This is a genomic window from Stenotrophomonas sp. Sm2128 (assembly GCF_030985535.1).
Taxonomy (GTDB): domain Bacteria; phylum Pseudomonadota; class Gammaproteobacteria; order Xanthomonadales; family Xanthomonadaceae; genus Stenotrophomonas; species Stenotrophomonas maltophilia.
Map to the genome: position 1 here is coordinate 114,985 of NZ_JAPTFQ010000001.1, position 57,671 is coordinate 172,655.

46 protein-coding genes and 1 pseudogene (2 of these 47 only partly in view) are annotated in these 57,671 nt (G+C 65.2%); 19 read left to right on the plus strand and 28 right to left on the minus strand.

Annotation, left to right across the window (positions count from 1 at the left end):
• The 3 genes from O0K41_RS00510 to O0K41_RS00520 all read right to left on the minus strand — a co-directional run.
• A protein-coding gene (locus O0K41_RS00510) for a TolC family protein (RefSeq protein WP_032961117.1) crosses the window boundary here: on the minus strand, window positions 1-942 show its 5' portion. 336 nt of this gene lie to the left of the window's left edge; 942 of the gene's 1,278 nt are visible here — the first part of the coding sequence; the start codon lies at window positions 940-942; its stop codon lies beyond the left edge, outside the window.
• An 86-nt stretch (window positions 943-1,028) separates the two neighbouring features.
• A complete protein-coding gene (locus tag O0K41_RS00515; protein ID WP_308304413.1) occupies window positions 1,029-1,385 on the minus strand; it encodes a hypothetical protein in 357 nt (118 codons plus the stop codon).
• Entirely contained in the window at window positions 1,382-1,999 is a 618-nt protein-coding gene (locus O0K41_RS00520) for a cation transporter (RefSeq protein WP_014159617.1), read from the minus strand. Before O0K41_RS00520 ends, O0K41_RS00515 begins: the two co-directional genes overlap by 4 nt.
• A 105-nt stretch (window positions 2,000-2,104) precedes the next feature.
• On the opposite strand from O0K41_RS00520, the gene O0K41_RS00525 reads away from it, so the two are divergent.
• The 3 genes from O0K41_RS00525 to O0K41_RS00535 are packed head-to-tail and all read left to right on the plus strand — an operon-like array spanning window position 2,105 to window position 6,812.
• Window positions 2,105-2,518, plus strand: coding sequence for a helix-turn-helix domain-containing protein (locus tag O0K41_RS00525; protein WP_014159616.1), 414 nt, complete (start codon window positions 2,105-2,107; stop codon window positions 2,516-2,518).
• A complete protein-coding gene (locus O0K41_RS00530; RefSeq protein ID WP_082443474.1) occupies window positions 2,515-3,792 on the plus strand; it encodes a site-specific integrase in 1,278 nt (425 codons plus the stop codon). The genes O0K41_RS00525 and O0K41_RS00530 overlap by 4 nt, the downstream gene beginning before the upstream one ends.
• Window positions 3,793-3,818: 26 nt before the next feature.
• The gene (locus O0K41_RS00535; RefSeq protein WP_049436415.1) at window positions 3,819-6,812 is read left to right on the plus strand and encodes a Tn3 family transposase; all 2,994 of its coding nucleotides are present in this window, start codon (window positions 3,819-3,821) and stop codon (window positions 6,810-6,812) included.
• A gap of 94 nt (window positions 6,813-6,906) precedes the next feature.
• Here O0K41_RS00535 and O0K41_RS00540 read toward each other — a convergent pair.
• The 11 genes and pseudogenes from O0K41_RS00540 to O0K41_RS00590 all read right to left on the minus strand — a co-directional run.
• Window positions 6,907-7,080 (minus strand): annotated as a pseudogene (locus tag O0K41_RS00540) (integrase); the annotation flags it as partial.
• Between the two features lie 267 nt (window positions 7,081-7,347).
• Window positions 7,348-7,986 (minus strand): DUF922 domain-containing protein, encoded by a 639-nt coding sequence (locus O0K41_RS00545; RefSeq protein ID WP_161801720.1) that lies wholly within the window; start codon window positions 7,984-7,986, stop codon window positions 7,348-7,350.
• Between the two features lie 308 nt (window positions 7,987-8,294).
• A complete protein-coding gene (locus O0K41_RS00550; RefSeq protein ID WP_164221271.1) occupies window positions 8,295-9,080 on the minus strand; it encodes an EAL domain-containing protein in 786 nt (261 codons plus the stop codon).
• Window positions 9,081-9,670: 590 nt separating this feature from the next.
• Window positions 9,671-12,544 carry a TonB-dependent receptor gene (locus O0K41_RS00555; RefSeq protein WP_164221273.1) on the minus strand — a complete coding sequence of 958 codons (2,874 nt, stop codon included), beginning with the start codon at window positions 12,542-12,544 and terminating at the stop codon, window positions 9,671-9,673.
• Window positions 12,545-12,678: 134 nt separating this feature from the next.
• Window positions 12,679-15,498 carry a TonB-dependent receptor gene (locus O0K41_RS00560; RefSeq protein WP_308304414.1) on the minus strand — a complete coding sequence of 940 codons (2,820 nt, stop codon included), beginning with the start codon at window positions 15,496-15,498 and terminating at the stop codon, window positions 12,679-12,681.
• 236 nt (window positions 15,499-15,734) lie between these two features.
• Window positions 15,735-17,768: a prolyl oligopeptidase family serine peptidase gene (locus tag O0K41_RS00565; protein WP_164221275.1), complete on the minus strand. Its 2,034-nt coding sequence runs from the start codon at window positions 17,766-17,768 to the stop codon at window positions 15,735-15,737.
• A 1,172-nt stretch (window positions 17,769-18,940) separates the two neighbouring features.
• Window positions 18,941-19,753 carry an EAL domain-containing protein gene (locus O0K41_RS00570; protein WP_152904891.1) on the minus strand — a complete coding sequence of 271 codons (813 nt, stop codon included), beginning with the start codon at window positions 19,751-19,753 and terminating at the stop codon, window positions 18,941-18,943.
• A 6-nt stretch (window positions 19,754-19,759) separates the two neighbouring features.
• Window positions 19,760-20,119 carry a hypothetical protein gene (locus O0K41_RS00575; RefSeq protein ID WP_049450219.1) on the minus strand — a complete coding sequence of 120 codons (360 nt, stop codon included), beginning with the start codon at window positions 20,117-20,119 and terminating at the stop codon, window positions 19,760-19,762.
• Window positions 20,112-20,957, minus strand: a complete 846-nt coding sequence (locus O0K41_RS00580; protein ID WP_053090773.1) for an EAL domain-containing protein — start codon at window positions 20,955-20,957, stop codon at window positions 20,112-20,114. Before O0K41_RS00580 ends, O0K41_RS00575 begins: the two co-directional genes overlap by 8 nt.
• A gap of 563 nt (window positions 20,958-21,520) precedes the next feature.
• Window positions 21,521-24,445 carry a winged helix-turn-helix domain-containing protein gene (locus O0K41_RS00585; protein WP_164221277.1) on the minus strand — a complete coding sequence of 975 codons (2,925 nt, stop codon included), beginning with the start codon at window positions 24,443-24,445 and terminating at the stop codon, window positions 21,521-21,523.
• Between the two features lie 245 nt (window positions 24,446-24,690).
• Window positions 24,691-25,170 (minus strand): GNAT family N-acetyltransferase, encoded by a 480-nt coding sequence (locus O0K41_RS00590; RefSeq protein WP_049450222.1) that lies wholly within the window; start codon window positions 25,168-25,170, stop codon window positions 24,691-24,693.
• A 133-nt stretch (window positions 25,171-25,303) separates the two neighbouring features.
• Between O0K41_RS00590 and O0K41_RS00595 the strand changes: the two genes are divergently transcribed.
• Together O0K41_RS00595 and O0K41_RS00600 are read left to right on the plus strand one after the other, a co-directional pair.
• Complete coding sequence (locus O0K41_RS00595) at window positions 25,304-27,499, plus strand: hypothetical protein (protein WP_164221279.1); 2,196 nt, start codon at window positions 25,304-25,306, stop codon at window positions 27,497-27,499.
• A gap of 72 nt (window positions 27,500-27,571) precedes the next feature.
• Window positions 27,572-28,057, plus strand: a complete 486-nt coding sequence (locus O0K41_RS00600; RefSeq protein ID WP_099605745.1) for a TspO/MBR family protein — start codon at window positions 27,572-27,574, stop codon at window positions 28,055-28,057.
• Window positions 28,058-28,067: 10 nt separating this feature from the next.
• On the opposite strand, the gene O0K41_RS00605 is transcribed toward O0K41_RS00600, so the two are convergent.
• Window positions 28,068-28,361, minus strand: a complete 294-nt coding sequence (locus O0K41_RS00605; protein WP_033835164.1) for a hypothetical protein — start codon at window positions 28,359-28,361, stop codon at window positions 28,068-28,070.
• Window positions 28,362-28,611: 250 nt separating this feature from the next.
• On the opposite strand from O0K41_RS00605, the gene O0K41_RS00610 reads away from it, so the two are divergent.
• From O0K41_RS00610 to O0K41_RS00620, 3 genes are read left to right on the plus strand one after another with little or no spacing between them, the layout of a single operon-like run.
• A complete protein-coding gene (locus tag O0K41_RS00610; protein ID WP_197592015.1) occupies window positions 28,612-30,849 on the plus strand; it encodes an ATP-binding protein in 2,238 nt (745 codons plus the stop codon).
• Entirely contained in the window at window positions 30,846-31,316 is a 471-nt protein-coding gene (locus O0K41_RS00615) for a response regulator (RefSeq protein ID WP_005409633.1), read from the plus strand. Before O0K41_RS00610 ends, O0K41_RS00615 begins: the two co-directional genes overlap by 4 nt.
• The gene (locus O0K41_RS00620; RefSeq protein WP_308304415.1) at window positions 31,309-33,708 is read left to right on the plus strand and encodes a response regulator; all 2,400 of its coding nucleotides are present in this window, start codon (window positions 31,309-31,311) and stop codon (window positions 33,706-33,708) included. The genes O0K41_RS00615 and O0K41_RS00620 overlap by 8 nt, the downstream gene beginning before the upstream one ends.
• 2 nt (window positions 33,709-33,710) lie before the next feature.
• On the opposite strand, the gene O0K41_RS00625 is transcribed toward O0K41_RS00620, so the two are convergent.
• From O0K41_RS00625 to O0K41_RS00635, 3 genes are read right to left on the minus strand one after another with little or no spacing between them, the layout of a single operon-like run.
• A complete protein-coding gene (locus tag O0K41_RS00625) occupies window positions 33,711-34,403 on the minus strand; it encodes an oxidoreductase (protein ID WP_164221285.1) in 693 nt (230 codons plus the stop codon).
• Window positions 34,404-34,414: 11 nt separating this feature from the next.
• Window positions 34,415-35,089: a ChrR family anti-sigma-E factor gene (locus tag O0K41_RS00630; protein ID WP_164221287.1), complete on the minus strand. Its 675-nt coding sequence runs from the start codon at window positions 35,087-35,089 to the stop codon at window positions 34,415-34,417.
• Window positions 35,086-35,709 (minus strand): sigma-70 family RNA polymerase sigma factor, encoded by a 624-nt coding sequence (locus O0K41_RS00635; RefSeq protein ID WP_308304416.1) that lies wholly within the window; start codon window positions 35,707-35,709, stop codon window positions 35,086-35,088. Before O0K41_RS00635 ends, O0K41_RS00630 begins: the two co-directional genes overlap by 4 nt.
• Window positions 35,710-35,843: 134 nt before the next feature.
• Here O0K41_RS00635 and O0K41_RS00640 point away from each other — a divergent pair, with 134 nt between their 5' ends.
• The 11 genes from O0K41_RS00640 to O0K41_RS00690 all read left to right on the plus strand — a co-directional run bounded on the left by O0K41_RS00640 (window position 35,844) and on the right by O0K41_RS00690 (window position 46,971).
• Window positions 35,844-36,611, plus strand: coding sequence for a hypothetical protein (locus O0K41_RS00640; protein ID WP_164221288.1), 768 nt, complete (start codon window positions 35,844-35,846; stop codon window positions 36,609-36,611).
• Between the two features lie 80 nt (window positions 36,612-36,691).
• Entirely contained in the window at window positions 36,692-37,642 is a 951-nt protein-coding gene (locus O0K41_RS00645) for an acyl-CoA desaturase (RefSeq protein WP_164221291.1), read from the plus strand.
• A gap of 1 nt (window position 37,643) precedes the next feature.
• Entirely contained in the window at window positions 37,644-38,921 is a 1,278-nt protein-coding gene (locus O0K41_RS00650) for an FAD-dependent oxidoreductase (protein ID WP_164221293.1), read from the plus strand.
• Window positions 38,918-39,685, plus strand: a complete 768-nt coding sequence (locus O0K41_RS00655) for a DUF1365 domain-containing protein (RefSeq protein ID WP_099473153.1) — start codon at window positions 38,918-38,920, stop codon at window positions 39,683-39,685. The genes O0K41_RS00650 and O0K41_RS00655 overlap by 4 nt, the downstream gene beginning before the upstream one ends.
• Window positions 39,682-40,941, plus strand: coding sequence for a cyclopropane-fatty-acyl-phospholipid synthase family protein (locus tag O0K41_RS00660; protein ID WP_164221295.1), 1,260 nt, complete (start codon window positions 39,682-39,684; stop codon window positions 40,939-40,941). The genes O0K41_RS00655 and O0K41_RS00660 overlap by 4 nt, the downstream gene beginning before the upstream one ends.
• 1 nt (window position 40,942) lies before the next feature.
• Window positions 40,943-41,488 carry a DUF2878 domain-containing protein gene (locus O0K41_RS00665; protein ID WP_005409623.1) on the plus strand — a complete coding sequence of 182 codons (546 nt, stop codon included), beginning with the start codon at window positions 40,943-40,945 and terminating at the stop codon, window positions 41,486-41,488.
• A complete protein-coding gene (locus O0K41_RS00670; protein ID WP_088436968.1) occupies window positions 41,485-42,270 on the plus strand; it encodes a DUF1295 domain-containing protein in 786 nt (261 codons plus the stop codon). Before O0K41_RS00665 ends, O0K41_RS00670 begins: the two co-directional genes overlap by 4 nt.
• Window positions 42,267-43,340 carry a cyclopropane-fatty-acyl-phospholipid synthase family protein gene (locus O0K41_RS00675; protein WP_049450238.1) on the plus strand — a complete coding sequence of 358 codons (1,074 nt, stop codon included), beginning with the start codon at window positions 42,267-42,269 and terminating at the stop codon, window positions 43,338-43,340. The genes O0K41_RS00670 and O0K41_RS00675 overlap by 4 nt, the downstream gene beginning before the upstream one ends.
• 8 nt (window positions 43,341-43,348) lie before the next feature.
• Entirely contained in the window at window positions 43,349-43,882 is a 534-nt protein-coding gene (locus O0K41_RS00680; RefSeq protein WP_049450240.1) for a lipocalin family protein, read from the plus strand.
• Between the two features lie 33 nt (window positions 43,883-43,915).
• On the plus strand, window positions 43,916-44,662 hold the full coding sequence (locus O0K41_RS00685; RefSeq protein ID WP_239522863.1) for a response regulator transcription factor: 747 nt from the start codon (window positions 43,916-43,918) through the stop codon (window positions 44,660-44,662).
• 2 nt (window positions 44,663-44,664) lie between these two features.
• Window positions 44,665-46,971 (plus strand): ATP-binding protein, encoded by a 2,307-nt coding sequence (locus O0K41_RS00690; RefSeq protein ID WP_197592021.1) that lies wholly within the window; start codon window positions 44,665-44,667, stop codon window positions 46,969-46,971.
• On the opposite strand, the gene O0K41_RS00695 is transcribed toward O0K41_RS00690, so the two are convergent.
• The 10 genes from O0K41_RS00695 to O0K41_RS00740 all read right to left on the minus strand — a co-directional run.
• Entirely contained in the window at window positions 46,972-47,727 is a 756-nt protein-coding gene (locus tag O0K41_RS00695) for a SapC family protein (protein WP_005409617.1), read from the minus strand.
• Window positions 47,728-47,837: 110 nt separating this feature from the next.
• Entirely contained in the window at window positions 47,838-48,110 is a 273-nt protein-coding gene (locus O0K41_RS00700) for a hypothetical protein (protein WP_005409616.1), read from the minus strand.
• Between the two features lie 198 nt (window positions 48,111-48,308).
• On the minus strand, window positions 48,309-50,345 hold the full coding sequence (gene fusA, locus O0K41_RS00705) for an elongation factor G (protein WP_164221299.1): 2,037 nt from the start codon (window positions 50,343-50,345) through the stop codon (window positions 48,309-48,311).
• Window positions 50,346-50,814: 469 nt separating this feature from the next.
• Window positions 50,815-51,564, minus strand: a complete 750-nt coding sequence (locus O0K41_RS00710; RefSeq protein ID WP_099605731.1) for a hypothetical protein — start codon at window positions 51,562-51,564, stop codon at window positions 50,815-50,817.
• A 64-nt stretch (window positions 51,565-51,628) separates the two neighbouring features.
• Window positions 51,629-52,390 (minus strand): heme ABC transporter ATP-binding protein, encoded by a 762-nt coding sequence (locus tag O0K41_RS00715; RefSeq protein ID WP_164221301.1) that lies wholly within the window; start codon window positions 52,388-52,390, stop codon window positions 51,629-51,631.
• Window positions 52,387-53,430 carry an iron ABC transporter permease gene (locus tag O0K41_RS00720; RefSeq protein ID WP_049450246.1) on the minus strand — a complete coding sequence of 348 codons (1,044 nt, stop codon included), beginning with the start codon at window positions 53,428-53,430 and terminating at the stop codon, window positions 52,387-52,389. Before O0K41_RS00720 ends, O0K41_RS00715 begins: the two co-directional genes overlap by 4 nt.
• Window positions 53,427-54,476: an ABC transporter substrate-binding protein gene (locus tag O0K41_RS00725; protein ID WP_005409610.1), complete on the minus strand. Its 1,050-nt coding sequence runs from the start codon at window positions 54,474-54,476 to the stop codon at window positions 53,427-53,429. Before O0K41_RS00725 ends, O0K41_RS00720 begins: the two co-directional genes overlap by 4 nt.
• Before the next feature lie 51 nt (window positions 54,477-54,527).
• Complete coding sequence (locus O0K41_RS00730; protein WP_049450715.1) at window positions 54,528-55,904, minus strand: YncE family protein; 1,377 nt, start codon at window positions 55,902-55,904, stop codon at window positions 54,528-54,530.
• A 122-nt stretch (window positions 55,905-56,026) separates the two neighbouring features.
• On the minus strand, window positions 56,027-57,055 hold the full coding sequence (locus tag O0K41_RS00735; RefSeq protein ID WP_005409608.1) for an alpha/beta hydrolase-fold protein: 1,029 nt from the start codon (window positions 57,053-57,055) through the stop codon (window positions 56,027-56,029).
• A 164-nt stretch (window positions 57,056-57,219) separates the two neighbouring features.
• Window positions 57,220-57,671, minus strand: partial view of a YadA-like family protein gene (locus O0K41_RS00740; protein ID WP_164255536.1) — the end only. It continues 2,872 nt past the right edge of the window; the window shows 452 of its 3,324 coding nt (coding positions 2,873-3,324); its start codon lies off the right edge, out of view; its stop codon occupies window positions 57,220-57,222.

The following is a 57,671-nucleotide window of genomic DNA, read 5'->3' on the forward strand; positions in this document are numbered from 1 at the left end:
GACCTCCAGCTCGGCTTCGCCGGCGCGGATCTCTGGCTGTGCGCGGCTGCGGCTGCCCAGCGGCATGGACAGGCTGGCCACCAGCGCGGTGTCGTCGGACTCCTGCAGGCGGCGCACACCGAGCTGCCAGGACAGGTCCGGTGAGGCCGCTGAATGCGCCAGCTGCAGTCGTGCCTGCGCGATCCGTCGAGCGTTGGCAAACTGCGCCAGTTCCGGCGTCCGCTCCAGCTCATCGGCCAGCGTCTGCATGGAGGCGATCGCCGGCAGGGCCATCGGATCGGCCGGGATCACCTCGAAGGTGGGAGTACGTTCGCCCCACAGCGCGGCCAGATGCTGACGGGCGGCCAGTCGCTGTTGCACGGCCCGATCACGCGTCAGCTCGGCCCGCGCCAGCGCTGCCTGCGCGGTGAGCAGCACCGATTCGGGTGAAGCGCCGGCCTGCAGGCGCTGTCGGGCGGCGGCCACGGTTCGCTGGCGCTGGCCAACATCCATGTCCGCCAGGCCGCGTTGCCGGTCGGCACCGACAACCGCCAAATAGCGCTGCGCTGTCTCGGCGAGCAGGTCCAGCCGCCCGGTCTCGCGCTGCACGGCCAGTGCATCAATCCGGCTTTGGGCCAAGGTACGGCGGGCGTCGAGCTTGCCGCCGCGCTCCAGCACCGAGCTCAGGCTCAAGGTCAACTCGGCGCTGTCCAATCCACGTGCCGCGCCAGTGCCCAACGCATTTTCGACCTCGGCACCGAGCGTCCACGGTGGGCGCTGCACCGCCTGGTCGCGCTCGGCAGCGAGCACGGTGGCCCGCGCATCGACCAAGCGCAGCTCGGGGTGGGTTTGGGCCACGCGCGCGAACGCGTCGTCCAAGGTCATCAGTTCGGCCGCTGCCGCCGGCGCTGTCGCCGCAGTCAGCAGCAGCCATGCGGCCAAGGCCGCCAATCGCACATGCATGGAAGTACTCCGAAGGGTTTCGACATCAACAAACGATCACCACCGCGCACAGCAGCAGGTCGCTAGGCCGGCGCTGCCGGCGGAGATCACCCTGCGATCGGAGGCCGGAACAGCGCGACCGGCTGCTCGTGCGGATACGGGAACGTGTTGACTTGCATCACCGGCAAATGCCGGCCGATGTCCGCAACGGTCAGCAGGATCTCAGGGGGCTGCGCGGCCTGGCTGCAGCACAACGCCAGCTGCTGAAGGCGGTGCAAGGCGGCGCCGATGCCGCGCTCAGGTGCCGGTGCGGCCACTGCCGGCCCATGGGCGGCAATGGTCGGATGGATGTGAACGTGCAGTTCGCTCGCCAGACCTAAGACCGGCTGGACCAGCAAACCCACCGCCAGCTGCGCCAGCAGCAGCCAGCGTAGGCCCGTCCGCAGCCGGCCAAGGGCGATCATGCAGGTGTCTTGCGCGCGTCGGCACGTGCCCGGCGGGCATCACCGAGAATCTCGAAGGCTTCCTTGATCACATACAGACCGATCAGGGCGCCGATCACGAAATCCGGGTAGGGGCTAGCCAACCACCACACCAACAGGCCGGCCAGGATCACCCCAACATTGGCCACCACATCGGCGCGGGTGAACAACCAGGTCGCCCGCAGATGCACTTCGCCGGACTTCAGCGGCGCCAGCATGCGCAGTACGGTCATATTGACCACCAGCGACAGCAGCGCCGTGCCGATCATCCAGCCACTGACCGGCTCGGCGCCGTACATCACGCGACGGCCGACCTCCACCAGCACACCCACGCCCAGCACCAGCAATACGCTGCCGCTGACCCAGGCTGCGTTCGCCTTGAAGCGGGCCGTGCGCCCGATGGCGACCAGGCCAATGGCGTAGGCGGTGGCGTCAGACAGCATGTCCAGCGCGTCGGCCAATAGGCCTGTGGAATGGGCAACCCAGCCGGCGATGCCGCCGATCACGGCCATCGCCGCATTCAGGGCAAGGGCGATCCAGAGCACGCGCCGCTCCTGCGCGTTCTTGGCCTCGTGGTGGCAGCCGCAATCACTCATCGGAACATCTCCAGTCGCAGGGAAGCCAGGCCCAGGCGGACCGCTGGCATGGCACAGCCGGTGAGGGTAAAGTCCGTAGCTACTACGGAGTCAAGCGCACTACGAATGAAAATCAGTGAGGCTGCCGACGCCAGTGGGTGCCATCTGGAGACCATCCGCTATTACGAGCGGATCGGCCTGCTGCCGCGCCCGGGGCGCTCGGGCAATGGCTACCGGGTCTATGGCCCGGCCGACATCGAGCGACTGCGCTTCATTGCGCGCGGCCGGGACCTGGGCTTCAGCCTGGAGGAGGTCCGCAGCCTGCTGCAGTTGGCGGGCGATGAAGAGCTTTCGTGCGGGGACGTGGATCGGCTGGCCCGCAGCCATCTGACCGACGTGCGGGCGCGCATGGCCGACCTGCAGCGCATGGCCAGCGAGCTGGAACGGGTGATTGCCAGTTGCCACGGCGGGCAGCGGGCTGAATGCACCATCCTGTCAACGCTGCGGCAGCCGGCCTCGGTGGAGGCCACGCGCCAGTGACCGAACTGGACCGCTACCTCGATGCGGCCACGCGCCAGAACACGGTGCGCAGCTATGCGTCGGCGCTGCGGCACTTTGAAGTCGAGTGGCAAGGCCACCTCCCAGCTACACCGGACAGCGTGGCGCGGTACCTGGCCACGTATGCGCAGACCCTAGCCACCAGCACCCTTCGCCACCGCCTGGCCGCCATTGCCTACTGGCACCGCGACCACGGCTTTGTCGACCCGACCCGGTCGCCACTGGTGCGCAAGGTCCTCAAAGGTATCCAGACCCTGCACCCAGGGCAGGTCAAGCAAGCCGCACCGCTCCAGATTCGACGGCTCGTCGAGCTCGATGACTGGTTGGCTGCAGCGATCGCCGCGGCGCATGCCCGGGGCGATGGAGCAGCGGCGCTTCGCCACCAACGGGACCGAGCGCTGGTGCTGCTCGGATTCTGGCGTGGCTTCCGTGGCGATGAACTGCTGCGTCTGGAGGTGGCCCATCTCATGCTAGTGCCGGGCCAGGGGATGACCTGCTTCCTGCCACGCAGCAAGGGCGATCGGCAGGCGGCAGGCGTCACCTACAAAGTGCCGGCCTTGTCGCGATTGTGTCCGGTGGAGGCAACCCAAGCGTGGCTCCAGGCGGCTGACCTGCAAGAGGGGCCGGTGTTTCGGGCGGTCAACCAATGGGGCCAGGTGAGCGCCGAAGGCCTCCATCCCAACAGTTTGGTGCGCCTTCTGCGCGAGTTACTGGCCAGTGCCGGCTTTGCCGATGCTGGACTCCACAGCAGCCATTCCTTACGTCGAGGCTTTGCCAGCTGGGCCAACGACCAAGGCTGGGACATGAAGGCGCTAATGGAGTACGTGGGCTGGCGCGATGTGCAGTCGGCCATGCGATACCTAGATGGGCGTGACCCGTTCGCCCGAGACCGCATTGAAGCGAGCCTGCCCAGTCCAACCGCGCCGGCTCCGGCGATGGTGCTGCCGCCGTCGGCGCCAGAGGGCGGATCTGCGCTGCAGTTGCTCTTACGGATGGTGCTGACCCCGTTTGCCCGCGCGGGCCGCGGCGCGGCCAAGGCCAGGGGCCGGATCGAAGAGATTTGCTTGGCCCCATTCCAAGCTGTGCGGCTGAACACCGCCAGCAGCGAGTACCGGTTGACCGTTCCCACCGATCCCGACCGGGATCTGGATGAAATCCTGGCCACGCTGCTGGATGACATGCACCGCATGGCCGATACGCACCAGTGCTTCCTGGAAGCGTCTTTGAGTACAGACGACGGCCGGCACTGGGACTGATCTCCCCCTAACAACCTCAGGATCCAATGGCTACCCTTCACGAGACCGCCTATCCGCGACTGAAGCCTGATCCCACCGCCAAGGAACTGGAGGAGATCTATACCCCCAGCGCCGCTGAAATTGCATTCGCCAAGCGGCTGACTACCCAGCCAGGACCCCAACTGGCCATACTGATTCATCTGAAGCTGTTCCAGCGCTTGGGCTACTTCACCCTGTTGGCCGAGGTGCCTGAGCGAATCAGGAAGCACATCGCCAAGGCCGCCCGTCTTGGGCGGGTATTGGACTCCGACCAGCTCGACCGTTATGACGCCTCAGGTAGCAAGCGCCGGCACATGCCGCAGCTTCGGCAGTTCATTGGCGTGCGTGCCTTGGACAAAGCCGGGTCGTCTTGGCTAGACACCGTGGCCACCGCTGCAGCCCAGACCAAGCACACTATCCCGGACATCGTGAACGTCCTGCTTGAAGAGCTGGTGCACCATCGCTATGAACTTCCTGGCTTCCGCACCCTGGAGTTAGCCGCAATCGGGGCGCGGGAGCGGGTCAATCTGGGTTACTACCGCAACATCAGTCACGCGCTGACGCCGGACACGCGCACGCTTATTGACGAACTGCTGCGCGCACCGGAAGGGTCGAGGTTCACTGGCTGGAACTCGCTCAAACGCGAGCCTGGCCGGCCTACCAACAAGGAAGTTCGGTTTTATCTGCAGCACATCCGCATGCTGCAGCAGTTGGCTGAGCAGTTGCCTCCCATCGATGTGCCAGTGCCCAAGCTCAAGCAATTCCGTGCAATGGCTCGGGCGTATGACGCCAGCGAGTTGTCCGAGTTGGCTCCGGACAAACGCTATGCGCTGGCCACCATATTCATTCGCGCTCAGCATGCCAAGACACTGGATGATGCGGCCGAGTTGTTCATCAAGCAGGTGCGTGGATTGGAAAACACCGCGCAACAGAAATTGCTGGCGTATCAGCTCGAACATGCCAAGCGGGCCGACTTCCTCATCGGCCAGCTCAAGGAAGTCCTGCAGGCCTATCAGCTCGATGGCAGCGATAGTCAGCGAGTGGACGCGATCGACAACAGCCTGGAAGCTGAAGTGTCTACCTTGCTGGCCGAATGCGAAGAACATATGGCCTACGCGGGGAAAAACTACCTGCCGTTCATGCTGCAGCCCTACGGCGCGGTCAGGCCGCTGCTGTTCAACGGGCTGGAGCTGATGAACTTGCGGGCGACCAGCCACGATGCCGGCATGGAGCCGTTGATCGCAGCGGTACTGTCGTTGCGCAACCAACGCCGTGAGCTAATCGAGGTCGCTTCCCTCGGGTTGGACCCGGAAAAGGACTTCGATTGGATGTCCAAGCTCTGGCGTCAACACGTGTTCGGCAAGCGGGCCAGCGCGGCAGGCGCCGGCTGGATGCACCGCAAGTACTTCGAGCTGGCCGTGCTGGTGCAGGTCAAAGACGAACTGAAGTCGGGAGATCTCTTCGTTCCCAGCAGTGAGCGTTTTGACGACTACCGCGAGCAACTGGTCGATGAAGCCACCTTGGCCCAGGAGCTGGAGGCCTATGGCCAGGTGTCAGGCTTGCCCACCGACGCCGAGTCTTTCGTGGCCGGGTTGCGTGCACAATTGACCGCCTTGGCCGACGAAGTCGACGAGCGCTTTCCAGAGAATGTGCATGCGGACATTCTGGATGGTCGTCTGGTGTTACGGAAGGGGCAGCGTGCAGAAGTCTCCAGTGCAATTGCTACCGTGGACGGCCTCATCACTGAACGGCTGCCCGAGTCCAGCATCGTCGATGTCCTGATCGATGCCAGCCAATGGCTGGACCTGCATCGCTTCTTCCACCCGATCGCCGGCACCGAGAGCCAGGTCGAAGATCTGCCCCGGCGCGTAATCACCACGCTATTTTGCTATGGCTGCAACTTGGGACCGACGCAAACGGCGCGGTCGATCAAGGGCTTCAGCCGGCGCCAAGTCGCTTGGCTCAACCTCAAATACGTGACCGAGGATGTGCTTGAGAAGGCCATCGTAGAGGTCATCAATACCTACAACAAATTCGACCTACCGGGCTATTGGGGCAGCGGGAAGAGCACGTCAGCAGATGGCACTAAGTGGAGCGTCTACGAGGACAACCTGCTGTCTGAGTACCACATCCGCTACGGCGGCTATGGCGGCATCGGCTACTACCACGTGTCCGACAAATACGTGGCCCTGTTCAGCCACTTCATTCCCTGTGGCGTGCACGAGGGCATCTACATCCTCGACGGCCTGTTGGCCAACACTTCCGACATCCAGCCCGAGATCGTCCACGGGGACACGCAGGCCCAAAGCTATCCGGTCTTCGGCTTGGCCCACATGCTGGGTATCCAGCTGATGCCTAGGATCCGAAACATCAAGGATCTGACGTTCTTCCGACCCGAACCGGGCAGGGCCTATAAGAACATCCAGGCGCTATTCGGGGACAGCATCGACTGGCAGCTGATCGCCACCCATCTTCACGACATGCTGCGTGTGGTGATCTCGATCCGACTGGGCAAGATCACCGCGTCCTCGATACTGCGCCGGCTGGGCACCTACAGCCGGAAGAACAAGCTGTACTTCGCTTTTCGGGAGCTGGGCAAGGCTGTTAGAACGCTGTTCTTGCTGCGCTACATTGATGACAACGAGATTCGCAAAACGATTCATGCCGCGACCAACAAGAGCGAGGAGTACAACGGCTTCGTGAAATGGGTCTTCTTTGGCAGCCAAGGGATCATTGCTGAGAACGTCCAACACGAGCAGCGCAAGATCATCAAGTACAGCCAGCTGGTGGCCAACATGATCATCCTCCACAACGTGGAGGGTATGAGCCGGACGTTGGCTGAGATGCGGAAGGAGGGGGTCGAACTGACGCCCGAGATCCTGGCCGGTCTGTCGCCTTATCGGACCAGTCACATCAATCGCTTTGGCGATTACCACCTGGATCTTGAAAGGGCAGTGGCGCCCTTGAGCTACACGGCCAAGGTCCTCGAACAGGCCCCATAGATGGGGAGATCACCCCCGCGACGAGAAAACAGCCTTATACGTCAGCCGCTTAGGTCAGTTCTGGCCCTGTACGTAATGATTCCCTGCCGACCCTCACGATGGCTTCGGGTACCGGCAAGGCCAACTCGATGCCGTAGCGCGCCACATGCCAGCCGGCCCAGTAGCGCAGGGCGCTGGTGTAGCTGCGGGTCGTGTTCTCGGCTGCGGCTTCGGCCAGCAGCTCGCGGACCGCATCGGCAGCCTGCTGGGCCAGCTGTTCGGGCAGCACCAGACAGGCGGCCGTCGCGGCGAGAATGGGAAGTGTAGAAAAATTCTCAATAGCAAAAGGACAAGAGCCAAGAAAACCGACACAGCCATTGCCGGATCGAGCCGAGGAACCGGATCAGACCAAGCACAGAACTTCGCATAATGTATATTATGTTCCGTGCCTGCCGGCACGTGTAGCCCGTGGCGCGCCTGGAGTCTCTTGACCTCCTGCCGTACCCGATCAACATCATTCATCGAGGTGTTGTCTCGCCACTTCACTTTGATCGTCTCAGGGAAAGTGCGCGCCATCGGCTACGCCGTGACTCGTCTCTTTATCGATGACGACATCTCGTTTGGCGTGGCTGCGAACTACTTCGCCTGCCTTTGCGTTCGATTCTTCACAGCTACCTGTCCGAAGTGACGACCGGACCGCAGCCGCTGCGGCCACGCCGTTCTCCACATGCAGGACTTCGTGTTCATACAGAGCTCGCGTGAAACGCTTCCATTTCGCTGCGACATCGGGCGGCAGCCGATCTGCGTCGCTTTTCTTTGGCAGAAGAACGGACACTACAAGGCTGATCTTTGCCTGGTCTCCGTAGCAGTTGACTGCCTCGCGCTTGGCTCCATTCCAGTGCACATTCCAAAGCGTCAATCCATAGACGTTGCTGTAGTCATTCTTGTCGATGGGGCCTCGGAACTCCATGTTCGTTACGATCGATTCAACATCTCGCCCAGGCACTTCGTAGAACCCGAGAGCTATCTCGGGATAAGCCGAGAACAATCGCTTGGCGGAAGCCTCGTCCGACTCGGAAACTCCGCCAATGGGGATGGAAGTGCAGCCTGCAGCTAGAAGAACCATTCCCAAGTATAAGGACCTTCTGTAGTACGCCAGACTAGTAGCAATGGTCGGCTTCGATTCCCGTTTCATACCTTGCCCTTGCTCCCTACTGTCCAGCCGGGTACCCGGCCTCTGCGGATAGCGCCCGCGCAGCCGCATGCCCCAAGGGCGTCAGCGAGACCACCAAACCAGAGAAATGGCGGCCCTCCCCGCCATGGGCGAAAGTTGCTTCCAGCCATCGGAGCGCACGCAGATGGTGAAAGGTTCTATGGATCTCAATGATGGAGTACCCAGGAAAGTCCTCCTGTGCAATCCGTAGGCTGGGTCGCCCGGCCTGAAAATGTCGGAGCATCAGCGCACAAAGTCGCAGGCGGACCTGAGGCGCCGGATCGGCGATCTCATCCAAAGGCCACCTCCTTGGTTCCTGACGGTGCCACCGCGGCGCCCGCGTGTTTTTGCAGGCCGAACCTCAGCAGGAACTCATCGCCGCTGATCGCTGGCGCGTGTAGCAGCCCCTGGGTCTGGTCGCACACGAGCATTTCCACTGCGCGAAACTGCTCGAGGCGTTCGACGCCCTCAGCAACCACCCGCAATCCAAGGATCGCGCCCAAGGTGACGATGGACGAAACAATTTCAGAATCCACGGTATTTCTGTCAACGTCAGCGACAATTACCGGATCGATCTTCAACTCATTGATAGGAAGGCGTTTCAACCGTGCCAGACTGGTGACCCTATTGCCGAAACCTTCCAGCGCGATCTGTACGCCATCCGCGAACAGATCCAGCAGAGCGTTGCGGCACACATCGCTCTGCTGCATCAGGCATGATTCCGCAACATCCAGTATCAGCTTGTCTGCTGCAATTCCATTCTGACGAAGCGCATCGCGCACATTGCCGCAGAAGTCGGGATGCTGAAGCTGGACCGAAGAAATGTCGACCGCGATCGTCCAATCAGCGGTGCCAGCCCTGTGCCATTCGCTTAGCTGGGCACAGGCCCGATCGACTTCCCATCGACCAATCTGATGGATGCGCTCCTGGTTCACGGCGAGTCCGACGAAATCAACGGGTGCGATGAGTCCCCATTGAGGATGCTGCCAGGCAGCCACTGCCTCGGCACCAACTATTCTCCGACTTCCGCATTCAACCTTGGGCTGGTAAAGCAGGACCAGCTCGCCCTTGTTCATTGCCCGCATCCGTTGCTCGGGCGCACGCCCAGTACAGGGATTGTCACTATCAAGTACGTGCACGATCGCAACTCCATGGCGAGGGGTGCAATGCTGGGCAATAGTCACTCGGTCGGCTTCTACCCCTCCCTCAATCGTTGTCAATTGATCTCTCCGCACCCTCCTGACGTCCTCCCCGCCCTCCCCCACTCTTCTCTCAGCCGCGCCACAAATCGCGGACATCACCATCGATTGGAGTGGCTGGCCGGTACAACTGCCCTGCTGCTGCGGGTCACATCTTCTGCGAGCCGGACGCGCGTATGGACATTGATGACCGTGATGCCGGTGATTACGCTGGCCATCTGCCCCGCCGCGCGTAGTTTGACACCGCCCGCACCGGCCCGCTTGTCGAGGTACGCTACCGACCCGCCGGGCAGGTCAAGATGAATGAACCCGCATCTTGGACTGAAGGACTGGACCTTGCGTCTGCAGTCCTCTCAACTGATCTCATTTCTTCTCATCTGAGCGCCTTGGCTTGACGAATCCGCCTGCGCGTAAAAAGCCACGGCCCTGGCAGGGCCGTGGAATGATCCTTGGAGAGAGCCTTCGGATCAGAACTTCTGCGTGTAGCGCATGTAGTAGAAGCGGCCAGGCACTTCGTATTGCGGATCGAAGCTGTTGGCGGCCACCACCGTCGAACGTGGCGGAGAACGGTCGAATGCGTTGTTCACGCCCAGCGTGATCCGAGCATTCCACGGCGCATTCCAGTAGCCACTCAGATCGGTGTAGGTCACGCTGGGAATACGATTCTCCGGACGCGGCCCATAGGACGTTTTACGGGCCGGGTCTGAGCACAGGTTGCGCAGCTCGGCCGACGGCACGTTGAAGCAGCTCTCCACCTGGGACGAGTAGTAGCGCAGATTCGCCGTGGCACCCAGATTGCCCTTGGCCCATGCCACTGCGAGGTTGGAACGGACGCGCCAGTTGTTGCTGCGGCTGCTGTACTCACCCACCAGGTTGCCACCCTCGCCGCTCACCGGATCCTCGGTCACCACTCCATCACCGTTGACGTCTGCTGTCGCCTTGCTGAAATAGGTCGAATCCCAGATGACCGAGAAGCTGCCCAGGGCGGTGTCGGGCAAGCGGTAGCTGGCAGTGAAGTCGAAGCCCTCGGCTTCAAGCACGCCGACGTTGCGAGCCGTGGCCAAGGTATTGGAGACCTCGCCACTGGGCGCCCGGCCGATCAGTGCGCACGCCGGCTGCTGACCACCGTAGTAGCAGTCGTTGAAGATCGTCTGGGCGGACTGGGTGAAGATGCCCTGCTCGATTTTGATGTTCCACCAGTCCAATGACAGATCCAGGCCCGGCGCCCAATCCGGGCTGTACACAACCCCCAGGGTGCGGTTGATCGAGGTCTCCGGCCCCAGATTCACATTGCCACCCACAGTGGTGCGTATCTGGGTGTTGGCCTGGTTGTAGGCAGGCACCCCGGCGCAGCTGGCCGGTGGTGTCTGCGGGCTGCCACGCGAGAGTGAGGCGCAGGGGTCGTTCACATCCTCGAAGGTGTCCGAAACACCGGAATAGAGCTCGGCAACGGAGGGGGCACGGAAGCCCTCGCTCCAGTTGGCGCGCACCATCACGTCGGTCACGGGCTTCCAGATCAACCCGACCTTGGAATTGGTGGTGCTGCCAAAGGAATCGTAGCGTGACGTGCGGGTGGCCACGTTGGCCTCAAGCCGCTGGATGCCCGGAAGGTCGGACAACAGCGGAAGATCCAGCTCGACGAAGGCTTCCTTTACCGAATAGGCGCCGCGGGTCGCGGTGCGCGCATTGCCAGTGGTGTCTCCCGAATTGACCAGCGCATCGGGCGCATCGAACCCACTCTCACTGCGCCGCTCAACGCCGAGCGCGAACGCCGAAGTACCGCCGGGCAGCGCGAACAAGTCACCACTGAGGCTGGCGAAGTAGTTCTTCTGCTCGTATCCATATACATCGTGCGCCTCGAAGGCGGAGTACCCCTGCATCTCTGGCGTCATCGTGCCTGGCCCGCCAAGCAGGTTCATGGGCACGCACCCTGCGATCGGTGCAGTGGGCGTTCCACACCTCGCCTGCCCCGCCGCGTCCAGATAGGAGGGGCCGAGTGCCTGGCGCAGGGCTGGCACATTGAACAGGCCCGTGGTGATGTCAGCGCGCTTGTTTCTGCCGTAGTACATGCCGGCGTCCCAGGCAAAGGTGCGCTGGCCAAGGCTGAACTGACCTTCCAGGCTCGCATTGAATGACAGTGTGGACACATCCTGCGTATAGATACGTCCGCCGGTCTCCACGGCCCGACGCTGGATGCGGGTGACATCCTGCCCATACGGGTTATAGATGCTATCGGCGCTGATGACGATGTCTTCGGACTTGGTTCCCGGGGCGGACCGACCCAGGGTGATCGGCATTGCGGCCAGTACCTGTTCGGACTTGCGCTCGTTGTATGCGAACTGGGTCTTGAAACGCACATTCTCGGTCAGTGCCGCACTGGCTGACGCAAACAGCGAAGTGCGCTCCTGCGGGGTGACCAGCAGGTTGTCCGGCGCGAAGTTGTAGGCATCAGACGCTTTGTATGGCCGCCATGACGCAGGGCCCGATGGGGTCGTGAACCAGCAGCCGGTGGCCTGGCCGTTCGCGCCGGTCGGGCCTGCACTGCCATCCACGCACTGCGAGGGCCCGGTTGCTCCCAGGCCGAAGCGTCCGGCCGGTGTTCCCGAACTGCCGCCGTAACCGGGCGATGAGCCGAAGTTCGGCACTGCCGAGATCGTCCTGTCCCCAGCCCACACCACGTCTTCCTGTACGTGTGCAGCGCCGGCCATGACAGAGAAGCGTTCTCCCACGCTGCCAATGAGCAGGTCGTAGGACTGGCGGCGGCCGTCGCCCTTGTCATACTGCCCGACATAGGCATTGGCCTCGGCGCCGTCGAAATCGCTGCGCAGAATGATGTTGATCACGCCGGCGATGGCGTCGGAGCCGTACAGAACCGAAGCGCCATCCTTGAGCACGTCAATGCGTTCCACAGCAGCGGTCGGGATCGAGGTGAGGTCCACCGCACCGCCCAGGCCGGTCCCGCCCACCCAACGTCGCCCATTCACCAGCACCAGCGTGCGCTGCGAGCCAAGGTTGCGCAGATTGACCAGCGTCTGCCCGTCGCCACCATTGTTGTAATTGCTGTTCAGCGACGAGCCATTGGCGCTGATGTTCTGGATGATGTCGCCTATCGAGGTCTGGCCCTGTGCATGGATCTGCTCGCGACTCAGCGAGAACACCGGTTGTGAGGTCTCCACGTCCGCTCTCTTGATCCGCGAGCCGATCACGCTGACCCGGTCCAGTTCAGTGACGCCAGCGGCGGAGTCCTGTGCCATGGCTGGCATCGTCGCAGCAGGCAGGAGGGCGGCCAATACGGCGATGCGCAGCCGGCAAGGTGCGAAGGTCGGTCGATCTGTTCTCATATGCGGGTTCTCGGTAAACAGGAATGAACGTGCAGGCGCCGGCGGCATCACCTGCACATGGTCTGTAACTGCAGAAGTGGCCGCCGCCTGCGTAGAATCCGTCGCGCACTCGGCGCGACGGCAGAGGTCAGAGGTCAGAAGCGATACGTCGCCCTGGCGAAAACGCTGCGACCGAGCAGGTCGTACTGGGTGGCGTCTACCGGCACATTTCCATACACCGCCTGCACGTCGCCAGAGATGGTGTCCGGTTCACGGTTGAACAGGTTGCGGACGCCCACGGTCACCGCCCAGTCGGATTGGCGATAGGTCAACGCAGCGGTGTGATAAATGCGTGCGTCTGCACGGATGTCACGCTGCGCGTTGGCATACCCCAGGTAGTTGAAGCGCGCCGGAAGCTCTGGATGCTCGGTGGCACCCACATAGCTGATCAGCCACTGGGCTGACCAGTCTCCACGCTGGAACTGCAGCTGGGTGGTCGCACTGACCTTGGGGCGCCCGATCGCACCGGCCAGCTCATTGCTGCGCCGTCCGTCCTGGCTGGCACTGTCAAACAGCTGCACGCTATCTGAAAGCGTGTACGTGGCACGCGTTTCGTGAGTGAGCGTGCCGAAGCCGAACGTATGGTTCGTGTTGATTGCAAGATCGTAGCCGCGGGTGCGCTGGCGATTGATGTTCAGATAGGGGCTGCGAATGTCGCTGATGGCAAAAGCTTGAGCGTCGTTGGTGCGTGGGCCACGGGTGAACTGGCTGCAGAAGCGGTTCGGGTGCACGGCGCTGTCATAGCAACCTCGCACGATGCTGGCCGCGGTGAGCTGAGCAATTTCGTCGCGGATGTCATAGTCGAAGTAGTCAATGGCAATGTTCATGTCCCCGAAGGCGGGAGTCAGCACCAACCCTGCGCTGCGCGACCGTGAATTTTCGGGAACAAGCGACCCTGCCCCGCCCTGCGAGTGGATCACCGCTGACGTAGCGGCCCCATTGAAGTTGTCCGGAATGCCATGCGCCGCACAGTTTGCGCGCAGGAAATCGCGGCTGCTTTCACCCCAGCGCACGCAGGGGTCCACGGCAGTCTGCGGCATGAACCCTGTCTGGTTACCAAGATGCAACTCGTACAGCCCAGGCGCGCGGTAGGAGGTGCCCACGCTGCCGCGCATGCGCAACCAGGAATTGACCTGCCAGTTCAGGCCCAGCTTCCAGACCTTGTCCGACGACCCCACCGAGTTGTAACGGAAGATGCGACCGGAGCCGTTGGCAGTCAGCGATTCAATCCAGGGCATGCCCTTGATCAGCGGAACCTCGATCTCGGTGAAGCCCTCCAGCACCCGATCCCGGCCGCGGGTTGCCTGCGCGGAACTGGTGGACCACCCTCCCCCCGTGCGCGACAGCTCGCCGGGCTGGTCATCAATCGCATAGGTGCGGTACTCGAGGCCGAACGCAGCGCCGACAGCGCCGGCTGGCAACGAGAACAGGTCACCAGTGAACAACGCACTGGCCGTAGCCTGGGTATAGCGCGTACTGCCCTTGTCCCGCGCGACCAGCAGCGATTTCAGCTCATCGCTGCGCGTGCCATTCAGAAAGCCCGGGTTGAAATAGTCCGCCGCCGGCACACCCGTGCCCGGCCTGGAGCGGTCGCCGGTGCGGGCGGCTACGATGGTGTCGGACGCATAGTCGCCGCTGGAGCGGGAGTAATTCGTGTTCAACTGCCATGCCCAGGTATTGGTACCGCCTACAAGGCCATCGAACCGGTTGCTGGCGTGGAGATAGGTGACAGTAGCCTCGCTGGACAGTCGCAGCGGCATAACCGGCATCGCCAGATTGAACCGCGTGCCGGCGGCGGGCACCACAGGGAAGAACTGCTGCCAGTACCCGTGTTCGGATTCGCGACGGTTCACCAACCACTGGCTCTGCCAGTTGATGCCCCCGAAGCTGAAATCGGTACTCAGGTAGCCCGTGGCTCTGCGGGCCTGGTTGACGATCTGCCGTTCCTTGTAGCGCTCGAAGTTCGAGACCTCCTCAGTCGACGCCGACTCGGTGCCGCTGTGACGCCGGAACCGGTTGGGTCGGTAACCCGCAAAGGGGCCAACGGTCGTGCCATCCGATGATGGCACATACCTGTTGCTGGTCCCGGGTTCGACGATGGCGTTGATCAGCTGGTTCTGGCAGCCAGCGAGCGACGTCCCAGCTGTTATCGAGCGGTCCTCGAGGTCGATGGAGCGGCCATCTGTGCCTCGCATCAGAGGGCGTTGGCACCGGAGGAATCGACGGTCGCCGACGGTCATCGTATTCTGTCGGTTGACGTCGCCCGCCACCACGATGCTGCCTGCATCCATCTTCCAGCCCGCCAGCAGCGATGCGCCAAACTGCTCGCCACCGCCACCGAGCGGAACGTCGGTACGCACCTCCAGCTCTGGGCGTGTAATGTCGCGCCGGGTGATCAGGTTTACTGCACCGGCGACGGCATCGGAGCCGTATATCGACGACGCACCATCCTTGACGATTTCTACGCTGCGCAGCAGTGCATTGGGAATGACGTTGAGGTCGAAGCTGCCCACTGCGCCGCGCACGCCTGCCGGTCCCGGGCGCTGTCCGTTCAACAGCACCAAGGTGCGCTTGGACCCCAATCCGCGCAACGAAATGGTCTGCACGCCCAGTCCGCCATCAACCACGAAGCCGCCGAACTGGTTGGTGAGCTGCGTGGAAGAGCCGCCGAGCGCTGAGCGTTGCAGCACATTTGCCAAGGTGAGATTTCCCTGCTCGACGCTGGTGTTGACATCGATGGTCTGGATCGGCGATGTCGCCTCGTAGTCGGCGCGGCGCAGCAGTGAACCGGTGACGCTGACTGCATCCAGCTGCGTGGCCGCCTTCGTGGCATTGACTGCTGCAGGCGACGCGGCTGCCTTCGCCGCGTCTTCGGCCGATGCCGAGGGGGCAGCGCCGCTGTCCTGGGCGCGCACTGGCCCTCCATGCAGCGCAGCAACGACCGCCAGGGCCAGGGGCAGATGCGCAGTTCGTGTACAGCGCGTATGTAGTGCGTGCATCGGTTCCACTCCTTCGGTGTGCCGCGCCCGGGTATCGGGACACGGCAGGGTTGGGCAGCAGTCGGTCGTCGCGCCCGAAAACGGGCACGCGCAGGCTCTGCTGGGGATCAATCAAAGGTGCTGCGCAGAGCGCAGCAGAAAGAGATGGACGGTTACAGCCCGCCCGGACCGCAGTCGTTCTTGAGATAGCTTTCGATCAGGCCGAGGCTGGCCTCGATGTGCCGGGGATACCAAGGCATTGAATGCGGCATGTCCGGAATGATCTCCAGGCGAGAGGCGACCCGGTCTTTCACCGCGTTGTGGAAGGATCGCGCGTGGAACGCAGGCGTGCGTACATCGCGGTCGCCCACATACAAAAGCACAGGTAGCGCTGCCCTTTCGGTGTTGCGCATGGGATCCATGCCCTTGACAGTCTGCCCCTGCATCACGCGCGTCTCCCGCGTACTGCCCCAGCGATTACCCAGGCGTGCGAGGTCGGTCACCGGCGCGCCGGAGATCGCGCACTGGTAAGGCGAAGGGCTGCGCACCACCGCTGCGGCCGCCGCGAAGCCGCCATAGGAGTAGCCGAAGATCGCAATCCTGTCCCTGGCAGCAATACCCTGCGATACCAACCAGGCCGCGCCGTCGTCCTTGTCATCCTGCATTCGCTCGCCCCATTGGCGATCACCAGCCAGCAGCAGGCTGCGACCCAGATCCGCGCTTCCGCGGTACTGCGGGCGCAATACGGCATAGCCCCGCGAGGTCAGGAAGGGAACCCATCCGGTCGGGTCCCAGCCTGTGCGGTCCCTGTGCCAGGGGCCTCCATGCGGGTGGATGAGGGCCGGCAACGCCGGATCGCCTTCCTTCCAGCCGACAGGCAGATCGAGGATGGCAGGAATCTCGAGGCCATCGCGTGCGCGGTAGCTCACCCAGCGCTGCGTACCGATCCGGTTAGGGTCGATCCATGGGTGCTCATTGCCTAGCGTGGTGACCTTTCTGCCATCCACCAGCACATGATGGGCCACCGGATGACCAGCGCTGTCAGTCTGGAACAGCACCTTCGACAGGTCATCGTTGTAGCTCTGCAGCGTCACGCTCTGCCCGGGATAAGTTTGCTTCAATCCTTCATGAAGCGCCTTCAGGCGCGGCTCGATGTAGACGGCCTCCGCGCGCTCGGCATCCACGACAAAGCCCAGAATCGAGTTGAAGCTTGCGCTGCGCCTGTCCAGGATGAGTCCGGCGATGGAGAAGTTCGGGTGGGCCGCCAGCGGCTCCTTGTCAAACGCCTTCGTAGTGGGGTCATACGCCCATGCCTGGACATGATCTGAGAATCTGTCGGTGAGTACATACAGCTTTCCCGATGCCTCATCGATGCCGTCGATGTGCATCGCAAAGCGCTCGCTGAGCTTGGTGGTCAACGCGTCATGGACAACAAACTGGCCACTGGCGCGGTCCTTGATCAGAATCTGGTAGTCGAACTCGTTGCTTCCCGAGGGTTTGATCGACGTGCGGCTCAGCAGCTCGCCGGTGCGCGGATGGAACAGCCCTGGCGATGTTTGATCATCGGACCGGACCACCAGTTCGGTGGCGCCCGTTTTCAGGTTGTAGCGGAAGCAGTCCGCGCTCAGTGTCGACTGATTGACCTGCATGACCAGCACATGATCAGGTTCGAGAGGCAGCATGTGAACCAGTCCTGCACTGCCGGAGATTTCCGCACAGCGCTGCCTTTCTTCGCTGACGCCTGCCTTGCGGACATTGCTCGCGAACGCTTCGTCGAAGGACGTCTGCTTGGCGTCGGTGATGTAGGCTTTGGTGATGAAGGTCTTTGTGGCGCCGGTGGCATTGCCTTCGCCGCAGTTCCCGAGGCGGCCTGTCCACTCCTGTCGCGCAATCACCAACGTCTTTTCCGCCTTCAACGCCGAAGCGGCAATGAACTTCATCCGTTCGCCGGCGGGCGTTATGCTGATCGGACCTGCGTCCAGGTTATCCATATCCCAGTTGGCCAGCGAGGGCTCCTGGCTGCCATCGGCCGAGGAAATCAGCGCCACCAGGCGCTTTCCGTCGGGGCTCATCGACACCGACTGGATGGCGGGATACCGCGCAAAATCCGCGATCGGGATCGGCACCGGCTTCGCCGCGTGGGCGGCTGGAACGATCGACAGCATTGCCAAGCCAAGCAGTGACGTACGAAACGAACGATGCTCCATTGCATAACTCCCCATGCGATGACGTGGCCGTGTGGAAGTGCGGCGGCACGACCTTCTGGCAGCAGGAAAGCGGCGTCAATGAAAAGTTTCAGAATCGTTATTCGCGGCTGAATTAGTGGCGCACGCCATCACTGCAGCACGTCGTGCTCAGGGCATTTACTCGGTGCGGATAGGCCATAAGTCACTGCCGTTGTTCTGGCTCAAAAAGTGATGCGGATCACGCGATGTGGGAATTGTTGCCATGCCCACATCGGTGCGCCTCTAAACCGGCAGTGACGGCGTGCCAACGCCCTGGAAAAAGCCTCAACTCAATGAATTGTGCGTTGCAGCATTCATTTGCGCAGATGTTGTTCCTTCAACAGTGCGCGGTGATGCACACCCGCATCTATCGCCACGGCAGATGGCCGTAGAGTGCACCCTGCGCTGTGTCGCATCCGAGCGTAGCCAGGAGCATGTGTTGCTCCTCCCTGATCACGCCTCCCGCGGAGACGCGTAAGCCGGCGCGCTGCCATTCACTGATTAACGAAGCAACGGTTGCACGGGCGATCACACATCGATCCAACGCGCAGATCAGAGACCGGGGAATCGATATTTCGTGCAGTAGCGCAGACGGCAGCCAAGCCAGCGCGGCGTCAGTCTCATCCGGTTCGCCCATGGAAAGCTGCACGCCCATTCCAAGCAGACTGAACGCCTGACGGTGGGCGTCCGAACCGGCAAGGGCCGCAGACTTGGGCAAGCACAGGATCAGACGCGACGCAGGCAGCCCGCTGTGGCCCAGTGCCGAGCAGACCCGCCCTTGGAAGCCCGGGGCCTGCAACGTGGACATCGAAAGCGGAACCGAGATTGTCCACGCAGATGCACCCTCTGCGCGGCACTGTTCGAGTTGGCGACAGGCGGCATCGAGCATCCAGTGATCGAGCTCAACCGCGAGCCCGGCTTGTTCGGCCAATGGCCGGTGGCGCTGCAGCGCAAGGCGCCCTAGGCGCGGGTGACGCAGGTACAGGGAGGCCTCGGCGCCGCATACGCTGCGGGTGCGACAGTCAACCCGCGGCTGCAGAGACAGAACCAGCTGACGCCTGGCCACTGCGAGAGACAGGCAAGCGGCAGTCAGCGCGGATGGACGTATTGAGCGTGTGGAAGCTGGCATCGGGTTCCCCACGCACGGAACTCAGTCAAGCACCGTTGAGTGCGCCCGTGCGTAGAAGGTGTGTTATCAGCAGATCCGCAGCCATAGGCGGGCAAACGAAGTTGCCCTGCCCGCGGTCGATGCCAAGTGCCTGGCTTTGCCGGAACTCCTGGCGGGTACCGACATCCGTGGCCACCACGCGCAGATGCCGCCTTGTGGCCGCCGCCAGTAACGACGCCAGAGCCTGCTCTCCACGATGCGGGCCGCCCCGGTCGTGATAGGGCCTGACAAGCCTGATCTCCTGGATGGGCATGGGCAGCAGCCATGCCGGTTCCATATAGCCAGGATCAACAGTTCCAATGGAGAAAACGACGCCCCGCGCAGACAACCAGGCCAGTTGCCGCAGGTCCGCGTCGTCTGAAAGTTCCTCGGCATTGAAGACCAGCGTCAGCTGACGGGGTGGCAGGCGCTGCTCGTCCAGCATCTGAAGAAGGGCCTGCCGATAGGAGGGCCGTTTCAGCTTCTGCAACGAGGTGCGCACCGACAGATTCCATTCCAGGCCCTGTGACCGCCATCGCGCCATCTGTTGCCCAGCGGTTTCCAGCACCCAGTAGTCCAGGTGCTTCATCAGGTCCGACGCGGTCACCAATGCCAGAAAGGCGTCGGGCTGCCGCCAGTCCAAGTGGCGGCGCTGCCAACACAGCACGGCTTCGACACCACACACCGCGCCACCGACAAGATCGACTACGGGTTGATAGTGGAGCTGCAGCTCCTCTGCGTCGATGCAGCGGCGTAGATCGCCACGGGTGATCAGGCCATATGGTTCTTCGGTACGAGTAGGCGACATCTGGATTTTCAAGCCCGCTTACCCGTTGAAGCCAGCACTGATCGGGTCACCATCAACCCGTTCGACCCCACGGGACGCGACAGTCGTAGCCGTCGGCACCTGGCGATCCAGCGCGTCCAGCACCATCCGGCCCATCGGAGTGAGCGATACGCCCCACCCGCCGAAACGTTGACCCTCGCGGTCCCGCAGTACCATGACCGTGAGCCAGCCGCGCCGGCGCAGTTGCTGGAACTCATCCCGGATGGCGTTCGAGGGGTGGGGCGGCAAAAGGATCTGTGTTGCGCGCACCCCTGGCCGGGCATCGCGGAACTGGCGCAGCAGCAGGTGGCACAGGGGCAACGTCTGCGCGTCGGTCAGCGAACAGAGGCGATCATCCAAAGGCCACCTCCCCAACCTGCGGCCGCGTTGACGGCGCCTGGAGGAAGCACCTGCCAAAGCGAGCAAGGAAAAGTTCGCCGCTGATGGGAGGTGCGTGCAGGTAGCCCTGGCTCTGGTGACAGCCCAGCGTCCGCAGGACCTGCAACTGTTCCTCGCGCTCCACCCCCTCGGCGACCACCCGCAACTGCAGGGCACTGGCAATGCCGATGATCGCGGCAATGATCGACGGATCGACCTCGTTACGATCCACTGCAGCCACAAAGGCACGGTCGATCTTCAATTCCCGCAATGGCAGCTGCCTCAATCGCGCAAGGCTGGAAAAGCCGGTACCGAAGTCATCCAGCGAGATCTGGACGCCGGCCGCCGCCAGTGCCGCGAGCTGGCTTTGGGCGATGTCGGCATCCTTGATGGCGGTCGACTCTGTAACCTCCAGCACCAGCTGGTCGCTGGGCACGCCATACCAGACCAGGCAATTCAGTACACGCTGGGCGAAGCGCGCGCACTCCAGCTGCAGTGGCGATACGTTCACCGCCACGGACCAGTGCAGGTTGCCGCGCTCGCGCCAATGGCGGAGCTGGCGGCATGCGGCACGCAGCACCCATTGCCCCAGACGATCGATCACCCCGCCCTGTTCAGCCATCTGGATGAACTGGGCCGGGGGAATGAGTCCCAGCCGTGGGTGAGCCCAGCGCACAAGGGCTTCGGCTCCAACCGTCTGGCCGGTCGAACAGTCCAGCTTGGGCTGGTAAAGCAGGTGCAGCTGGCCGTTGTCGATTGCCCGCAGCAGGTCTTCAAGGGTTGGTTGCGGACCGGGAAAGGATGCGGCGGGATTGGACATGGCCGGTACTCCAGTAGGGAGCGGCCATGCTCGGCAAATCCAGGCGCAGCGACTTCTGCCTCTGGCTCAAATGATGTCAAATGATCTTTTCTGTCTCGTCGGCCCTTGTCTAACGCATGCCCTCCCCTTCACAGCGGCCGTCCTGCCACAGTTTAGGGGGCGTAGCATCCAACGCAGGAAAGGCTACCCCTCGCGGCACAACCTTCCCATTCCGGATCACCGGGCTTGATACCGGGACGCAAGGTGATTGAGCTGCTCGCTGTGGCCGGGGCGGAATCAAGGCGCGTCGCGGCTGCAGCTCGGGCAGTGGAGGGGCGCCGGGGGGCCGTCGTTTCAGGGGCAGCGCGCCTCCGGCCCTTGCCGGCGCGGGGACCGGCGTCAACCAATGGTCATCTGGCCGGGCTGCGGGCAACGGCTTACCGGCTGACCAGGCCGAGGCAGCAAGGACCAGGCTGACGATGCAAGCGTGCAGGCACATGCTGTTTTCTTCACGGTCCGCGAGGATGCGCCAAGGGTCCCCTGCAGGGCAGATGCCGGCATCTGCCGGCACCTCATTTTTTTCTCTATTGAGCCGCAGCCTCGCGAACCGGCTGTACGGTCGGGCGAACATCGTCCTTCCGCTCTGCCCTGGACAGCCAGGCCATCGTCGCGCCGCGTAGGGAAACACGGTCACGCAAGTCGCCCGAGCCCAGTGAAGGCACCAGGCTGGCCACCAGGTGCTGCAGGTGAACGTCACCTTCACGCCGGCCATCTGTCTGGAGCCGCTTTGCCAGAGCCAAGGCCTGGTCGCGCCGGCCGTGATGCTGGTCATCGGCAATCTGCAGCAGGTCCAGGCGTTGCCGCAACTCGCGCTCGCTGCCTGGAAGCAGCTCACGTGCTCGGTCGGCCCATCGGCGGCTGTCCGCCCATTGTCCACGAACGGCTTCAATCTCGGCACCGAGCACGGCCAGTAACGCCTGGTCCAGCGGTGTCAGATCACCTTGGGCGTCAGCGGCCTGCACCTCGCCCATCAGCCGCGCTGCTGTATCCAGATCACCCACTCGCAGCGCCAGGGCCGCCACCTGCATCCGCCTGATCGGCAGCGCCGGATCCCACCCCGTCTGCGGGCCCGGTTCGCGGAAGACCATCACTCTGGCTGCTTCGTAATGCTGCCGCGCCGAGGCGGAATCGTTCGACAGCAGTGCCACCCAGGCTTTGGCCAACGTGGCAATAAAGCGTGAATTCGGGTCATCCGTCTCACCGCATCCAGCACGTGCTTCTGGATCGCCACCGGAACCCAGCAGGGTCGTGATCCGCAGAAGCTGGCACGCGGCATTGGAACGGTCGGGGTTCCCGCCCTCTGCGACGGCGGGCGAAGCCTGCAGCGCCAAACGCCCAGCCTGTTCAGCGTCACGCAGGCGCCCTTGCATCTCGAAGACGCGCGAGACCAGGATGTTGCCGCGAATACCGGCAATCCCTTCCAGGCCCAGCGCCTGCATCTGCCTGGCTCTCGTCTCGGCTTGGGTCAACTGCAGCGAATGGAGATCCTCCAGGGCCAACTCGATCTCCAGCTGGCCTTGAAGGTTCAGGTTTCCGAGCGACTGCGCTGTCTGCAGGGCCTCACCCAGCCAGCGCAGGCGACTTTCAGCATCAGTGCTGAGATTGGCCAGGGTCACCTGGATATCTGCCGCCAGACCGAGATCGCCGCTGCGCATGGCGCGCTTCAGTGCAGTCGCAACCATCGTATTGTCATGGGCCGCCTGGCCCGCATGCACGATCGCCAGCACCTCGGCGTACTCTGCATATCGCGGTATACCCGCCTGTTGCAGCAACTGCGCGGCATGCTGGTAGGCCGATTCCCCCTTGGCTGGCTCCATCGTGGCGATTGCCCGTGCTCCCTGGAGCGCCGCTTCGGCTGCCTGTGCACGCATGCCCTCGCCCGCTGCCTCGGCGATGGCCTGTGCGGAAGCGGCGGCTTCGCGCGAACGCTCAAACTCGCCAAGCCCGTAATAGGCATCAGCAAAGGCGACGGCGCGCTGGTAACGCGCTGTCACGGAAGTATCCGCCACCACCGTCGGGGCTCCCAGCTGGGAGATGGCCTTGCGGAACTGTCCGGTCTCGATCAACAGCCGCACATACCGGCGCTGATAGGGCGCATGTGCCGGGTACGACTGAAGCAGGTCCTTCAGGGCTGTTTCCGCGTCGCGCGCCCGCCTGGGATCCATCTCCAGCTGGCGCGCTTCCAGCGAACGAGCCGCGTTGCCGGGCAACGGCGCCAGCAGCGTGCGCGCCAACTCCATGTGTCGCACCGCCTCCAGGTTCTCGCCCAGGTTGGACTGGGCGATGGCCAGCTGAAGGTGCATGAGGCCGAAACGTGGTGCACCGGCCAAGACCTCCTTTGCCGCCTGCTGCACACCGCGCCAGTCGCCCCGGTCGAAGGCGGCTGCAGCCACGGCATACTGCTGGGCGCTGGTGCTGTCCACTTCCAGTGCCGGCCAACGATCTGCCGGCCCAGGCACGAATAGAGTGACCAGCTCCCGTGACAACGCATCAATCGCCGCAGGCGCTTCGGCCAAGGCAACCTCCCTCTCCAGCATCTGGTCGCGGCCCTTCCGCTGAACGCGGGCACGCAATACAACATGCTTGCCATCGGCGCTGCGCACCGCACTGAGCAACACCACGTGAGGGGGGGGCAAGGCCTTGCCCTGCGCCAGATCCTCGCCATTCAGCAGCTGCACCTCGGGGAGCTGCTGCAGTTTCCAGCTGCTCCATTGGACCAGTAGTTCCGACGCCCAAGGTACATCAGCGCCGGCATTGGACTGCAATGGCATCAAGGCCACCGTCACCGGGGAATCCGTACGTGGCCAGAAGGTCCACAGTGCCAGGCCGGCAACAACCACAAGCAGCGCCGCCGCTGCCGTCACCCATAGATGCCTGCGGCGACGCGGCACAAGTGGTGCAACGCCGGGTTCTTCGGGGGTCGCTGGTGCTGAAGGGGCCTCGGCCGCTACCGGGCCAACATCGCCATCGGCGTTGGCCGGCGCCGCATCGGCATCGTGGTCGGCTTCCGGAACCGCTTCGGTAACGCTGTTGGCCTCCGCCGCGTGGACGGCGGCCTCTGGATCAGATGCTGCCTCGATCTGCGCAGGATCGCTGACCGGGGGCATCGAATCAAACCACTGCACGGGGCCCGGTGGCTGGAACACATAGCCGCGCTTGGCCACCGTGCGGATCCACTCCCGGCGAGATTCGCCCAGCGCCTTGCGCAGCAACCAGATGCTCTGTGACAGGTTGGCATCATCCACCACCAGCCCCGCCCAGAGCCGATCAAACAGCTCCTGCCGGGTGAACAACCGGTCCGGCTCGGAGATCAACAGCAACAACAGATCAAAGATCCGGTGCTGCAGCTCAACGCTGCCCTCGGCGGAAACGATGCGGCGAAAGCGGAGATCGATCAGCAGATCTCCAACCTGCAGCGCCTGCGTACCCATGGGCCATGGCGTGCTCATCTGGAGCCCCTGCCTGGTAGGGATATATGGCAGCACGATGGGATCAAGCGGGGCTCTCCTGGTGGATCGAGGGCTGGCGCAGCCTTACCCAAGGCCGCGCCAGTGGTGAGAATGTGACGCCGATTGAAGGTCTCATGCAACTGTCCCAGGCACCCCCCCCGGTCTGGCAAGCGAAGCCCTTCAGTTGCCATGCTCCTCAATCTGCCACCACCCCGTGCGCCCTGTCAGTACCCGTCGCGAGCGGGCTACAGAAACCTGTGCATCACAAAGACATCCACCAGGCCTAGGGTTCCATGCCGGAACGCCTTCGGTAACGTCCCGACCACGTCGAACCCCAGCTTCCGGTACAGCGCCACCGCCGGGCCGTTGGTACTGACCACGTAATTGAACTGCATGGCCAGGAATCCTTCCGCCCTCGCCCGCTCCAGGCTGTGTTCCACCAGCGCCCGGCCCACGCCTTGCCCTTGTGCCGGCGCATCCACCACATACGTGGCGCTGGCCACATGCGCCCCCAGATCAGGGAAGTTCGGGCCCATCTTGTACATGCCCACCACCCGGCCCTCCAGCACAGCTACATGAGGCGCCTGGGCCTGGAACCAATGCGCGCGAAACGTCTCGACGGCGAAAGAGCCGGCAAAGGGCAGCGCATCCTGAGTCGCAATGGCCGTCTTGAACATGCCCCACATCACGTCGAAATCGCCTGCGCGGGCGGGCCGGATCTCCATGCGTCTCCTGCAGATCTGTGGTCATGACCAGGCCGCACACTACCAGAATCGAGCTCCGGCCCCGTAGCTGCTTCACGCGCCACCGCCATCCGCTCCGTAATAGTTGCGGAAATTCCAACCTTTTGAGCAGTAGATGCCCCCTGTTTCCGCGCACATCCCGCACCGGCTTCGTCGATGGCGCGTTCCTGCCTACGTCCTGCTGGGCATCTACCTGCTGTATCTGCTGGCCGGCAACATCTTCCTCAACACGCCCCTGTTCGACCAGGTCACCAACCGCAAGCCGCACAAGTTCGTAATGACCACTGGGCCGGCCATTACGCTGTTGCCCGGCCACGTGATCGCCTGGAACGTGCACATGCGCGGCCACGTGAACCACACCGTCTACGTGTTGCATGCAGACCGCGCCAGCGCCCGATTGGCGGTGCTGCCCCTGTTCCAGCGCGAGGTGCGGGTGCCAAGGCTGCAGGCCACCGGAGTTTCCGCCGAGATCAGCCGCGTCGAAGAGGCCATCCCTTCACCGCCGCGCAGCGACCAGGGCTGGACCTTGCGTTTCGACGCCATCCACAGCGACAGCATCCGCAGCGCACGCTTCGGCAAGCTGCTGATCATCGGCAAGGGCCAGGGTACCGTGGGGTTCCTGAAGCAGCTGCGTGGCGGCCCATCCGAACTGTTCGATTCCGAGGTCTCGTTCAGCAAGGCAGACACCAGCTATGACGGCGTGCAGCTGTTGGGCGACATGGATCTCACCGCGCGCTTCAGCTATCCGCGCCATTATCGGGACCAGGCGCCCGGCCTGGCCAAGTTGAAGCTGCTGCATGCCCAGCTCGAGGTGGACGCCCGCAGCCAGGGCCTGCGCATGGACACCGATGCCACAACGCCGAAGATCTCCAGCGCGCCCGTGCCCGGGCGCCTGCAGTTGGCGCTCCACCTGATCGATAGCCAGCTGCAGCCCGGCGACCACGCGCTGTGGCAGGTGCCGCTCCATCTGGGCGATGGCGCCCCCGATCGCGGCATGCTGGCACTGCAGCTCAATGTAGCCAAGGACCTGCGCCTGCAGGCCCGCCTGCCGCCAAAGCCCGGTTCAGGCAGCGAGGTGGATGCCGATCTGCATATCAGTGGCCGGGACATTCCCTTCCAGCAGCCCGCACAGCTGCTGGAACGCAGCTCTGGCACAGTGCGCGGCGAATGGACGTTCACCTCGCTCAACTGGATCCCTGCCCTGTTCGTCCGCAAGCCGTGGCTGCAACTGGACGGCGGCGGCACGCTGAAAGCCGATCTGCGCCTGCGCAATGGCGAACTGATCGAAGGCAGCACCGTTGACATCCCGGCTGCCGAGGCCGTGGCCGAAGTCGCCGGCGTACGCCTGGCGGGCACGGCCAGCGCCCATGGCGAGTTGAAGGCCGGCAGCCCCGGCCATGCCCAGCTGGCCGTCCGGCTGCCGCGATTCACTGCGCGGCCAACCGATGCCAGGGACGTGCGCCTGTTCGACGGCCGGGATCTGGCCCTGAACCTGACCGGCGATGGCCGCCTGCAGGAACTGCGCAAAGGCGTCCGCGCGCAGCTGCGCTTCAGCGAAGCCACCATCCCTGATCTGACCGCCTACAACCGCTACCTCGGCTCACCGCAGGTGCGGCTGCTCCGTGGCACCGGCACCGTGAGCGGTGATGCGACCCTCGACACCGACGGGCGCGTCGGCCATGGCACGGCCCGGCTGTTGGGGCGCAACGCCAGTGCAAAGGTGGCAGGGTTGGACATGGGCGGCGATATCGACGTGAACGCAACGCTGCGCCGCGGTGACTTCAACCAGCGTCATTTCGATCTGTCCGGTACCACGGTCGAGCTGCGCAACGTGCAGGTGGCGGACACGCAGGGCTCGACGGCATGGAAAGGCCGCGTCGCCTTCAAGCGTGGCCGTATCGATGCGCAGTCTCCGTTCCAGGTTGATGCCACCACGGACCTGGACCTCAGCGATGCGCGACCGTTGCTGGCGCTGTTCGCAGAACGCACCGACTACCCGCGCTGGACCTTGTCGCTGCTGGATTCCGGACAGGTACAGGCACAGGCGACGCTGCGCTGGCGCCCTGGCCATCTGGTCATCGATGGCCTGCAGGCCGAGAACGATCGGCTGTCGGTACGCGCGCGGCTGGATCTGCTGGAACAGCGCAAACGCGGTGATCTCTATCTCCGGTGGGGGCTGCTGGGTGCGGGCATCGAGCTGGACGGCGATCAGCGCCAATGGCATCTGGCCAGGGCGCGCGAGTGGTTTGATCAACGGCCTTCCCTGCTGCCAGCAGGTCAGGGATCGTCTGCCGCCGGATCTTCAGACTGAAGGCCCGCGACCTGCATCCATTCGCGGCCTCTGCGCGTATACCGGATCATGCGCATCAGGGAGCTGTACGGTATGAAGCGGAGTTCGCAGGTTTTCGGGCTGCTGGGATGGGTGGCGATCACCTTCGTCGCGGCCGCCCTGGGCGCGTGGGCGTCGACATCCGCAGCCAGCTTCTACGCCACCCTCGATCTTCCCCCGTGGGCACCACCGGCCAGTGTCTTTGGTCCGGTGTGGACCCTGCTCTACGCCATGATGGCGATTGCCGCGTGGCTGGTGTGGCGCGAACGCGGCTGGCGCGGGGCACGACCCGCGCTGATGCTCTACCTGGTGCAGCTTGCCGTCAATGCGCTGTGGAGCTGGCTGTTCTTCGGCTGGAAGCTGGGCGCCCTGGCCTTCGTTGACATTCTTGTATTGATTGCGCTGGTTTGCGCAGCGATCGTCGCGTTTGCGCGCATCCGTCCGACTGCGGCGGCGCTGCTGCTTCCCTATCTGGCCTGGATCTCGTTCGCCTCGGCGCTCAACTTCCCGGTATGGCGAGCCAATCCCGGGCTGCTGTGATCTCCGCCGCTTACGCCTGGGCAACGGCCTGCGGGCGCCAGGTCCGCAGCAGGGCCGGCTTGAACGCCTGCTGCCCGCAGCCGGTAGGGCATCGCACCACCCGCGCCGCAGTATGGCTGACCAGGCCCTGCCCTTCTTCGGCCTTGAAGATCGTCTCGCAGGACAGGCAGCGGGCAACCAGCGAATACAGGTGCAGCAGCCGGCCACTGGCCGGGTCCTGCAGCGCGTCCACATCCAGCAGTTCAAACTGGCAGCTGTCAGCCAGCATGCGGTACGGGGACAGGGGCGCGGGCTGCAGGTTCACGGGGCGGTCGCTCAGGGAAGTGGATCCACTCTAGGCAATGATCTGTCGAGCTGATGTGCAGCGTAGATGTATTCTTCGCGAAAACCTCAAGTGCTCGACCTCGTCCCTACATGAAGAATTCAGCTTGGACAGAAGCACGCTTCATACGCATACACTGGTAGGCGAATGCACGATTTTGCTTCACCATTGATGGGTACCGGATGTACCACTGGGCCTTCCAGCCATCCACGAATGATGAGTCCCGCCCTTGATGCCTTCTGCTGAGTCCGCGCACGACACTGCCTTGTCCAGTTGCGCGCGCGAACCGATCCACACCCCCGGCGCGATCCAGCCCTATGGTGTGCTTCTGGTCGTTGAACCGCAGTCCCTGCAGGTGCGCGAGCGCGCCATAAGCCCGCCCGGGCTGCTGCAGCAGTTCGGCGAACCGTTGATGCGGCACGTCAGTGAGGTGTTCGGCGGCGTGCTGGCGCCGTTCCAGGGCTTGTTCCAGCAGGCCGTGATCGGCAGCAGTGCCCATGTCGGTGCCGTGCATCTGGATGGCCACGGCCGGCATCAGCTGCTGGTGCACCGTTCCGCCACCGATCTGCTGGTCGAGCTGGAAGCACCGGTTCCGGGCCAGCCCGGCTCGCTGGAAGAGCTGTATCCGGCCATCCGCGATCTGATGGCCGGCATCGAGTCGGCCAGCACCGTGGAAGACCTCTGCCAGCTGGCTGCCGCGCACATGCGCGGGCTCACCGGCTTCGACCGCACCCTGGTCTACCAGTTCGATGCTGGCTGGAACGGCATCGTGGTGGCCGAGGATGGCAACGGCCTGTTGCCGTCCTACCTGGACCTGCGCTTCCCCGAATCGGATATTCCAGCACAGGCGCGCGAACTCTACCGCCGCAACCGGGTACGCCTGATCGCGGACAACAGCTACACCCCGGCCCCGCTGATGCGGGCCGAGGATCAACGCGACGCGCCGCCCACCGACCTGAGCATGGCGGTGCTGCGCAGCGTCTCGCCGGTGCACCTGCACTACATGCGCAACATGGGTACCGGCGCGTCGATGTCGGTATCGCTGGTGCATGAAGGCCGCTTGTGGGGCCTGGTGTCCTGCCACACCGTGCAGCCACGCCGCCTGCCCTACCACGTGCGCACTGCCTGCGAGTTCATGGGCCAGATCCTGTCGCTGCAGATTGCGTTGAAGGAGCGTGCGCGTGCGATCGAAGAGCGCGTTGCCCGTCGTTCCATACTGGTCAAGCTACTGGGTCGCATGGCCGGCGACGAGGACTTCATGGCGGCCCTGCGCCAGGACGAGGCCAGCCTGCTGTCGCTGACCGGCGCGGCCGGCGCGGCGATCGTGCACAAGGGCGATTGCCTGCGTGTTGGCCAGTGCCCTTCCTCCAGCGACGTGCTGGCCCTGGCGAACTGGCTGGCCACGCAGCAGGCCGGCCAGGAAACCTACTGCACCGATCACCTGGCAGCCGACTGGTCGCCTGCCGCGCACCTGGCCGACGTCGCCAGCGGCCTGCTGGCGGTGTCCATTTCGCAGCTGCATGACAGTTACCTGATGTGGTTCCGCCCGGAAGTGGTGCGCACCGTGCGATGGGGTGGCGATCCCCGCAAGGAAGCAGCACCGGGCGTGGCGCTGTCCCCGCGCAACTCGTTCGAGGCCTGGAAGGAGACCGTGCAGCAGCGCAGCCTGCCGTGGAGCGACGCTGACTGCGACGCGGCACACGAGATGCGCACGGCCATCGTCGATATCGTGTTGCGCAAGGCCGAGGAAATGGCCGAACTGAACGAGCAGCTGCTCCGCAGCAACAAGGAACTGGAAGCCTTCTCCTATTCGGTCAGCCACGACCTGCGCGCTCCGTTCCGTCACATTGTCGGTTACTCCGAACTGCTGGGCAGCTCGGCGGGCGAGCGCCTGAACGATACCGAGCGCCGATTCCTGGACACGATCGTGGAATCGGCCAAGTCCGCCGGAACACTGGTGGATGACCTGCTCAGCTTCTCGCAGATGGGGCGCTCCACGCTGGGGCGTGTGCGGCTGGACATGACCGCGCTGGCCGAGGATGTGCGCCGGAGCCTGGCCCTGGACTACGCCGGCCGCGACGTGCAGTGGACGCTCGCACCGCTGCCGGAGGTCGAGGCCGATCCCACAATGCTGCGCCTGGTATGGCAGAACCTGCTGGCCAACGCGATCAAGTTCACCCGCGAGCGCGAACACGCGGTGATCGAGGTTGGTCACGAGCGAAACGACGACGAAGACCACTTCTTCGTGCGCGACAACGGCTGCGGCTTCGACATGCGCTACGTGGACAAGCTGTTCGGCGTGTTCCAGCGCCTGCACCACGTCGAAGAGTTCGAAGGCACCGGCATCGGCCTGGCCAATGTCCGCCGGATCATCGGCCGCCATGGCGGCCGTACCTGGGCCGAGGGCGAGCCCGGCAAGGGCGCCACGATCCATTTCACCCTACCCCGCTTCACAGGAGAACACCCATGAGGGACCTGCGGCCGATCCTCTTGGTAGAGGACAGCCCCAAGGATGCAGAGCTGACGATGGCCGCGCTTGCGCGCTGCCAGCTGTTGAACGATGTCATCCATGTACGCGACGGCGCCGAAGCGCTGGATTACCTGCGCTGCGAAGGCAAGTTCGCCGGCGCCATGCACGGCGGCCCGGTGGTGGTGCTGCTGGACCTGAAGCTGCCCAAGGTCAATGGCCTGGAGGTGCTGGAACAGGTGCGTGGCGACCCGCAGCTGAGCAGCACGCCGGTGGTGATGTTGACCTCCTCGCGTGAAGAACAGGATCTCGTGCGCAGTTACGAACTGGGCGTGAATGCCTTCGTGGTCAAGCCGGTCGACTTCAAGGAATTCTTCGACGCCATCCAGGGGCTGGGCATGTTCTGGGGCATCACCAACCAGCCACCACCGCATCGGCCCAATGGCTCGGGGCAGCACAACAATGCGTGATGGATCGCGCCGCAACGAGCGCCTGCGCATCCTCATGCTGGAGGACAGCGCGCTTGATGCGGAGCTGATCACCGCACAGCTGCAGCGTGCCGGCCTCGATTTCGAGGCCGAGCGCCTGTGGACCCGCAACGCGTTCATCGAGGCCATCGACAGCCGTGCGTTCGACGTGATCCTCGCCGACCATGTGCTGCCCGGATTCGATGGCGATGCGGCCCTCGCACTGGCACGCGAGCGGATTCCGCAGACCCCTTTCATCTTCGTCTCCGGCACGCTGACCGAAGAGCTGGCGGTGCAGGCGCTGACCCGTGGCGCGCGCGATTATGTAGTCAAGCAGCGGCTGCAGCGCCTGCCGGATGCGATCCGTCGCGCCCGCCAGGAAGCCCATGAGCGCAACCAGCTGCTTCATGCGCAGGCTGCGCTGAATGAGAGCCAGGCGCAGCTGCAGCAGGTGACGGATGCCGTACCCGCGCTGATCGCCCAGCTCGACAACGCGCATCGCTACCGGTTCGCCAACAAGGCGTTCCTGGACTGGCATGGATTCAGCCTGGCCGAGTTGCTGGGCCGGACAGCGCGCGAGGTCAGCGGCATTTCCGCCTTCGAACACGCCCTGCCGAGCCTGGAACGGGTGCTGCAGGGCGAACGCACCAGCTTCCAGGTCGAACTGGTGCACCGCAGCGGCCAATCACGATTCGTGCAGATGGACTGCGTGCCTGAGCATGCGGCCGACGGCAGCGTGGCCGGCTACATCTGCCTGGGTAGCGACGTCTCGCAGCTGAAACAGGCCGAGCTGGCCCTGCGCGAGGACAATCAGCTGCTCGAGCAGCAGGTGCAGGCGCGCACGGCCGAGTTGCGCGCCAGCAAACGGCGCCTGCAGGCGATCTTCGAATCCAGCTTCCAGCATCAGATGCTGCTGGATCTGTCCGGGCGCGTGGTGGATGCCAATGACGCGTCACTGGCCGCAGTGCTGGCGGAAAAGAAGGACGTGGTTGGCCAACGCTTCGGTGAATCGCTCTGGTTCGCCACAACCGATGGCATCGGCGCGCTGATCGATCGGGCCGTCGCTGCAACCGTGCAGGGCCGGAGTTCGCTGCATTCATTGGAGCTGGAACTCCCGACCGGGCCGCGCAGCTTCGATTTTTCTTTCCGCCCGCTGCTGGATGCCGAAGGCGTGGTCACCGCCGTGGTCTCCGAGGCCGTGGAAACGACGGCGCGCCTCCAGGCCGAACATGCACTGCGCCAATCACAGAAGATCGAGGCGGTCGGCCAGCTCACCGGCGGCATCGCGCATGATTTCAACAACATCCTGACGGTCATCTCCGGCAACGTCGAGCACGCCATGCTGCTGAACGAGCGCGCGGGCGAAGCCGGCGCGATGGTCAGCCGGGCGCTGGACAACGCGCTGAAGGGTGTCGGACGTGCCGCCAGCCTGACCCAGCGCCTGCTGGCGTTTGCCCGACGCCAGCCGCTGCACAGCCAGGCCGCCAACCTCCACGAGCGCCTGCTGGACATGCACGACATGCTGCAGCGTGCACTGGGTGAGCTGGTGCAGCTGGAGATCCGCAGCGCCGAGGACATCTGGTGCGTGGAGATCGACATCAGCCAGCTGGAGGCCTCCGTACTGAACCTGGCGGTGAATGCCCGCGATGCGATGCCGCACGGCGGGCGGTTGGTGATCGAGGTCGACAACAGCCACCTCGACCACGACTACGCCGCCCTGTTCCCGGATGCAACACCAGGCCAGTACGTGATGTTGCGGGTGCGCGACAACGGCCATGGCATGGACGCGGCCACCCTGGCCCGGGTGTTCGAACCGTTCTTCACCACCAAGCAGGTCGGCCGCGGCACCGGGCTGGGACTGTCGATGGTGCATGGGTTCGTCAAGCAGTCCGGCGGCCACGTGCTGATCGATTCGGTGGAAGGCGGCGGCACGAGCATTACCATGATGTTTCCGCGCTCGCCGCTGACCCTGCCCCGCGAAACACGCACCCCGCAGACCGGCCTGGCCGGCTACTCGCCGCGCGAGGAAACCATTCTGGTGACCGAGGACAACGACGATGTCCGCGCCTACACGGTGGATTCGCTGCGGCTGCTCGGCTACCGCGTGCTGGAAGCCCACGATGGCCCCTCCGCGCTACGGTTGCTGGAGCGCCCCGACACCAGGGTGGACCTGCTGTTCTCGGACGTGGTGATGCCCGGCATGTTGGGCTGGGAGCTGGTCCGTCAAGTCCGCGAACGCTGGCCGGAAGTCGCCGTCCTGTTCACGTCGGGCTATCCACGTGACCACGATCAGGCGGGCAGCCAGGGACGCGCGGTTGCCCTGCTGCCGAAGCCGTTTACGCGAAGTGACTTGGCGCTGGCGGTACGCACTGCGCTGGAGGCCGCGCCGCACTGAGCTCAGGAGGCCGGATCGCCTAGGCCAGCGGCGATCCGGTTGATGTCCGCGCACTCCACCGTGGCCGGCGGATGCTCCCTGCCGGCCAGTGCAATCATCGCCTGACCGAGAGCCAGATTGCTGGTCATCAGCGATGGCGCAATCGCGCTGGCCAGCTTCATCAACGGCGCACCGCCCCAGTACAGGGGCTTCAACAGGGCATGACGGGTGCCGGTGCCCGGGACCGGCCTGACACCGCCCGGGCGCAGCATCACGGTGCGCACCGGCAGGCCGTGCAATGCGACCTCAGTCTCGCCCTTGATCCTCAACGGCATCAGCCGGCTCCGAGGGTCCGCGCCGGCACCGGATACATACAGAAAGCACCCTTCGGGATTCGCAGCCGCCCAGGCACGGGCCACCGCCAGGGTGGTGTCCAGGGTCACGCGTCGGTACTCGGCCTCTGCCGTGCCAACAGGTGGCGCCCCGGCACAGTAGAAGCAGGCATCGAACCCGGCCAGTTCATCCGACCGGTCCTGCATGCGCAGGAAGTCCGGAACGATCAGTTCGCTGCCGGCGCCGCTCAGACTTCCCGGGTGGCGGACCAGCGCTGTCAGGCGGGACACCTGTGGTGAGCGTTGGCAGGCCAGCGCCACACCCTGCCCGACCAGGCCTGCGGCACCGGTCAACAGAATCCGTAATGCGCCCGTCCCGGCCATCCTCGTCCCCGCTAGAGTTTCACGAAACGCTGGATCTTCCGCGCCAGCCAGCCACTGAACACCAGCGGCGCATCCAGCGCTGACACGCAGATGCAGGGGACACCGGGCGCGGTCACCGGTTGATGCTCCACGTCTTCGTCCAGATCTGCCATGTCGCCCGGCGCGAACAACCCCAGCGCATCATTGTACGAACCCCGCAGGATCTGGGTCAGTTCGCTGCGGCCATGGCTGTGCATGGGCAGGCATTTGCCCGGGGCGATCTTCAGCATGATCAGCGAAGGCATCTGCTCTGCACGGATGCAGTGCACGCCCGGCGCCATCCAGCGCCAACGCAGGTCGCTGAGCGAGGCGCCGAAGTACGGATGCAGCGATGCAGGCAGATGGTCCGGATTGGCCTCAGGGCGCTCCTTCGGCACGGGGCGTGCGACCCCAGCCATGGGCACCGGCGCCTCCGTGGCCAGCTGCATCAGCATTGCCTCGCGCAGTTGTTCGCGTCGCGTCTCCGCTGCAGGTGGCTGGGTCTGCTCCAGCAGCACCGAGCCGATCGCTTCGGCGTCGCGCAGGCGCTGACGGCAATGCGGGCACTGCTCCAGATGGGCACCGGCGACGATGCTCAACGGCGCCGGCAGCGCGCCGGCGGCATAGCTCATCAGGGTCGATTCGTGCAGATGGTGGTGCGGGTTCACAGCGCACCTCCCACTTTGGCCTGAAGCTGCAGAAAGGCGCGGCGCAGGTGCGATTTGACCGTTCCCAGCGGCATGCCCAGCGCCTCTGCGATCTCGCTGTGGCTCTTGGCCTCGAAATAGGACATCCGCACCAGCCGCGCCTGTACTGCGGGCAGTTCGTTGATGCGCTGGCGCAGACGCGCCTGGTCGGCGAACTGCTCGGCACTGCTGCGCTCGATCACATCCAGTGTGGCAGCGTCCTCCACCGCTGCCTGCACCTGCATCCAGCTGCGCTCGCGACGGATGCGATCGATATGCAGGTTTCGCGCAATCCGGTACAGCCACGTACTGAGGGCGCCTTGGGCTGCGTAGTAGTCGGCGGCCCGCAGCCACAGGCGCAGCAGGCATTCCTGGGCCAGTTCCTCGGCGACGCCGTCGGGTGCACCCAGGCCGCGCAGGTACACGCACAGCCGCGGCATGAAGTAGTCATAGATCCGCATGAAACAGTCGCGGTCGCGCAGGCGCGCCACGCCGTCCATGTCACCGGCCCAGTTCGTCGGCTCGCTGCTCGGCTGCTGGGAACTGGACACGGTGCGTGCGCTATCGAAGTTGAGGAGTGTGCTGGCGGCGTCAGGGTACATCCGGGTTCGCGGCGGGCGGGTGAAGGTCTGTCCTCTGTACGCGCAGGGGCAGCAATTGGATGCAGCCGGCACGACGCATCCAACCGGCCGCCCCCGCCGTATGACCTGGACCCTCCTCTTCCGGATGAAGACCCATGCGCACTGCCTGGCTGCTGCTGTGCCTGCCCCAAGCCGTGCTGGCGGCACCCTGGTTGCGAAGCGAGGGCGTGGCCACCTCCGCGCAGGGCGACCTCCTCTACCGTGAAGTGCACTGGCGACGCGAGGCAACGGAGGGCGCCGAGCGCTGGGTGCTGTACCAGTGCCCGGATGGCCAACCCTTCGCCCGCAAGCATCTGCCCGCCAGCGCCCGCCCACAGGCACGGGGATATTCGCTGGAGGACCGCCGCAGCGGCCAGACCGCCGAGGTCGACGCCGCTGGCGACTCGGTGTCGATTGCATGGAAGGAGGATGCCGCCAGTGAGCTGCGCAGGCGCCGGCTTGAACAGCCGGCGGACGCGGTGATCGATGCGGGGTTTGATGCCGCAGTACGCCTGCACTGGCCGGCGCTGCTGCGCGGCGAGCGCATCACACTGCCGTTCCTGGTGCCTGCACGCAAGCGCTACTTCCCGGTGCAGGTGCGGCGCATCGGCCCGGTACGCTGGCAGGGCATCGACGCCCAGGCCATCGAGGTCAGCCTGGACACCTGGTACGGCGGCATCGCGCCGCGCCTGGCCCTGGTCTACGCCACGGCCGACCGTCGCCTGCTGGAGTTCCGCGGCACCAGCAACCTGCGCGATGCGCGCGGCACTTATCCGCAGGTGACGGTACGCTTCCGGTCGCCAGCTGCCGAGCGACCGGCAGGTGACTGGCAACAGGCGTGGGCGCAGCCCCTGGCCGAGCGTTGCGCCGTGACGCCCAGGTGAAGCGAAATTCAGTTCGAAGTGGCGCATCCATTGCGCACCCTGCTGCGTAAAGGAAGACACGACACCCGCCGAGATCCGCCATGGCCTCTGTAGCGCCCCTCCCCCGTCGACGCTGGCGCCTGCTGCGTACGTTGCATCGGTGGGTGGATACCAGCAACGCCACAGAGACCACCGGCGAACAGCCAGGACGCATCGACTGGGTGCGCGCGGTACCCTTTGCACTGATGCACCTGGCCTGCATCGCGGTGATCTGGGTGGGCGTGTCATGGACGGCGGTCGTCGTGGCCACGGCGCTCTACGCCGTGCGCATGTTCGCCATCACGGCGTTCTATCACCGCTACTTCTCGCACCGCACCTTCCAGGCATCGCGTCCGGTGCAGTTCGTGTTCGCGGTCATCGGCGCGTCCAGCGTGCAGCGCGGTCCGCTGTGGTGGGCCGCCCATCATCGCCACCACCATCGGCATGCCGACCAGCCGCAGGACCCGCATTCGCCGCGCGAAGGCGGTTTCTGGCGCAGCCACATGGGCTGGTTCCTCACCCGCGAGGCATTCGCCACCGATCTGTCGCGGGTACCTGACCTGGCGCGCTTCCCCGAACTGCGCTGGCTCGACCGTTTCGATACCGCCATTCCCGTACTGCTGGCCATCGGACTGTATGCATTGGGTGCAGCACTGGAACGCTGGGCACCCGGCCTGCACACCGCGGGCCCGCAGTTGCTGGTGTGGGGCTTCTTCATCTCCACCATCGTGCTGTTCCACGCCACCGTCACCATCAATTCGCTGGCCCACCGTTTCGGCCGCCGCCGCTTCGAGACCCGCGACGACAGCCGCAACAACCTGTGGCTGGCGCTGCTCACCTTCGGTGAGGGCTGGCACAACAACCATCACTTTTTCCCCGGCACCGTGCGCCAGGGCTTCCGCTGGTGGGAGGTGGACCTGACCTGGTACGGACTGCGCGCGATGGCGGCGCTGGGCCTGGTCAAAGGGCTCAAGCCCATCCCCGAGTGGGTTCTGGCCAAGGCGAGGTACTGAGATGCGCATCGCGGTCATCGGCTCGGGTATCGCGGGGCTGGCCAGTGCCTGGTGGCTGGATGGCCAGCACGACGTCACGCTGTTCGAGGCCAACGATTACCTCGGCGGCCACACCCATACCCACGACGTGCAGGTGGCGGGCCGAGGCATGGCGGTGGATACCGGTTTCATCGTCTTCAACCCCCAGCACTATCCCTTGCTGTCGGCGCTGTTCGACGAGTTGGGCGTGGCCTCGCAACCGACCACGATGAGTTTCTCCATGCACAGCGAGCGCAGCGGCGTGGAGTACAACGCCACCTCGCTGGATGGGCTGTTCTGCCAGCGCCGCAACCTGGTATCGCCGCGCTTCTGGGGCATGCTGGCCGACCTGCGCCGGTTCTATCGCGACGCGCCGTTGCTGCTGGCCGAAGAAGACGGGCCCACGCTCGGTGATTACCTGCGCAGCCAGCGCTATGGCGAGGCGTTCATCGACGAGCACCTGCTGCCGATGGCCTCGGCGCTGTGGTCCTCGCCGACGGCCACCGTGCAGGCGTTCCCGGCGCGCTACTTGGCCCAGTTCATGGCCAACCACCAGATGCTGCAGATGACCGGGCGGCCAAGCTGGCGGGTGGTCAGCGGGGGATCGACGCGCTACGTGGATGCGCTGCGTCGCCGCTGGCGCGTGCATGAGCGGCTCCAATGTCCGGTCAGCAGGGTCGAGCGCATGCCCTGGGGTGCACGCGTGCACAGCAGCGCCGGCGTGGAGGCCTTCGACGAAGTGATCCTGGCCTGCCACAGCGACCAGGCACTGGCGTTGCTTGCCGACGCAGATGCCATCGAGCGTGAGGTCCTCGGCGCCATCCGCTATCAGTCCAACGAGGCGGTGCTGCATACCGATGCATCGTTGCTGCCGCGCAACCGCAAGGCGTGGGCGGCCTGGAACGCGCACGTACCACAGGATCGCGCGGCGCCCTGCACGGTCAGCTACTGCATGAACCTGCTGCAGGGCCTGCCGGGCGACATCCCCCTGGTAGTGACCCTCAACCGCAGCGAGGCAATCGATCCGGCCAAGGTGCTGCGGACCCTGCATTACGCGCACCCGGTACACGACCACGCTGCAGTGCGCGCACAGCAGCGCTGGGCGGAACTGCAGGGCCGCCGCCACACATGGTTTGCAGGCGCCTATTGGGGCTGGGGATTCCACGAGGATGGCATCCGTAGTGCCCGCCACGTGGTCGATGCCCTGCAGGCCTGCGCTCCGCATCGGAACGTATCGACCTCGGATGAGGTGGCGGCATGAGTGCCAGCGCGCTCTACATCGGGCAGGTGATGCATCGCCGACATCATCCGCATCCGCATGCATTCCGTTACCGCATCGCGCAGCTGCTGCTCGACCTGGATGAACTCGACACGGTGTTCGCCGGGCGCTGGTTGTGGTCGGTCAATCGCCGCAACCTGGCCGAGTTCCGCCGCAGCGACTACTTCGGTGATCCCGCGCGGCCGCTGGCCGATGCGGTACGCGACCACGCTGCAGGCACGCTTGGCTACCGGCCAGCCGGTCCGGTGCGCCTGCTCACCCATCTCCGCTTCGCCGGGCATGTCTTCAACCCGGTCAGCTTCTACTACTGCTACCAGGCCGACGGCAGCACGCTGGACTGCATCGTGGCCGAGATCACCAATACCCCCTGGAAGGAACGGCACGCCTATGTGCTGCCGGTTGCCACGGCGCTCCACGAAGGGGCGTCATTGCGTTGGCAGTTCGACAAGCGCTTCCATGTCTCGCCGTTCATGCCGATGGATTGCCGCTACGACTGGCGCTTCAACCGACCGGACCAGGACCTGCGCGTGCACATGCAGGTCTGGCGCGACGGGGTGCGCCAGTTTGATGCCACCCAGGCCATGCAGCGACATGCCTTGAACGGCCGTGGGCTGGCCCGGGTGCTGGCCTGCTATCCGCTGATGACCACCCAAGTGGTGGCCGCCATCCACTGGCATGCACTTCGGCTGTGGATGAAACGCAACCCCGTGTACGACCACCCTGCTCTTGCCGAGAAACCACGATGAACTCGATGACCCCTCTGGTCGCCCTGCCGCGCCCCGGCGCCCTGGATGCGCTCCTGCGCCGCCGCCTGCTGGCCCAGCTTGCCCCCATGCGCGACGGTCGCCTGTGCGTACGTGACGCATTGGGCGAGGTCTGGCTGGGCGATGCCCGTGGCGAACTGCATGTCACCGTCACCATCGATGACCCGGGGTTCTATCGCAAGGTTGCAGCGCAAGGCAGTGTGGGCGCAGGTGAAAGCTACATCCAGGGCGAATGGCACTGTGATGATCTGGTGGCACTGATCCGGCTGCTGGTACGCAATCGCGACCTGCTGGACGGCATGGAGCGTGGCCCGGCCCGCGTGGGTGGCTGGCTGCTGCGGGGCTGGAACCGCCTGCGCCGCAACAGCCGTGAGGGCAGCCGCCGCAACATCGCCGCGCACTATGACCTGGGCAACGATTTCTTTGCCCTGTTCCTGTCGCCGGACCTGATGTACTCGTCGGCGTTGTTCGCCAGTGAGTCCGAACCGCTGGAATCGGCCTCGCGGCGCAAGCTGGACCGCATCTGCCAGCAGCTGCAGCTCAAACCCGGCGACCGCGTGGTGGAAATCGGCACCGGCTGGGGTGGTTTCGCGGTCCATGCCGCCCGGCACTACGGCTGCCATGTCACGACCACCACCATCTCTGCAGAACAGCATGCGCTGGCCGCCCGGCGCGTACGGGAGGCGGGCCTGCAGGACCAGGTCACGCTGCTGATGCAGGACTACCGCGACCTGCAGGGCCAGTTCGACAAGCTGGTGTCGATCGAGATGATCGAAGCGATTGGCGCCGAATACCTGGACACCTACATGGCCACGCTGCAGCGCCTGCTCAAGCCTGATGGCGTTGCCCTGCTGCAGGCCATCACCATCGAGGACCACCGCTACGAACAGGCCCGGCACAGCGTCGATTACATCAAGCGCTATGTATTCCCGGGCAGCTTCATCCCATCGATCAACGCGATCATGGCCGCCAAAACGCGCTCCAGCGACCTGCAGCTGATCGCCCAGCAGGATTTCGGCCACTCCTACGCATTGACCCTTCGCGCCTGGCGCCAACGTTTCCTGGCCCAGCTGCCGGCAGTGCAGGCGCAGGGTTTTGACGCGCGCTTCTGCCGACTGTGGGAATTCTACCTGGCCTATTGCGAGGGTGGCTTCCTGGAACGTTCGATCGGCGTCTCGCATCTGCTGCTGGCCCGTCCGGACCACCGGCACATTTTCGCTGCGACCGACAGCCACTGACATGCATCGCTTCTGGGCCAACCTGCTCGGCAACCAGCTGGTCTGGCTGTGTGCCGTGGCCGGCGCGGGCCGCGGCTGGCAGTGGCCCGCGCTACTGGCCGCGTCGCTCTACATCGGCAGCCAGCTGTTGACCTCACCGCGCCCCCGGCTGGATCTGCGGCTGTTGATGTTGGCACTGGCCTGCGCATGGCTGGTCGACGCCAGTGCCGCCGCCAGCGACACGGTGCGCTACGCGGCGGCCCCACTGGGTTGGGCGCCACCGCCGTGGATCATGGCGTTGTGGGCGGCCTTCGCGATGACGCTGACCACGTCGATGCGCTTCCTGCAGCACCACCCGGCCCTGCCGGCCCTGTTCGGCCTGCTGCTGGCACCGCTGGCCTATCTGTCTGCCGCACGCGGTTTCGACGCAGTGCGGTTCGCAGATCCCGTATGGCCAGGACTGCTGGTACTGGGCGCGGGCTGGAGCATTGCGCTTTCCCTGCTGTGCCGGACCGCCCGTCGCGGCATGCACATCCCGCAGCCGCCCTTCGCAGGAGCGTCGTCATGATCAATCTGATGTGGGTCCTGCTGTACGCCGTACTGGTGATGAGCTGGGGCTGGGCCTGGCAGCGCCGCCACCACAACATCGGCGTGGTTGATGTGCTCTGGGCAAAGGGCGTGGGCGCCTCGGCGCTGTTGCTGGCGCTGCTGGGCGACGGTGCGGTGATGCCGCGGATCGCGCTGGGCGTGCTCGGCGGCCTGTGGGGCAGTCGACTCGCCCTGCATCTGTGGCACCGGGTCCGTCACGAAGAAGAGGACGGACGCTACCGCTACCTGCGCCAATACTGGCACGGCCACCAGGGCAAGATCTTCGGCTTCTTCATGGCGCAGGCGTTGCTGATCGTCCTGTTCGCCCTGCCCTTCGTGGCGGTGGCTGCCAATCCTCGGGCCGACCTGACCCTGTGGGTGGTGGCCGCAGCGCTGGTCTGGCTGCTGAGCGTCGGCGGCGAAAGCCTGGCCGACCGCCAGCTGGCGCGTTTCCGCGCCGACCCGGCGAACAGGGGCCGCACCTGCCGCGTCGGACTCTGGCGCTATTCCCGCCACCCCAACTACTTCTTCGAGTGGCTGCACTGGTTCACCTATGTCCTGCTCGCGGTCGGCTCGCCACTGTGGTGGCTGGCCTGGGCCGGCCCGCTGCTGATGTACGTGTTCCTGCGCTATCTGAGCGGCATTCCATTCACCGAGAAACAGGCGCTGCGCAGCCGCGGCGACGACTATCGCGCCTACCAGCGCAGTACACCGATGTTCTTTCCCTGGTTTCCCCGTCCTTCCAAGGAGCATTCCGCATGAGCGCGATCCCGTCACTGAACCCAGCCGAAGATGCGGAAACCGGGCTGATCGCCTGGGCCGAACGCGGACTGGTCCCCGATGCGGCGCTGCGTGCGGGCATCCGCCGCTTGTGCGCGCAGCGCCTGCATGAGGAAAGCGAGGGTGGCATCGAGGGCCAATCGGCACGCTTCAGCCGGCGCATCGCCGAGCTGGCCGACAGCCCGCTCGCGTTGCATACCGACACAGCCAACCGCCAACACTATGAAGTGCCGGCAGCCTTCTTCCAGGCCTGCCTGGGCAAGCGACTGAAGTACAGCAGCTGCTACTACCCCACCGGGCGCGAAACGCTGGACCAGGCGGAGGACGCCATGCTGGAACTGTACGGCCAGCGCGCCGGACTGGCCGATGGCCAGCAGATTCTTGAGCTGGGCTGCGGCTGGGGCTCATTGACCCTGTGGATGGCCGAACGCTACCCGCAGGCGCATATCACTGCCGTCTCCAACTCGCACAGCCAACGCCAGCACATCATGGCGCAGTGCCAGGCGCGCGGCCTGGACAACGTCGAGGTGCTGACCTGTGACGTCAACCAACTTGATCTGCCGACAGCCCGGTTCGACCGCTGTGTCTCGGTGGAGATGTTCGAGCACGTACGCAACTACGAGCGCCTGCTGGCAGGCATCGCACGGTGGCTGAAACCGGATGGCGCGTTGTTCGTGCACATCTTCGCCCATCGCACACTGATGTACCCGTTCGAGACGGACGGCGGCGACAACTGGATGGGCCGCCACTTCTTCACCGGCGGCCTGATGCCGGCCGCCGACACGCTGCTGCATTTCCAGCGCGACCTGCGCCTGGATCAACGCTGGTTGCTGGACGGCACCCACTACCAGCGCACGGCCGACCACTGGCTGGCCAACCAGGATGCCGCCCGCGAGCAGGTGATGCCGGTGCTGATCGCCACCTACGGCCAGGCTGCAGCGAAGGTCTGGTGGCAGCGCTGGCGGATGTTCTGGATGGCATGTGCCGAACTGTTCGGCTACGACGACGGCCAGCAGTGGCTGGTCGCCCACTATCTGTTCCGACCCCGCTGAGGTGCCCCATGCGCATGTTCTCGCTGCTTCCGCTGATCGCAGTCGGCCTGTTCGGCTCAGGCTGCTCCTCCAGCGACACCCGGCCGTTTCCGCGTGCGCCGTCGGTGGATGTGCCACGCTTCATGGGCGACTGGTACGTGATCGCCCATATTCCGTCCTGGCCCGAACGCGATGCCTACGATGCGGTGGAAAGTTATGCCTTGAAGCCCGACGGGCGCATCCAGACCACCTTCACCTATCGCAAGGGCAGCTTCGATGCGCCGCAGAAGTCGATGCACCCCATTGGCCGTGTCGAGAAGGAAGGCAATGGCGCGATCTGGGGCATGCAGTTCATCTGGCCGATCCAGGCCGAGTACGTGATCGCCTGGCGGGATGACGACTACCGCCAGACCATCGTGGCGCGCAGCAAGCGCGACTATGTCTGGTACATGGCGCGTACGCCGCAGGTGTCCGACGGCGACTACCAGAAGGCCGTGCAGCGCATCGCCGAGATGGGCTACGACATCCGCCGACTGCGGCGTGTGCCGCAATCCGTCCGGTAGCATTCGATCCCATCAATTGACAGCTCCGAATCGATGGATGCAGCGAATCACTTCTTAGGAATATTCGCAAAAATCAAGCAATTTCGATGTTCGCCGCGACAGCAGCGCCAGAATGGTCATCACGCCCCATGGGCGCCGATCACCTCCCTGCGCATGAATGGACTTCCTGCCCCGCGCCCGCTGCGACTGGCACTACTGGACGACCACGAAGTCGTCCGTCGCGGCACTGCCCTGCACCTCTCCCGCGACGCCCGCTTCCGTATCGTCGCCAGCCACGCCCGCAGCGACGAACTCATCGACAGCCTCCAGCAGATGCGGGTGGATGTCGCGATCATCGATCTGACCCTGGCCCGCGACGATCGCAGCGCGTCCGAGCTGACCCCGCTGCTGCGCGAGCACTTTCCTCGCGTCACCCTGCTCGCTTTTGCGACCCTTTCACCCTCGATCCACATCAACCAGCTCATCGCCACGGGTGTCAGCGGCGTGGTCAGCAAGGCCGAACCACTGCCGATGCTCGCGGACGCGATCGTGCGGGTATCGCAGGGCCTTCCGCGACTGCAACCCGACTGCACGCTGCCGGGAGACTGCGAAGAGCTCAGCCGCAACGAGCGCGAAGTACTGGAGCTCCTGCTGGCGGGCCTGACCGTTTCGGAAATCGCGCTCCGCCGCCATCGCAGCATCAAGACCGTCAGCACACAGAAGGTTGCGGCCCTGCGCAAGCTCAGGCTGCGCAACGATGCCGAGATCTACGCCATGCGGCAGCAGCTGGAATCACCGTGAAGATGCGCGATCGAATGCGTACATCCGCCCTCCTGCTGTTGGCGCTCATCCTGCTTCCCGCCGCGTCGGCCGAGGATGCCTCATCACTTGAATGGGGGCCAGGGCGCGAAGTCCGGGTGGCGACCACGCCGTCGCTGCACCCGGTACCCGCTGCACTCGCTGGCGGCACGACGTTGCCAAGCCTGGCCCATGGCTACGCCAATCTGGTTGCACGGCGTTCGCAGCTGCAGTTCCAGGAGCACCAGCATCCCAGCACCGGCGCATCGGTGGCTGCCGTCTGCAGACGCGAAGCGGATCTGGTACTGGTGATTGGCAACCACCTGCAGCCACCCTGCCCCGGCCTGGTGGCATCCAGCACGTTCCGCGGTGGCAAGACGATGCTCGCGGGCCGCAGCGGCGAACGCCTGCCACGCGATATCACGGAGCTGGACCACCAGGTCCTGGCCGTGCTCGAAGGGGGGCCGTATGCAGAATGGCTGGCCGCGCGCCATCCGCACGTCCGCCTGCTGCACCTGGCCGATCGGCACGCCACGCTGGCAGCTGTTGAAAACGGCACCGCCGATCTGGCAATCGGCCTGGAAACGACCCTGCGGCCCCTGATCCGTCGGCATTTCGCCGGGCACCTGCACCTGCAGCCTTTCGACAGCGATTTCTCCACCGCCCTGCACCTGCTTGCGCGCCACGAAGATCGCCAGCTGCTGGAGCGCATCGAGCGGGCATTGCACGACATTACGCTGGAGGAACATGCCGGCCTGTTGCAGCTATGGGCCCAACAGGCGGCCCCCGCCTCGCTGGAGCACGTCCTGGACTGGATGCGTCAGCTGCCCCCGCAGTGGCTGCCGGCCCTGGCTGCCGCATTGGCAGTCGCCCCGTTCCTGTGGCATGCCTGGCACACGCGCCTGCGTGCTGAAGGCCGTGCCCGCGCCCGCGCGATTGGCATGTTGAGCCACGAGGTGCGCAATTCGGCCCAAGCAGTCCTTGCCTCGATCGACCTGCTCAGCCAGCCGTCGGCGCCCATGGGGCAGCGAGAAGCGCTGGCGGCTGCACATGCCGCGGGCTCCTCGCTGCGCAACCTGCTCAACCGCTCGCTGGAGTTCTCACGCCTGGCCAGCGGCACCTTCAAGCCGCACGTAGAACCTTGCGACATTGCACGACTCTGCGGCCAATCGCTGGATGGAATTCGTCCCCAGGCTCGCCAGCGCGGGCTGACGCTTCGCTTCGACTGCCTCCCCGAGCCCTGCCCCATTGTCGCCATCGATCCGGAAGGACTGCGCCAGATCATCGACAATCTGCTGGGAAACGCATTCAAGTTTACCGACGTCGGCGGCATCGAGCTGCGCCTTCAACTGACGCCAGGCAACCACCCTCGTGAGCTCATGCTGGATGTGATCGACAGCGGTATCGGCATCACTGCAGAGCAACTCTCCGTGTTGTTCCAGCCATTCCAGCAGGGCGAAGACGGCAAGGAGCGCGGAGGCAGCGGATTGGGACTGATGATCGCGCATGCGCTTGCCCGCGCAATGGGCGGCAACCTGTCAGTACACAGCGTCCCCGGGCGCGGCAGTCGCTTCACCCTGCGCCTGCCGGTACGCCCCGCCAAGGCCAAGGTCACGTCAGCCGCCAGCGCCGGCGCGGGAACGCCGCTGGGCGGGGTTGAGCTGCTGCTGGTGGAGGACCACGCCCTCAATCGCCGGGTCATCAGCGAGCAGCTGCGCCGCCTGGGTGCCGATGTACACGCGTCTGGCGACGCCGCCAGCGCGCTTGCCGAGCAGGCCGTGAGACCGCGCAGCGTGATCCTGCTCGACATCGGGCTCGGGGACATGGATGGCTATGCGCTGGCCATGCAGTTGCGCAGGCAGGCGCGTGCCCCGTTGCGACTGATCGCGCTGTCGGCACGCCGTGATCGTCGGCATGTGGCGCGCTGCCGGAAAGCAGGGTTCGACGCCACCCTGACCAAGCCACTCCAGCTTGAGTCACTGCTGCGGGCGCTGGAGCTGCCGGCGACCGGACAGGCCATCGCAATGGGCACAGCCGCAGGCGACCCCGCCTACATCACGGACATCGGCCACGAGCTGCTGCGGATCGAACAGGCCATCGATGACGCCAGTGCCACTGACCTATGCCATCACGCGCATCGGCTTCAGGGGGCCCTGCAGATATACGGGGCGGCCGCAGAGGCGGACACGGCAGGCGACCTGTGGGAGCTGGGTCGCGACGCCACACCCGACTGGGCCGATGCGCGACGCCTGTTGCGCGTCCTTCAGCAATGGCATGGCTCCCGCGCTGCGGAAGCCATGCCCGGGGCCTGATCAAGCCGCCAGACGCTCGACCTGGCGACGGGTCAGGTCGTTGAAGCGACCCAGCGACATCAGATGCTGGTGGATCAGCGCCAGCCAACCACTGCGATGCCACTCGATCACAGTGGCTTCCGGCAGCGCGACGAACTTCTCGACGTCGACGACCTGGAAACCATTGAGGTTGAATTCACGGCCATCCGGGGTACGCACGGTGGCGTTGCGCTCGACCAGCAGGCCGTTGTCGATCAGGGCCTTGGAGAAGGCCTGGGTCTGTTCGTGCTCACGGGTGAACTGGCCACAGAACTCCAGCGCCTGCTGCACCATGTCGGTGGCCTTGCCATCGACGAACAGCGGCTGGCCTTCGTCACCGCCCTTGACCACGCGCGAGCTCTCTTCGTCGATGCCCAGCAGGAAATCATTGTCCGAGCCGGTGTCGATGAAGATGAAGGGGTGGCGACGCAGGTAGGCCGGGATATAGGCCTCGTCTTCCCACAGGCCATCCTTGATGAACAGGTTCTGGTCGGATACACCAACGGCAGCCATCGGCACTGCGGTCGGGCCAGCGAAGAGGATCGGGAAGTGGTGCAGCGCCAGCGAGAACTCGCCGAGCACCAGCGGAATGGCGTTGTTGCCCGCGGCAAACTCGAGCCTGCCCGGCAGGATGCGCAGGTCGGCGTGCACATCGGCCTGCAGCGGCACCGGACGGGTGTAGAACAGGGGGGCGTTGCTCGGCGCCGCTTCGGTGGTGGTGTCGCTGGTGGTGGTCATCTTGGGAACCGTTCGATCATGCGCGCCTGCCATCCCGGGCGCGCCAGCGGGAACAACCTGAATCCCGCATTATCAACAAGCTCGATGACAACGGCCACCCCATCGTCGGCCTATTTCAGCTGCAGGGGGTACCGCTGCCAGAGCACATGGACCAGGAAACCGGCCAGTTCGGTGTCACGCGCGCTGACCGCTGCGCGGATCTTGTCCAGCAGCACCATGTCCGAACAGGAGCGCACATCCGCGTGGTTGGCCTGCCCTGCCCGGCGCGCGCGGTAGCGCGCGGCCCGTTGCGCGTCACTCATGGCGTACCCGAACTTGGGCGGACGGCCGCGCTTTCGCGGCAGGGTCAGCTCCAGGGTTCCGGGGTCTTTGTCATCACGCATGAGAGGGGTGCGGGCGGCGGCGAGCAACGGGGGGTGCGCAATTTATCGTGAGGCATCACTTTAATCCAGCTTTTTCTGCTTTTTTGTTGCGATGCAGTGCAAAAAATCGCATCCCGAGGGCCGCATCCACGCCATGTGTGGATGTACGGCTCCGGCCACAGAAAAAGGAGCCCGCGAACGGGCTTCCCTCTCCTTCCCTCATGCAGCACGTACCGGCTCGTAGCCGTGCAGGTGCGCCTCGCTACTCGCCCGCCCCTGGCTGAGCGAACGCAGCGACGTGGTGTAACCCACCAGCTGCGCCAATGGCGCAAAACCACTGACCTCAGCGCGACCGTCCTGGTCCTCGATGCGGGCGATGCGACCGTGGCGCCGGTTGAGGTCGCCGACCACATCGCCCACCGACGCCGACGGCGAATGCACCGTCACCGCCATCACCGGTTCCAGCAACTGCGTGCCACCTTCAGCCAGCGCGGCCTTGATCGCCTCGGCACCCGCGCGATGGAACGCCATCTCCGAAGAGTCCTTGGCATGGGTCTGGCCATCGACAAGACTGACCTCGATGCCGACCACCGGATGACCCTGCGGCCCTTCCGACAGCGCGGCACGTACACCCTTCTCGACCGCAGCGATGAAGCTGCGCGGCACCACGCCACCGACGATGCGGTCGTTGAACACCACCTGGTCGTCCTCACGTGGCGACACATCCAGCACCACGTGCGCGAACTGGCCCTGGCCACCGGTCTGCTTGACCAGCCGCCCGACGACGCCGGTCATCGCACGCAGCGGCGTCTCCTGGTAGGCCACGCGTGGCGCACCTACGCCCACGTCCACCTTCCATTCGCTGCGCAGGCGCTCGACCATCACCTCCAGGTGCAGCTCGCCCATGCCCCAGACCAGGGTTTCCGCCGTGTCGCGATCGGTTTCGACGCGGAACGACGGGTCTTCCTGGGCCAGGCTGGCCAGGCCCTGCGCCATCCTGATCAGGTCGGCCGCACGCGCCGGCTCCAGGCGCCACGCCAGCACCGGCGCCTGGGCCTGGATGTTCTCCAGGCGCAGCGGCTGCGCACGGCCGCTCAGCGTTTCGCCACTGACCGCATCCTTCCAGCCCAGCACCGCGACGATGTCACCGGCCACGGCCTGCTCGATGTCGTGGGTCTGGTCGGCCTGCACCCGCACCAGCCGGCTGACACGCCGTCCCTGTGGGTGCTGCGAGCTGGCCACCGCGTCGCCCACCTTCAAGGTCCCCGAGTACAGCCGCACGAAGCTCAGCGCGCCGTGTTGCTGGTGGGTGATCTTGAACAGCAGGCCCGCCAGCGGACCGTCCGGATCCGGCGGCAGCACCACCTCGCCGCTCTCGCTTTCGGCGGTCACGGCAAGGCGATCCAGCGGCGACGGCAGGTAATCGACCACCGCATCCAGCAGTGTCTCGATGCCTTTGTCCTTGAACGCAGCACCGGCCAGCACGGGCACGCCCGCACCCGCCAGCGTCGCCCGGCGGATTGCCGCGCGCAGCTGTTCGGCATCGATCGCGAGACCTTCCAGCCAGGCATCGGCCAGTTGTTCATCGTGATCGGCCACGGCTTCGACCAGCGCATCGCGCTGAGCCTGCCACTGCGCGCGTGCCGCGTCGTCCCACGAGGTCACCGTGGTTACGGCGCCATCCTGCCAGTGTAGTACGCGTTCATCGACCAGGTCGACCCAGCCGTTGAAGCCGCTTTCGCTGCCCAGCGGCACGCCCAATGCCCACGGCCGCGCCTGCAGTTTGTCCTGCAGCTGCTCCAGCACGCGCTCGAACGAAGCGCCGACGCGGTCCATCTTGTTGACGAAGGCGATCAGCGGCACGCGATGGCGACGCGCCTGGCGCCATACCGTCTCGGACTGCGGCTGCACGCCGTCCACGGCCGAGAACACGGCCACGGCACCGTCGAGCACGCGCAGTGAACGTTCGACTTCGATGGCGAAGTCGATATGGCCGGGGGTGTCGATCAGGGTCAGCCGATGCGGCGGCAGGTCACGTGGCGCCCACTGCGCCTGCACGGCGGCAGCGCCGATGGTGATGCCGCGTTCGCGCTCGATCGCCGAGAAATCGGTGGTCGCATTGCCGTCGTGCACTTCGCCGACGCGGTGGATCTCGCCGCTTTTCCACAGCAGGCGTTCGGTCAGCGTGGTTTTGCCGGCGTCGATGTGGGCAATGATGCCAAGGTTGCGACGGCGGGAAAGGACGTGGGTGTTCATAAAGAGGTTCCTGCAAAGCCAACTTCAGGGGCCGCACACCCCGGTTGGCGACAGGGTGCGCGGCTAGCGTTCGGTCTCGGCGATCTGGTGCATGGCACGTTCTCCTTCGCAGTACTGGGTAGAGTCGAGCAGGTAGCGTCGACTGGGTAGAGTCGGCTGGGTAGAGTCGACTGTTAGTCGACTCACAAAAAACAAAAACGAAAAGAGCGCCCCGGAGGGCGCTCTGTCGAAGGTCCAGCGATGGCCGCTTCAACGGCCTCGTGGGGCTCCAGGCAGACACGCCCGTTCCGCGCTTGCGCGGGTCAGGGTGAAAAACTTCAGGAGCGGCATCCGGTTCATGGGGCGCATTCTAGACCTGCCAATCTGGCGCGCAAGTGAATATTGCACACATTAATAGAACGATGAGGCCGACCGACAACGGGGTCGGATCCCTTTGCCCAAAGCAAAGGGCTCTGACCCCTGCCATGTCCTACTTGCAGTCGTGCAGCTTGCGCGCCTCACCCACGGTCGCAGCCTGGTCGTCGCCCATCGAGATCCAGCCCTTCAATGGCATTGCCGGATCCACATGCGGCTGCCGTGCGCCACCGTGGACCACCACTTCGGTCCAGCTGCCCACCGGCGCCAGCTCGGACAGGCGTGCCGCCTGATCGTCCTCGGTACTGAACATGTCGTCCGGGCCCGCCGGAGGCGTGGTATTCACGGCTTCCGTCTTGCGGGTCCGGATCCGAAGTGCACCGTCCGGCAGCCGCTGGGTGATCACCTCGTATCGCTCAACACCATACGCCCAGCTGCTTTCGCCAACGCTGCGGGTCTCGCTGCCGTCATCGGCCACGGTCACCACCTCGCCTGCCGGCCCGATGACGCCCGCGACAGCCCCCAGGCCTGACATCAGCGCCTGATAGACGATCATCTGCCGCTGCTCGGAGGTCAACGCGCCGGCCGTGAGCTTGGTCGCAGGAATCTTCAGGTACGCCGCCTCCCTGCACAGCACCAGCACCTGCTGGTCGTCCCAGCTCACCGACATTTCCTCGTTGGCGAAGTACTGCGTCTTCATCGACGTCACAGCGGCACCGTCGCTACTGGAATGCCGGGTCTCGATCAGCGAGGCGTTCTCGGCCGCGTCGGTCAGCGAAACCTGAGAGGTCGAAGCCGCATTGGCAGCGCAAGCGGAAGCAATCATTGCGGCGAGCAGCACGCTGCAGGTAACGGTGCGGAACATGGCATCAGTCCATTGAAGAAAACGAAGCGATCATGATACCCGGAGCAACCTGGCGGGCCCTCGCTCAGGTCACCACCACCAGCGGCACGCCGCGCCGCGGGTGCTCCAGCACCACCACATCCTGCTGGTAGACCCGCTGCAGGTTGTCTTCGGTCAGCACCTGCAGCGGCGTGCCATCGGCTGCCACCCTGCCCTGCTCCAGCAGCACGATGCGATCGGCATAGCCGGCGGCAAGATTGAGGTCGTGCAGCACCACGATCACGCACGCACCGGCTTCGGCACAGGCGCGCACACTGCGCAGCGTGCGCTCCTGATGGCGCAGATCCAGCGCGGCGGTCGGCTCATCCAGCAGCAGCAACGGCGTGTCCTGCGCCAGCACGCGCGCGAACGTGGTCCGGGCGGACTCGCCACCGGACAGCTGCTGCACCTCGCGCAGGCGCAGCGCCTGCAGTTCGGCGGCATCGATTGCAGCTTCCACCTGCGCGTCGTCCACACGCGGATCCGGCGGATGCGGCAGTCGACCCATCGCCACCACTTCTTCCACGCTGAAGGCGAAACGCACGCCGTGCTCCTGCGGCATTACCGCGCGCTCGCGCGCCAGCGGCCCCGCCTTGTAACTGGCCAACGGCTTGCCCAGCAGGCTCACCTCACCCACGTCGGCACGCAGGTCACCAGCAGCCACCGCCAACAGCGTGGACTTGCCGGCGCCGTTCGGGCCAACCAGGGCAGTCACCGTACCCGGCTCCAATGCCAGCGAGATGCCATGCAGGATCTCGCGCTGCTGGCGGCGCACCACCACGTCGTGCAACTTCAGCAGCACGCTCATGGCGCCGCCTTGCGGCGCTGCTGCAGCACCAGCCAGAGGAAGAACGGCGCACCCAGTGCGGCCGAGAACAGGCCCAGCGGAATCTCCGCGGGCGGATCAAGCGTGCGTGCCGCGGTGTCGGCCACCACGATCAGCAGTGCACCGAGCAGGCCGGACAACGGCAGCAACCAGCGATGACCAGGACCGACCAGCAGGCGCGCCACGTGCGGCACCACCAGGCCCACGAAGCTGATCGAACCGGCAAACGCCACCGCCGCGCCCACCAGCAGCGCACTGAACGCCACCAGGCGACGCCGCGTGCGGGTCACGTCCAGTCCCAGATGCTGCGCCTGGCGTTCGCCCAGTGCCAGCATGTCCAGCGGCGTTGCCAGTCGCTGCAGCGCGAACACGCCGATGGCAAACAGGGGCACCACCGCCGCCACATCGGCCCAGTTGGCACGCGCCAGCGAGCCCATCTGCCAGAACACCAGCGACTGCAGTTCGCTTTCGCTGGCGATGTACGTGAGGAAACCGATCAGCGCGGAGCAGAACGCGGCCATCGCGATGCCGACCAGCAGCAGCGTGGCGTTGCCACTGCCTTTGCCGGGCCGCGCCAGCGCGTAGGTCAGGCCAATCGCCAGCGCACCACCAGCGAACGCGGCCACCGGCACCAGCCAGCCTGCCGCACCGGCAGCCCCCAGCACGATGGCAGCCACCGCACCCAGCGCAGCGCCCTGGCTGACACCGACGATGCCGGGGTCGGCCAGCGGGTTACCGAACAAGCCCTGCAGGCTGGCACCGGCCATCGCCAGCGACGCACCGACCATCGCACCCAACAGGGCGCGCGGAATACGCAGCTGCCAGACCACGGCGAGGTCGCGGCTGCTGACCGCCTGCGGATCGAGCAGACCCAGCTTCACCGCCAACGCCTGCATCACCTCCAGCGGCGGCAGCCGCAGCGGGCCCACGGCGAACGAGGCCAGCACCGCACCCAGCAGTGCCAGCAACGCCACCAGCAACATCGTCCGCCCGCGACGGCGGCGCCGATCCGCCGGACTCATGCCTTCGGCAACGCCGCCAGGGCCTTGGCCAGCGCCAGCGCGCCAGCTCCGGAACCGACACTGGTGTACTTCAGCTGCACGTCCGGCATCACCCAGACCCGATTGGCCTGCCCGGCCGGGGTCTGCTTCAGCGTCGGGTATGCCTTCCACAGGCCTTCGGCACCGCCGAACAGCTGCAGGTCATGCTCGGTCACCAGGATCACCTCCGGCGCCGCGGCGACCACGCCTTCATTGCTCAGCTGCGAGTAGTTCTTCACCCCCGCCTCGGTGCCGATGTTGACGCCGCCAGCCAGCGCGATCAGCTGCGCCGAGGCGCTGTCGGCACCGGCAACAGTCGGTGAGCCGCCAGCGCCGGTGGCCGATACGTGGATCAGTCGTGGCGCATGGCCCAGGCCCTTGCCAATCGCTGCAGCCTCGTCGAGCTGACGCTGCACCTGCGTGGCCAGTGCTTGCCCTGCCTCGGCCAGCCCTAGTGCCGCGGCGACCTTGCGCACCTTGTCCGGCGCCGGCTGCAGGTCATCGATGACCACCGCCGGCTCGCCCACCTCGCGCAGCTTCTTGGCCAGTTCGGTGTGGCGGCGCAGGCTGTTGCCGAGGAACAGCGAGCCCTGCAGGCTCAGCACGCCCTCCACGCCAGTGGTGCGGTTGAACAGGAACTGGTGCGGCGCGGCCAGGCCGGCCTGGGTGGTGGTGTTGGTCGGCGCGGCAAATACCTGCTTGCCCAGCCCCAGTGCTTCGATCACCGCGATGACGTCGTCGCCACCGGCGATGATGCGGCTGGTGTCAGCCACTTCGATGTCGGCACCGTCATCGGAATGCACCTTGGCCGGCAGCACCGCCTTCTGGTCATGCACCGCCGGCATCTCGGCACCGGCCACGCGCTGCCAGCCTGCCGGCAACGCCGTTTCCGCAGCGGCCGCCGTTGCTGCAGGCGACTCGGCAGGCGTCTTGGCATCAGAGGGAGCCGACGAGCCGCCACAGGCAGCCAGCGCCAGCGAAACAGCCAACGGAAGCGCACACAGGCGCAGACGGGACGCGATGTTCATGCACATTCTCCTTGCCGGCAGGGCGACGCGCACGCCGCCCTGCCCTGTGACTTACTGCTTCGGGGTGATGCGGATGATGCGGTCACCCTTCGGGTCTTCAGCGCCGCGCGACTTGTTCACCGCGAACACGTTGCCCTTGCCATCGGCGCGGACGTGGTTCGGCAGCGTACCGCCATCAAGATTGGCGACCACTTTGCCATCACCGTTCACCACGGTGACCGTGCCAGCGCCACGGTTGCTGACGTAGGCCAGGCCGGAGGCATCATCGAAGGCGACGTTCAGCGCGCCGGCGCCGACCGGCACATCGTGCAGCACCTTGCCGGCGGCCACATCGACGATCAGCAGGTTGTCGGTGCCCTGCGAGGCCACGTACAGGCGGTTGCGTGCCGCGTCGAAGGCCACGCCCGAGGCACTGATCGAATTGCCCAGGTCGATGACCTTCTCGACCTTGCCGCTGGCCACATCGATCACCGCCGCTTCCGGCGTGCCGATGCTGACGGTGAACAGCTTGCCGCCCTTCTCATCCAGCACCAGGCTCATCGGGGTGAACTTGCCGTCATCCACGCCGGATTCCAGCGTCACCGCCGGCAGCTCCTTGAGGGTCTTGGCATCGAACACCGACAGGTGGTCTTCACCCGTGGCCGAGGCGAACACCTTGCCGTGAGTGCCATCGACCACCACGTCGCGCGCGTGCGGCACGGCATCGACCGGGAACTGATGGACCAGCGACAGGTCCTTCTGGCGATAGACCGCGATGGAGTTCTGGCGGGTGTTGGTGACCCACACGTTGCCGTTGGTGTCATCCACGCCGACGCCGTAGACCGCGTACACCGCGCCGTTGGTGCTGCCTGGCACCTGCGCCGGGGTGATCGCCTTGGTCACCTTCAGCGACTTCGGGTCCAGCTTCAGCAGCTGCGACTGGGTCACCGGCGGACGGCCCACGGCCGAGGTCACGAACAACGCGTTGCTGGCGGCGCTGTAGGCGGACTGGTACAGGCCCGGCACCAGCTTGTTGGACTGGGTGGCGAACTGCGCCTGGCCGGACAGCGGCAGCTGCGGCGAAACGCGCAGCTTCAGCACGGTGGCTGCGGCCGGCTGGCTGGCGCGCACCACCACCGGGTGGGTGCCCGGCACCGCGTCGGCGGGAATGCTCAGCTGGGTCTTGAAGTTGCCATCGGCATCGACCACCAGCGGCTGCGTGTTGAGCACGCTGTCGCCACGCAGCAGGCTGACCTTCTGGCCCGGCACGAAGCCACGACCGACCACGTCGGCAGTGCTGCCGGGAACCACGTTCTCACCGCGTGAAACGACCTCGCCCTTGAAGGTGGCGTTGGCCGGTTGGTCGAACACCGGCTGCGCGGTGGCGGTCACCGCCAGCAGCAGGCCGGCGGCGAGAGAGGTAAGACGGAAAGACGGACGGAACGACATGGAAGGCTCCTTGCACACGTAGGCCGCGCCACGTGACGCGGGATTCATCGGTTGCCTGGGCCGCTGCACATCGGCAGCCTCGCCTGGGTAGTGGGGTCGCACGCCTTGGCATGCGAAGGGATTCATTCAGCGGCGTTGTCAGCGCCATTGGGCGCGCCGTCACCGGCACTGCGGTCGGTCACGCCGTACAGCTCATGCAGCGCGGCATGGAACGAGGCGGGCAGCATCGGGCCGTGACCGAGGCCGTCGAACTCGCGGTACTCCACGCTCAGGCCCGGCACCTTGCCCAGCCGCTCGGACAACTGCATCGCGGCATCCGGGGTGGCGCCACCGATGCGGCGCAGGTGCGCGACCACGCGCGGATTGTTCATGTCACGCTTGCCGCGATCGCCAACACGCTCGGCACCGCCCAGCATCAGCCAGAGCTTTGCCGGCTGGCCATGCACGTTCTGCACGAACTGCTGTTCCGGATCACCCAGCGCCGCGCCCTGGCTCCACCACAGCGACGGGCTGGCCGCCAGATAGGACTGGAAGGCGGCGGGACGGGTGTACAGCGCATTAAGCACGAACAGGCCACCCAGCGAGTGGCCCCACAGCGCTTGCTGCTGCGTATCGATGCGTGCGCGACGCTCGACTTCCGGCTTGATGCGGCGTTCGATCACATCCAGGAAGGCCGCAGCACCACCGCCGACCGCCTGGGTCGTACCGCTTTCGTCGTCGGCGCGATCGATCCATGCGGTGTAGTCGCGGGTGCGCGCCTTGGAGTCGATGCGCAGGTCGTTGTCGTAGCCGATCAGCACCAGCACCGGTGGCGCCTTGCGCGCAGCCAGTTCGGCCAGCAACGGCTGATCCAGGACCATGGCGACGGCGTTGCCGTCCAGCGCGTACAGCACCGGCAATGGCGTCTTGCCGGCCTTGGCCGGGATCGCCAGGTTCACCCGCCAACGGCGCTGCTGGTCCGGGCTGTCCACCACGAAATGCTCGAAACGATAGCTGGCCGCCGGCTCGTCGAGCACGGTGTGGCCGATCTTCTGCAGCGGATTGCGCTGCTGCGTATGGGCGTACGGGGTGGCCAGGAGCAGACCCATCATCAAGGCGGCCAGGCCGCGGGCCAGCGGACCACGGCGCGAAGGCGGGACGAAATGCTTCATCAGCGGCGGCAGAAGCGGCCCAGGGCCGCCGGTTCACAAGGGACCGCAGTCTACCTTAAACGCGAATGATTATCACATCGATCGAACGTCACGCTGTGTATCACGCGCGAGAGATCGGGGCCGCCAGCGTCGGCCCCTCGCTATGTTCCTGCCGGAGTTGCCAATCACCACTGGAAGCCTACACCGATGGTGAAGCCATGGTCCTCCGTGGTGGTCGAACCCGATGCCCTGAGCATGAACGAGCCATCCTCGGAGACTGCAGAAAAGCCGAGCGCGACTGCAGACTCACCACCATAAGTCGACCCGGCCATTGCAATCATCCTTCCGCCCGGAACGAAGCTGCTCGGGAGACCCGCCATCGACATCGACAGCGCGATACCTGCGTTTGCTTCGCGACGCAGCTGCTTGATCTGGCGATCCGTATATCCGTTGGCCTGGACCAGCGCCCAGCTCGCTTCCTGCCGGGACAGTGATCGTGCCTGCCCCAGATTGACTGCGTCAGTATCACGCGTGGCGGGCGCAACATGGGTGATCTGCCGCTCCGCGCCGGCCGCCCCCACCGAAAGCGCGTTCGGCCGATCGGCACGCGAGCCGGCGCCCAGCGCGACACTGCCCG

Coding starts and splice junctions, on each gene's coding strand:
- O0K41_RS00700 (WP_005409616.1), bottom strand. CDS start 48,110: ATGCGTGATGACAAAGACCCCGGAACCCTGGAGCTGACCCTGCCGCGA.
- O0K41_RS00730 (WP_049450715.1), bottom strand. CDS start 55,904: ATGTCGTTCCGTCCGTCTTTCCGTCTTACCTCTCTCGCCGCCGGCCTG.
- O0K41_RS00715 (WP_164221301.1), bottom strand. CDS start 52,390: ATGAGCGTGCTGCTGAAGTTGCACGACGTGGTGGTGCGCCGCCAGCAG.
- O0K41_RS00590 (WP_049450222.1), bottom strand. CDS start 25,170: ATGGAGATCCGGCCCGCCCGCGCAGGCGATTTCGACGTGATGTGGGGC.
- O0K41_RS00720 (WP_049450246.1), bottom strand. CDS start 53,430: ATGAGTCCGGCGGATCGGCGCCGCCGTCGCGGGCGGACGATGTTGCTG.
- O0K41_RS00655 (WP_099473153.1), top strand. CDS start 38,918: ATGAGTGCCAGCGCGCTCTACATCGGGCAGGTGATGCATCGCCGACAT.
- O0K41_RS00735 (WP_005409608.1), bottom strand. CDS start 57,055: ATGAAGCATTTCGTCCCGCCTTCGCGCCGTGGTCCGCTGGCCCGCGGC.
- O0K41_RS00535 (WP_049436415.1), top strand. CDS start 3,819: ATGGCTACCCTTCACGAGACCGCCTATCCGCGACTGAAGCCTGATCCC.
- O0K41_RS00660 (WP_164221295.1), top strand. CDS start 39,682: ATGAACTCGATGACCCCTCTGGTCGCCCTGCCGCGCCCCGGCGCCCTG.
- O0K41_RS00580 (WP_053090773.1), bottom strand. CDS start 20,957: ATGTCCAATCCCGCCGCATCCTTTCCCGGTCCGCAACCAACCCTTGAA.
- O0K41_RS00525 (WP_014159616.1), top strand. CDS start 2,105: ATGAAAATCAGTGAGGCTGCCGACGCCAGTGGGTGCCATCTGGAGACC.
- O0K41_RS00565 (WP_164221275.1), bottom strand. CDS start 17,768: ATGGAGCATCGTTCGTTTCGTACGTCACTGCTTGGCTTGGCAATGCTG.
- O0K41_RS00550 (WP_164221271.1), bottom strand. CDS start 9,080: ATGAACAAGGGCGAGCTGGTCCTGCTTTACCAGCCCAAGGTTGAATGC.
- O0K41_RS00695 (WP_005409617.1), bottom strand. CDS start 47,727: ATGACCACCACCAGCGACACCACCACCGAAGCGGCGCCGAGCAACGCC.
- O0K41_RS00645 (WP_164221291.1), top strand. CDS start 36,692: ATGGCCTCTGTAGCGCCCCTCCCCCGTCGACGCTGGCGCCTGCTGCGT.
- O0K41_RS00620 (WP_308304415.1), top strand. CDS start 31,309: ATGCGTGATGGATCGCGCCGCAACGAGCGCCTGCGCATCCTCATGCTG.
- O0K41_RS00685 (WP_239522863.1), top strand. CDS start 43,916: ATGGATGCAGCGAATCACTTCTTAGGAATATTCGCAAAAATCAAGCAA.
- O0K41_RS00555 (WP_164221273.1), bottom strand. CDS start 12,544: ATGAGAACAGATCGACCGACCTTCGCACCTTGCCGGCTGCGCATCGCC.
- O0K41_RS00520 (WP_014159617.1), bottom strand. CDS start 1,999: ATGAGTGATTGCGGCTGCCACCACGAGGCCAAGAACGCGCAGGAGCGG.
- O0K41_RS00710 (WP_099605731.1), bottom strand. CDS start 51,564: ATGTTCCGCACCGTTACCTGCAGCGTGCTGCTCGCCGCAATGATTGCT.
- O0K41_RS00545 (WP_161801720.1), bottom strand. CDS start 7,986: ATGAAACGGGAATCGAAGCCGACCATTGCTACTAGTCTGGCGTACTAC.
- O0K41_RS00675 (WP_049450238.1), top strand. CDS start 42,267: ATGAGCGCGATCCCGTCACTGAACCCAGCCGAAGATGCGGAAACCGGG.
- O0K41_RS00640 (WP_164221288.1), top strand. CDS start 35,844: ATGCGCACTGCCTGGCTGCTGCTGTGCCTGCCCCAAGCCGTGCTGGCG.
- O0K41_RS00725 (WP_005409610.1), bottom strand. CDS start 54,476: ATGAACATCGCGTCCCGTCTGCGCCTGTGTGCGCTTCCGTTGGCTGTT.
- O0K41_RS00650 (WP_164221293.1), top strand. CDS start 37,644: ATGCGCATCGCGGTCATCGGCTCGGGTATCGCGGGGCTGGCCAGTGCC.
- O0K41_RS00635 (WP_308304416.1), bottom strand. CDS start 35,709: ATGTACCCTGACGCCGCCAGCACACTCCTCAACTTCGATAGCGCACGC.
- O0K41_RS00670 (WP_088436968.1), top strand. CDS start 41,485: ATGATCAATCTGATGTGGGTCCTGCTGTACGCCGTACTGGTGATGAGC.
- O0K41_RS00610 (WP_197592015.1), top strand. CDS start 28,612: ATGCCTTCTGCTGAGTCCGCGCACGACACTGCCTTGTCCAGTTGCGCG.
- O0K41_RS00690 (WP_197592021.1), top strand. CDS start 44,665: ATGCGCGATCGAATGCGTACATCCGCCCTCCTGCTGTTGGCGCTCATC.
- O0K41_RS00515 (WP_308304413.1), bottom strand. CDS start 1,385: ATGATCGCCCTTGGCCGGCTGCGGACGGGCCTACGCTGGCTGCTGCTG.
- fusA (WP_164221299.1), bottom strand. CDS start 50,345: ATGAACACCCACGTCCTTTCCCGCCGTCGCAACCTTGGCATCATTGCC.
- O0K41_RS00680 (WP_049450240.1), top strand. CDS start 43,349: ATGCGCATGTTCTCGCTGCTTCCGCTGATCGCAGTCGGCCTGTTCGGC.
- O0K41_RS00625 (WP_164221285.1), bottom strand. CDS start 34,403: ATGGCCGGGACGGGCGCATTACGGATTCTGTTGACCGGTGCCGCAGGC.
- O0K41_RS00595 (WP_164221279.1), top strand. CDS start 25,304: ATGCCCCCTGTTTCCGCGCACATCCCGCACCGGCTTCGTCGATGGCGC.
- O0K41_RS00600 (WP_099605745.1), top strand. CDS start 27,572: ATGAAGCGGAGTTCGCAGGTTTTCGGGCTGCTGGGATGGGTGGCGATC.
- O0K41_RS00665 (WP_005409623.1), top strand. CDS start 40,943: ATGCATCGCTTCTGGGCCAACCTGCTCGGCAACCAGCTGGTCTGGCTG.
- O0K41_RS00615 (WP_005409633.1), top strand. CDS start 30,846: ATGAGGGACCTGCGGCCGATCCTCTTGGTAGAGGACAGCCCCAAGGAT.
- O0K41_RS00585 (WP_164221277.1), bottom strand. CDS start 24,445: ATGAGCACGCCATGGCCCATGGGTACGCAGGCGCTGCAGGTTGGAGAT.